Genomic DNA, 57,252 nt, shown 5'->3' on the forward strand with positions numbered 1-57,252 from the left:
GTCGTGGGTTCAATTCCCATCTGTCCCCCGGTTGCCGAAGGCCCCCTCCTCGCGGAGGGGGCCTTCGGCGTTTCCGGTGCTCAGGCGGTCGGGCTGGGCGCGGGCTCGCCGCTGGCGTCCGGGTCGGCCCCGGCCGGCTCGTACGGCAGGGCGCTGCCCTTGACGTACTCCTCCCAGCTCATGTTCCAGTCGGTCCAGCCGTTGCCGTTCTGCAGCTTGCGCTCGGTGCCCTTGACCGTGATCGGGTCGCCGATCCGCGTGTTGGCGAACAGCCAGGCGCCGTTGGCCATCGAGACGTTCACGCAGCCGTGCGAGACGTTCACGCTGCCCTGCTGCCCCTCCGACCAGGGCGCGGCGTGGATGAACTCGCCACCCCAGGTCAGCCGCTGGGCGTAGTCGATCTTCGTGCGGTAGCCCTCCTCGGGGCCCAGCTCGTCGAAGGTGTCGAAGACCGTCTTGCGCAGCTTCTCGATCACCACCATGGTGCCGCTCGACGAGGGGGTGCTCTTCTTGCCGAGGCTGACCGGGATGGTCTTGACCACAGACCCGTTCTTCGTGACGGTCATCCGCTTGGTCTTGTTGTCCACAGTCATGATCACCGCAGCGCCGATCTTGATGTCGACGGTGAGGTCCGCCCGGCCGTACCAGCCGTCACCCAACGGCAGGCCGCCGGCCTGGACCCGGTAGGAGACGGTGCTGCCGGCCTGCCAGAACTTCTTCGGGCGGTAGCGGATCTCCGTCGGGCTGACCCAGTGCCAGATGCCCTCCTGGGCCGGGGTGGAGGTGACCGTCATCCGGCGCTGGACGTCGTCGCGGTAGTCCTTCGGGATGGCCCGGCCGAACTTGACGATCAGGGGCATGCCGACGCCGACGACCTGGTCGTCGCCGAGGAAGCTGGTGATCCGGACCTGCTTGCCGGGCTTCGCCATGGTGGTGAAGGTGCTGGTCGCCGTGGCGGGCCGGCCGTCGTCGCCGGTCGCGGTCACGGTGGCGGTGTACGTCTCGCCGTACTCCAGCGCGCCGGCGGGCAGCCAACTCGTACCGTCCGCGGCGAGCTTGCCCTCGACGGCCTCGCCGGCCGAGTCCTTGAGCTCGACGCTGGTCTCCTGGGCGTCCTTGGTGGTGAAGGTGATGCCGGTCGAGGCGGGCACGTCCTTCGCGTCGGCCTTGGGTTCGACGATCGTGGCCGCGGCCTTCGGCGCGGCGGGCTGGCCGCCGCCGTCCTGCCAGCCGGACGGCTTGCCTGCGTCGCCGCCGCCGGTGCAGGCGGAGGTCAGGGCGAGTGCCGCGGCGAGCACCGCCGCCGTGATCCCACGGCGTCGCCCGCCCCGCCGGTCGTCCCCACGCCGGATCAGCTGGTCCTGGACAGCTCGCATGATTCCCTCACAGTCGTGGTCCCCGGTTGCCCATCGTCCCTCACTGACGCATCCGGACAGATACCCGTTCCTCAGGGTGAACCGAAACACGTCGGGCGACCTGTCCGAATATTGATAAAATCGAGGGTTTTGCGAGACGGGTTCGCGTTCCCCAGGGTTTCGCGGGGTGACGAGGCGACAAGGCGGCGGGCCGGCCGGGGCGGCGACTCGGTCGACGACGTCGCGGTCGGGGGTCGTGACGAGCGGCGGAGTCGGGTGCGACCCGGCCTGGAACGCGGCGACCGGTCCGCGGGTGCGGACCGGTCGCCGGATCGTCGGGTGGAGGTGCGTCAGAACGCCGGCCCCGCACCGCCCTCGGGCACCGGCAGGGCGCTGCCCTTGACGAACTCGGACCAGCTCACGCTCCACGCCGTCCAGCCGTTGCCGGCGGCCAGCTGGCGTTCGGTGCCCTTGATGGTGATCGGGTCGCCGACCTTCGTCTTCTCGAACAGCCACCTCGCGTTCGCCGTCGAGACGTTGACGCAGCCGTGCGAGACGTTCTGCCGGCCCTGCACGTGCTCCGACCAGGGCGCGGCGTGGATGTACTCGCCGCCCCAGGTGAGCCGCTGCGCGAAGTCGATCTCCGTGACGTAGCGGTTCTCCGGATCCGGGTCGTCCCGGGTGTCGAAGACGGTGGACTCCTTCTTCTCCATCACCACCATCGTGCCGCTGGAGGAGGGCGTCTTCTTCTTGCCGAGGCTCACCGGCAGGGTGCGGACCACCTGGCCGTCCTCGTACACCGTCATCTTCTTGGTCGCGTTGTCGACCTTCATCTCGAACGCCCGGCCGATCTTCGCGGTGGCCGCCCGGTCGACGTTGCCGTAGCGGCCGTTGCTCAGCGGGATGCCGGCCAGCGCGATCCGGACGGTGAGGGTGGTGCCGGGCTTCCAGTACTCCGGCGCGCGGTAGTAGGCCTGGGTGCCGTTGTCGACCCAGTGCCAGGCGCCCGGCTGCGGCGGGTCGGTGTGCACGAACATGCGCTTCTGCACGGCGGCCCGGTCCTTCTTCGGGATGCCCGGGTGGAACTCGGCGACCACCGGCATCGCCACGCCGTACGTCTTGTCGTCGAAGAGATACAGGCCCGAGCTGATCATGGACTTGGGCTTCGCCATCGTCGTGAAGGTGCTGGTGCCCTGGCTGGTCCCGCCGTCGGCGCCGGTGGCGGTGACCGTGGCCGTGTAGCGGGTGCCGTACTTCAGTGGCTTCGACGGCACCCAGGACGAGCCGTCGGCGCGCAGCCGCCCCTCGACCTGCTTGCCGTCGGCCGCGGTCAGCGTGACGCCGGACACCTTGCCGCCGTCGGGCAGCTCCGCACTGATCTCGGAGCTGACCGGCTTGTTCTTCGCCCCGTCGGCCGGGCTCAGCGCCAGCGGCGGACCGTTCGGCGCCGCCGGAGTGGCGGGATCGGCCGCCGCGCTCGCCGTGGCCGGCGCGGTGCCGCCGACGAACTCCGCCTTCTTCTGCTCGTCGCCGCAGGCCGTCAGTGCCAGCGACGCCACCAGACCGAGGGCGCCCACCATCGCCCCGGCCCGCGCGAACCTGCCCATCCCCACCTCTGTTCTCGCGTACCTGGCGCACATCGTGCCGCATGGACCCCCCTCCTCAGGCCCCTGTCGTCGTACGACTGGTGGTTTTGCCCTTGGATGCCCCTTAAGCTCGACCGAAGGGGGGAGCCGGGGATCGGATTGGAACCCGGCTCGGAGGCCGTGCTAATGTTCTCCCCGTTGCCAGCGAGCGCCGCTAGCTCAACTGGCAGAGCAGCGGACTCTTAATCCGCGGGTTCGGGGTTCGAGTCCCTGGCGGCGCACCAGCAATAAAGGCTCTGGCCTGGTGGTTTCCACCCGGCCGGAGCCTTTTTCGTGTACGTGGTTGGCGGGCGGTCGCTCGGTGGGTGCTCGGGAGCCGTTGGACCGGGGCCGGGCTACGTGGGCACGGTGTGGTCGTCCGGTAGGACGCATGGCGGGTCATGGGCTGCGCTCGCAATCAGATGCGCCGGAAGAGGCCGGTCGATATTCGTGGGCGAGCCGGGCGGCTGTGTCGAACGCCACCGTCCAGGGGAAGGCTTTCTGCCGCTCGTTGCCGCTGCCGGGTGGGTGCGGTTCCCATTGGTCGTCGGGGCCGAGTAGGACGCATACCCCTTCGTCGCGGAGGCTGGCTACGGCGTGCCGGAACGGTGCCCGCGCCGCGAGGGCGGCGTTGACGAACGGGACGATGACGGTCGGCACCTGCCTGCCGATCAGTTCGGCGACCGAGGTCATCGCGTAGTTGTCGGCCAAGCCGAGGGCGACCTTGTTGATCGAGTTGTAGGTAGCGGGAGCGATGACCAGGGCGTCGGTTGCGGGAAGCGACCGGCGGGTGCCGGGCGACGACTGGTAGGTCGACCGGACCGGATGACCGGTGAGGCTTTCGAGCGGCTGCGGGTCGATGAAGTCCATCGCGCTCGGTGTGGCCGTGACCGCCGCTGTCCAGGCTTGCTCCTGCGCTGCCCGGACGAGCTGGGTTACGTCGGTGGCGGGCCCGGCGCCACAGACGACGATCTGGAGGTGCCCGGCGGTCATAACCGGATCCCGGCGTCGTGGGCGAAGTCGACAGCGGCGGTGCGGACGGAGCCGTTGGCGAGCATGGCGAGGTCGCCGGCGATGCGCTGGACCGCCGGTCGGCAGCGGATCTCCTCGGGTGCCACCTCGTACGCGGTGCGCAGCGCGCTGAGGCCGTGCTCGTAGCGTCCCCACTGCGTGTAGGCGCGTGCCACGTCGACATACAGAGACGCCTGGCGCTCGGCCAGGGTCACCTTGTCCAGCGGAACGGTGCGGGCGATCGCGATGGCTGTTCCGGCGTCGCCGAGGGTCAGCGCGATGTTGATCCGGTGCAGCAGGACATTGGTGGCGCCGAAACCGGTCCACCGGTCGTTGCCGTCGTAGCCGAGGCGGGTCGCGGCGCGGGTTGCCTCATCGAGCATCGCGTGTGCGGCGTCCCGGTCGTCCCGGCGGGCGGCGGCGATGGCCCCTCGGAGGACGAGGGCGCCGTAGACGGCCATCGCATCGGTTGATGCGAGGCGGGTGTCCCGGTTGAGTGAGTCGGCAGCACTTCCCGCGAAAGTTACCGCCTGGGCGTCGTGGCCGTTGCCCATGAGCGCATGGGTCATGATCCGGGCGCTCGCGGCGATCGCCACCGGGTCCTGGCTCATGGCAGCGGCCCTGGTGCTTCTCTCGGCCGCTACCAGGGCCATCCCCTGATCGCCAACCTTGAGCAGGACGCTGCCGGCGACGTGGTACAGCTCGGCGGCCAGCACCTCGACCTGCGAGCGCTGTTCGCCCTCTACGCCGGACCTCACCGCCTCGAGGGACGGCAGCAGCGCCACGAGCCGATCGAGTACCTGCTCGTACCGACATGCCTGATAGTCGGTCTTGGCGCCGGCGACAGCCCGGGAGAGCTGCGGTAAGGACAGTGCCGCACCGTCGGGGTGCGCTGGCGCGATGAGGGCGTTGAGCAGCGACGCCACGTTGGGCGCGGCGGCGACGCCAATCGCCGCTTCGCGTAGAAGCTGCCTGCGCCGCACGTCACCATCCGAGCCTGAGTCACCGTCTCCGTCATCGCCAGTATCCGCATCCCGGCCGGTGTTCGGCCGACCCGCACCCACGAGTGCACCGTTGGTGCCGGCCACGCGCAACGCTTCGAAGCGTTCCCGAACCTCAGGTGTGGCTCGGGACAGCACGGTGTCCAGCGCGGCTTGCATATCCGCGCGGGGGAGCACCTTGTCGCCCTGGCTGCTCCACTTGGCCACGGTCCGCCGCGCCGCGCCGAGGTGCTCGGCGAAGGCGGTCACGCTCATCCGCAACGCATTGCGGAGCGCGTTCGCGTCCTGGCCGGTCCAGGTCGTCACCGTAGCCATCGCACGTCCTTCCGGAACAGACAGTCACCGGTGGACGTGATGCTAGCCGCACGTGGGGTGACGGCAGGTGCACCGCCGGTGCACCGGCGAGACATTCCGTCGGTCCACCGCCCAAGCCAACCTGGATGTGCCGACACGCCGATCTCCAGCGGTGCGCCGGTGGGCCAGCGGCAACCTCACGGCAGGGAGATCCAGATGGACGTGCCGATCGGCGACAGGTCGGAACGCGACCCGACGCACCGGCAAGTGCTCCCGCCAGGCACTCCGTCGACCGCACGGGTGACTCCCCGTTCCCGTATCGCCAGCAGGGCTGCGTGGGCGGGTGACCGACGGTCTGCTTCTTTTCGCCGCCGGCCGACGGCGGTGGGCTTGCCGGGACGCCGGCAAGCCCACCGCGCACAGAGGCCAGCACTGGCCGGGGGCCGGCCATGACGGTGTACGTGTCGCGGTACGCCGTGACCGGCGAGCTGACGACAAACCGCGCAGCGGCGGTCCCAGCGTCGGCGAGACCGGGCTCGGCCGACCTACCGCTGTTGACGCACGTCTGGCGGGTCTTGTTCGAGCAACAGGCGCGGATACACCCCCGCCGATGAGTACGAACGGAACCAGCGCTGCCGCGCAGGAGCGGCCCGTGCCGCCAGAGCATCTGCCGCTGCGTCCGCTCTGGTTGTGCCGCCGCTGCGGGCAGCCCTGGCCCTGCGGACGGGCGCGGCTCGCACTGGCCGCCGAGTACCGCGACAGCACGGTGGGTCTCTTCGTCTACCTGGCCGGCCTTCTCTATGAGGCCATCGAGGACCTGCATCAGCTCAACCCGAGCACGGCCGGCGACGTCACTGACCTGTTCGACCGGTTCCTCGGCTGGCCCGCCCGGCACCGCGGCGGGGCTGGATCCACGATGCCGCGCTGACCGGTATCTCTCGGTCCTTCACCGCTCTCTTCTTCTGCCTTTGCCGCAGGGGCGGCGACGCACGCCCACGTCCAACCCCTGTCCGTCACGGAGGTGTTCCATGCGTGACGGTCGACAAGACCCGCCAGGCGTGGACCTTGCCGGACGTCGAGATCGTCCTCGACCATGTCGTGGACGCTGGCGATTTCGTCGAGTTCGAGTTCAAGGGCGACGCCGCGGACGTACGCAACACGACGGAGCGCCTGGACGCGTTCATCGTCGCCTCGCCATCGAGCTCGGGCAGCAGATCAGCAAGGGCTACCCGCACATCCTTCTCGGCCGCGACCACTGATCGCTTACTGCTCCGCGACGTCTGGTGACGTCGGTGCCGTGCCGGTAGGTTCAACCTCCTGAGAGCTCTCGTCGCCAGGTGGAGGAATCCGGCAGCGTGTTGCACGTCGAGAAGATCACTACAGAGCTCCGTACGCTGGCCACCGGGGTCGAACGCGCGCAGAGTCTGGCTGCCGCTGCTGACCAGCAGGCGCAGGAGATCGCGCTGCGGGCTGCGGGTGCCGGGTTCACTGCGGTCGCTGCCGGTGTGGCGCGGATTCGCGGGGCCATCACCACCATCCGGGGCGGACTGGGCGGCCTCGCCGGTGCTGTCGGTGATGCCACGAAGGCGACCGCTGGCGTCCCGGAGCAGGCCAGTCCGGAGGAGACAATCACCGGGCTGACCCCGGTGCAGAGTGCGGTCGACGGCATCCGCGACCAGACAGCCGCCACGATCACCCACGTCGGTGAGGCGCAGCAGCTTGTCGTCGCGGTTTTGCAGGGTGGGCAGCCAGGGCCGCTGCTCCAGGCTCTGGAGAGCATCAAACAGGTGCTTGTCATGCTGGTCCAGCGCACCGCTACCACCCGCCAGGTCATTGACGCGGCGATCGCCGAGGCACGACAGCTGGGGTCGTCGGGAAACTGATCGGGGCTGGCGGTGCCGTGCCGACCAGCCCTGCCTCGGTTCCCACACCGTCCGACGGCACGGGAGTGACGACGCCGTGGACACGCAAGCCCACCGGAAAGTACGGCGGCTCGCCTACCGGTCGACGTACCCGGATCCCTCCGAAGGAGGACGAACGCGTGCGGCGTTCCCTGGAACTGGAGAACGAATGTGCCGATACCGTCGCTGCCGAGGGATACCTACTCCACCAGAACCCAACCAGGCAGGAGGTCGCCAAAGCCCGGCTCGGTACCGGTGATTCCGGCAAACCGGGCAAGGATCCCGATTGCCTGATCGAGGGACACGTCTTCGACTGCTACTCCCCTACGCCGGCGAAGAGCGTGCGAGGCGTGTGGAGCGGGGTTGCCGACAAGATTGCCAGTGAGCAGACCCAACGGGTGGTGGTCAACCTCAACGACTGGCGTGGCGATCTCGCGGCGTTGCAGAAGCAGTTCGACGACTGGCCGATCGCAGGGCTGAAGGAACTGGTGGCGGTGACGCGCAGCGGGGCGATAATCCAGATCCTGCGACGAGACTGAAGGGTTACCCATGGCGACCGAGTACCGCTTGACGCTGGCGGGCGACATTCCTCTCGATGTGCTGGCCGGCGTCGTTACTCCGGACGGTGCCGAAGAGTTGGCGACAGATGGCAGGCCCCGGGTGTTGAGTGCGGACCTCAGCGATCGGTGCGGCTACACGGTGAGCATCTACGCGGGTTCCCACGGCTACTTCGAGGCCGAGGATGGTGACGGCTCGGTGTGGGAGTGGGAACCGGAGCGGTACGTCAACATCGGTTTTCGGCTGCGTAAGGACGAATCATCCGACCGGGCGACGCGGGAGATGCTGGCGTCTGTGGCCCGGGTGCTGGGAGAGCGGCCGGAGGACGCCGCGCTGATCCTCGACGCCGACTGGCTGCTGCTGACCCGCTTCTCGGGAACGCTGCGCAGGCACGCACTGAGTTGGTGGGGCGTTCACGGCGGGGACGATCTTATTGGCCGGTGAGTGGTTCGCGGCCTGGATATTCTGTGGCTGCCACGGGCCTCGGCCCTGACGCGCCCGCAGACGCAGGACTTTGTCGGCCGGCCGCGGGCCGGCGTGGACCGCGGTTGCCGTCCTGGACGGCGAGGTCGTCGGCTGTGTGATCGCATTCCGGAGCCAGGATTTCCGGCCGAGATCTATCTGCAGGACGTGATGACCGACCCCGGCCACCGGCGTCGCGGGATTGCCCGGGCACTGGTGGACGATCTCCGGCGGCAGGGCTCGCGCTCGGCTTCGTCAACACCGACGGCGACAGATCGGCAGGCGGCGCGTTGGTGATCTGCGATTACAAGGGGCCTGGGAAGTGCCGCGCCGTGTATTAGTGCGGCATCGGCTCGTGTGCTCCGTCGACACGCGTGCCGTCCCCTGCGGGGGCCACCGTTGATGGTGAGGAGCAGCACCTGATCCGTCAAACCCAGACTGGCTCAGGCTGGCGGTGTCGACGAGCACATGGAGTCTGTGTCCGTCATCACAAGGCGCTCGGGAGAATGCTCAGCTTTTGGTCAAGGGCACCCATTTCGGCGGGCTCCCCGATCGGTGTATCCGAGTGGAAAGGTCGGGTCATGGGGGACGGTGGGAACCGTTGCGGCAGGTAGCGGGGTGGCGAGGACGGTCCGGAATTGTGCCGCGTCGAGGGCGTGCCGAGGCCGTCGATCGTCGGGGTTGACTTGCTTGACAGCGGCAGTCTGGTCGAGAGGTACTGGAGGCACGTTCCTCTTGCGGCGAACTTGTTCGCCCGGCCGACTGGTCGATGGGTGGGCGCCCGTCAGGGTGCTTCCTCGTCGTTGTGGCCTGGTGCGGCGGTCTGGTCGTTGGGGGTGCCGATCGAGTGACAGGAGGACCGCGATGAAGGATCTTCTCCCGGCGGGTTGAGCCGACGCCCGTCCGGCCGCAGCACGGTGTGCTGCGTGGCCGGAGCGGGAGTGTCCCTGTCCGAAGCGGTTGCTCCGGTTGCCGGAAGCGGGTGTGAGCCCGCCGGTTCGCGTCGCCGTTGATGTCCATTTTTGTGTCCACGATCGTGCCGGTCACGGTCGTGGCGATGACTGCTGCCCTGACCCGTCTCGTGTCCTCTCGTGCGCCGGACGGAGTGTTCGTTGACACCTCAACAGTGACGTAACACCGTGACTGCCCTCGCCCGGTCCACCATGCCGGGCAACCCCGCGACCCGGTAGGAGACCATCGCCGGCCCACCTCGCTCCGGCGCGAGCGCGATGCACATGGCCGGCACGTTTTGCCACGAGCGCCGTGGTCCACGGCGTCGTTCAGATCTTTCGATAAGGAGTACCCGACGTGTTTTCCCACGACTTTCCGCATCGCCTCGGGATTCGGCCGGTGGCGGTGACAGTTTCCGGCTTGGCCCCCGTTCGGGGGGCGGGCTTGTCGTCAGTGTGGGGGTCGCTCTTCAGCCTGACCCTCGAACGGACCCCCTGTTTCCTCTCACACCGCAGGTCAGCGCGTCTGTCAGCGCTGGAGCGTTGTCCTGCGACAGACCCTGCCTGGTCTCGGGTCTCTCCCACTGGGGCTGGCATTCCATACCGGAAAGGCAGGTGGTAGCCGATGGATGATCCAGTCCTTCGGGTCCAGTCCCAGCTGACCGGCCGTGACCGCGTGCTGCTGGGCTGGTTGTACGACCACGGCGTGCTGACGTCGTTCCAGCTCGCGAACGCCTTGTTCCCGTCGTTGGACTTCTGCCAGCGGCGGCTGCGGACCCTGTACCGGCTGCGGTTGGTGGCCCGGTTCCGGCCACAGCGGGCCGACGGCGGCTCGTACCCGTACCACTACGTCATCGACCAACTCGGTGCCGAGGTTGTCGCCGCCGGCCGCGACGAGCGCCCACCTCGGCGCGACCACGCCCGTATCGAGCGGCGGCGGTGGACATCCAGCCGCACACTGACTCACCGCCTCGGGGTGAACGGCTTCTTCACCCAGCTCGCCGGCTATGCCCGCACCGATCCTGGTGCCGAGCTCAGCGAGTGGTTGCCGGAGGCGGTGTGCCAGCGGGCCGGCACGTTCACCGGCCCGGATGATCCGGGTCTGGTGCGGGGCTACCAGCCGCGGGTCCGCCCGGACGGCTACGGCCTGTGGGCCGAGAACGGCACCACCGTGCCGTTCTTCGTCGAGTACGACACCGGCGGCGAGCAGCTGTCGGTCCTGGTCGGCAAGCTGGCCGGCTATCAGGAGCTGTTCGCCACGATCGGGCGCGTGTGGCCGGTGCTGTTCTGGCTGCACTCCGCTGCCCGCGAGCGGAACCTGCGCCGCCTGCTCGCCGACACGCCGCCGCGGATTCCCGTAGCCACCTCTGCCCGCGACCAGGCCCTGTCGGCGGGACTGTGTCCCGCTGAGGCGGTCTGGGTCCCGCCCAGCGGGGGAGGACAGCGGTGGCGCCTGGCCGACCTGGCCGCCTACGTCGTCGGTGGTCAAGACCTCCCAGGTGAGGCGGCGTGATGGCCGGCAGCGGCCAGGCGGCCGCGGACGATACCTCGCCTGCGCGCAGGACAGCAACATCCGGGCACTCTCACTGCTCTGTCAGTGCCCGGTCGGCTGCGGCTGACAGAGCGGTGAGAGCGGCGGACCGTTCCGTCCGCGGCGGGACGGAGGTATGGTCCCGCGCCGTCCGCGGCCGGTCCACGACCAGCGGCCGGTCCCCCTTCACCGCGGTCCGCGACGAGGATGCCCGGACCGGCCTCCTACCTGCCGGGACCGGCCCAGCTGGTGGACCAGCCTTCGCCGCAGTCCGGTCCGGGGAGGTGGTCCGCCACGACACCACCGGCATCTGACCCGACCCCTGGTCCGCGCTCGAGCCGCGTCGAGGGCGGCGTCCAGATCGTGATCATGCTGGCCATCGGTGGGGCGGCCGGTGCGGCGAGTTTCACCCACGTCCACAACGTCGCCGCCGCCCACGGCCAACCCGGGTGGCTGGCCTGGGCCGACGCGGTCGTGCTGGAGCTGATGTCCATCGCCTCGGGCCTGGAGTTGCGCCGCCGCAAACGGGCCCACACCTCGGCGGTGTTCCCCGCGGCGGTGCTGGCCTGCGCGGTCGCGCTGTCTCTCGCCGCGCAGGTCGTGGAGGCCGAACCGTCTCCGATCGGCTGGATCGCCGCGGCCGTGCCCGCGCTCGGTTTCCTCGTCATGGTCAAGGTCGCCCTCGGCTACGCCGGCACCACGACCCCAACCAACAGTGCCCGGACCGCAGACCATCTGCCGGACCGGACCGCGCAGACCACGCCTCCCAGCGGACCGGCCGAGCGGACGCAGTCCGGCGGTACGGCGGGGGAGCGGTCCGCCACGCGGACGGTCGGCCTATCGGATGCCGCCCATCAACCTCGCGGACGGGACCGCCGTCACCGCAAAGCAGGCAGGGAACGGTCCGCGCGGCACTCCGGCGACGTGGCCGAGCTGCTGCCGGCGGCGCGACGCGTCCGGGACCGACTCGCTGCGGACGGGCAGCCGCTGACCCGTGCAGCGCTCGCCGAAGCCCTCCGCGCAGCGGGCTACACCGTGTCCAACACCCGGGTATCCGAACTCCTCAAGATCCTCAAAGCTGAGGCGGCCCCGGCGTCCCAACCACAAGCTGCTCCGACTCCACCGGTGAGCCCGACGCCACGACCACCCTCAAGCCGGCAGCGAGCGGCGGACGCCACCGCGCCGGACAGCGCTGGGCTTCCTCGACCCACGAGTCCCGCGCCTCTCGGACCCATGAATCTCAGACCGAACGGGCAGGAGAACCCGAATTATGAGCACCTACGTGAATCCAGTTGAGCAGACCTCCGACACCACGACAGACATCACTCTCGCTGCAGTCGCGCCGGCCGCCCACGAGGTGTGGACCGTCAATCGTGTCCGCGCCCTCGGCGTGACCACCACCCTCGCCACCGCGGCGTCGATCCTCGGGATCAGCCGATCCCAGGCCTACCGGCTCGCCGCCACCGACGCCTTCCCCGCACCGCTGATCCGCGCCGGCAGCCGCATCATCGTCCCGGTCGCCGGCCTCCTCCAACTCCTCCTGGTCGACAACCCCGCTCCGACCGACGGCGGCCGGCGACTTGATCCCGACGCGAAGGTGAGCGTGGATGCGACGACCCCGCCACCAGCGGATTCCACCCACCACCGCTGGCGGCACCGTACCGAGCATCCAGGAGACGATGAGTGAAGGGATCCACCTTCAAACGCTGCGGCTGCCGCGACACCACCACGGGCCGGCGACTGGGACGCTCCTGTCCCCAGCTTCGCCGGCCCGGCGGCGGCTGGTCCCGCAACCACGGCCAATGGCACTGGCAGATCGAAATCCCCGCCCGCGCCGACGGCACTCGCCGCCCGCTACGCCACGGCCCCTACGGCACACAGGCCGACGCCGACGCCGTCCTGGACCGCATCCGCGCCGCGCTCGCCGTCCCCGACCCCACCGACTCCCACGCCTTCGTCAAGACCGGCGACCTCATCGAAACCGCCGTCAAGACCGGAGCCCTCATTCCCACCCCCCGACCAGATCCGCCGGGCGCTGCACCTGGACATCACCCCGACCGAGCTGCCCACGATCGAGGCGTACCTGACGGACTGGCTGGCCGGACGCAAGAACATCAAGACAGGCACCCTGCGCTCCTACGAAGGGCACATCCGGCTGTACCTCATCCCGCACCTCGGCCACCTGCGCATCGACCGGCTCCGCCCCGGCCACATCGACGCCATGTACGACGCCATCGCCGAACGCAACACCACCATCGCCACCCTGCGCGCCAGCCGCGACCCCGCCAAACGCGACCAGGTCAAAAACCAGCGGATCGTCGGCAACCGGACCCTGCACGTCATCCACGCCACCCTGCGCAAAGCCCTCAACGACGCGATGCGCCGCCACCGCTACATCGACACCAACCCCGCCCTCATGGTCGAACTACCCACAGCCCGACCACCCAAGCCCACCATCTGGACCGACCAACGCATCAAAACCTGGCGCGACACCGGCACAACCCCCAGCCCCGTCATGATCTGGACCCCCGAACACACCGGCCGATTCCTCGACCACACCCACGACGCCAACGACCGCCTCTACGCCCTCTACCACCTCATCACCTTCACCGGCCTACGCAGAGGCGAAGCCTGCGGACTGCACTGGGACGACCTCGACCTCGACACAGCCACCCTCACCGTCCGCTGGCAACTCGTCCAACACGGCTGGGCCACCACCATCGACACCCCCAAAACCACCGACAGTGAAGCCGCCGTCGCCCTCGACACCGAAACCGTCGCGGTGCTGCGCACCCACCGCACCCGGCAACACCGCGAACGCCTCGCCGCCGGCGCTGCCTGGACCACCACCGGGCTCGTGTTCACCACCCCGACCGGCGGCCGGCTTCATCCCGCCGACGTCACCGACCACTTCCACCACCTCGCCACCCAAGCCGGACTACCACCCATCCGGCTCCACGACCTCCGACACGGCGCCGCGACCATGGGACTGGCTGCTGGCGTGCAGATGAAGGTCATCTCCAACCGGCTTCGGCACTCCAGCCCGCACTTCACGGCCAAGTTCTACGGCGACGTTCTACCCGAGCTGTCCCACGCCGCAGCCGAAGCCACCGCGTCGGTTGTCCCACGTCAGCATGGCGCGACGAGGCCAGCGTGATCCGCAGGCTGCCCCACCCTTGTCGGCCTCCTCCCGAGCCTCGGGGCCGGGCCCGGAAGCCCGAGACAGGCGTAACGCCTGCTGCGGAAGATCCGCAACAGGACGCAGACCAGCGCTGGGCCCCGCCGGCCGGCGGGAGGCGCGGGCGGCGCCGGTGAGGGTCTCGTCACCGCGCGCCGCGTACCTGTAGGAGTACCACCAGCAGGGTTTTGACAAGTGTCAGAACGAGATTATCCAAGCCGGTGGACGGGTGCCCGACGATCCACAGCGGCAGCGCGATGGTAGGCAGGCAGAAGTGCAATGACATCAGCCCGCCCGGCAGGGTAAAGGCCCGGAAGAGAGGTCGGAGCTGATGGCCCGAGCTAACGACCGTATAAGCGGTGCAGCGTCGTCAGCGTGAACTCGGCGACGCTGCAAGCCTCTCGGACCATGAGGAGGGCCATCTCTGCGGTGACACCTGTCGGCAAGGTCCTTCCATGACCCGCGCCTTGAACACATCGCAGCTCATTCACCTGCTCCGCGATCTTCCACGATGACTGGAGTACCGCCTTAATATGCTTGGCTCCCGGCGTGTCTGCCGCAACCTGCTCGGGAAGGATCCCAAGTCGTTCCCGCGCGAGGTGCCACAAGTGATTGAAGCTTGGGTTGCCGGCAACCGGCATCCCCACCTCCTCCAGCACAAACTTCGCAACTGCCTCCAAGAGGTCCTTTGCTGATCCCAGCAGTTGACCCGGATCGTCAGTGGCGCGGCGAAGCCGATCGAGCTGCTCCTCAAGGGCCTCACGCCCGCCCGTCGCGAGATCGATCATGCCAACAGGCGACAAATGCCCGTCATCGTCGAGCATCCATCCACGACGCGAGAAGGCGCGCTGCGCCGCAAGCACATTGCCGCGTTGCTCGGGAACGCCATCGAAGAAGCCCACAACTCGAAGATCCACCAAGAGCGCGTCAACGAGTCTCCGAGCTCCGCCCGGCCGGCGCATGGCCGCCCGGACGGTGGTGAGCACTCGCGTCTCCTTGTTAGGCGACGAGGTCCTAAGGTCGTACGGAGCGACGTCGGCGTAGCCACCCGAGGCGAAGGCGAGGGTCAGCTTCGAGTGAGAAGGTCCGGCGCCACCGTGGTAGAAGCGGGCTAACGAGGCGGCGATCTCATCACTGACCGGCGACTGGGGCATGTAGTGATGATGCCCCTAATGGGGCCGAAGCAGCGAGTCATATCCATCCGGAGCGCAACGCCGCTGATCATTGAGTTCGGCGCGTCGGCCTAGACAGGCCGGTACCGTTGGCCTCAACCCACTCTGGGAGACGGGGGTCAGCCCCGCCGGGCCACGGTATTGGCTGCACGGCCACCACGGCCTGCTCATCCTGGCCGACCTCGCCGACGTGCTGTCCTACCTGCGACACCCGACTGCGGACCCGACGCGTTCGGCTACCCCCGCCTCACACCGGAAGTCTGCGCCATCGCGAGGCTGCACCAGGCACCTACCGCCGCCCGCTCCACGACGGTCAGAGGAATCCGGGACGCCACCGCTATGGACGACCGAGCAGCAGCTCGTGGATGTCACGGATCATGGCTGGGGTCGGATTTGCACTGGTCACCGGGATTGATCGCCGCCTGCTCAGATGAGTTGCTGCAACACGCCGGTCCGGGAATCGGTAAGGGCCTGGAAGTGCGCGACGAGTTTTCGCGCCACCTCCGGATCGTGGAGCACCACGCCGACCTCGATATTGTGAGACAGTGCTCGGTCAGTGAGATTGGCGCTGCTGATCAGCGCGACCCTGCTATCGGCGGCGATGAGCTTCGCGTGCAACGCAGCGTGGGAGTTCCCACTGGAGGCTCGTCGTGCGGCCGGCCAGTGCCAGAACGTCGCCTGATGACGGAGAGCCGCGAAGGTGAGTGCGGCCCCGGCGGATCCCCGTAGGGCACCGCCGTCTTCGGCTGAGCTTTCCAGGATCAGGTCGATGTGTACGCCTCGGAGGGCTGCGGACCGCAGTTCGGCGACCACCTCGGTGACCCCGTACGCGGCGAAGCTCGCTACGAGCAGCCTGCTCCGGGCCGCCCGGATGACCTCGATGACCACGGAGCTGGTGAGCCGTACCGGCACGGCCCCACTGGTCGGGCCGCTGACCGCCAACTCGGTGCGCCTCGCATCCGCGCGCCCTTGCATAAGGGCGGCGCTGCGCAGGGCGAGACCGACCGCTGAACCGGGAAGGTCGGGCGCCTCCATCCGCCAGCTTTTCATCAGCCGTTCCACGTGGGTGCCGACCGAGAACCCGGGCCGGGCGCCGACCAGTTCAGCGGCTACCGCACTGTCGCCGGGCGTCTCCACGCTCATCAGCACACCGGCCCAGGCGGCGACATGATCGGCGGGGAGGTTGGTGGCGATGTCGGCAATCACCTCTACGAACCGGTCGTAGCTCATCGAGCGAAGAACCCTGAGCCAGGATCGTTGAGTGTGTCGACCAGCAGGGCCCGGTCGAGGTAGTGATTGCCCCGCTCGCAGGAGGTCTCGGCGGCGAAGAGACAGGCGTGGCAGGCGGCCGCAGAGAGGCGGGCGTGCACGGTCGGGTCGTGTTCTGCACAGAGCGGGTCCGAGCTGCACAGCCGGGCGGCTTCCAGGGCCCGCTCGACGAGCGATCCCAGTCTGTCCTTTCGCCCCAGGGAGACCAAGCCGCCGAGGGTGCCCTCGCTGTCGGGTGCCGAGGTGTAGAGAAGGACCCCGGCGGCGGGAGTCTCGTCCGTCCCGGCGTAGATGCGCTCGCCAATGCCGGCGGCACTGTATCCGCATTCCAGGGCCAGCTCACGGATGAGCACATGGGCGAGGGTGTGCAGCAGGACGTACCGGAGGCCTGGCCACGGTGCCTGGTCGAGCCCGCGTTGCGCCCGCCAGCGGTCGTGGGCGTGGACCAGTAGCTGTTCGCGTTGCTTGACCTCCGGTCGGTGTTCCCACTCGACGACGCGTTCTTCGTCAACGCGCAGGAAGATCCCCTCGCCCCGCATCTCGGCGCAGGGTAGCCAGGTCGGCTTGCCGATGGTCAGCGGCGCCCGCCGCACATCCGGTGTATCGAGCACCTTCCATTCGGGTGCGTCAATTCGGGTAAAGCCGTAGAGGGCAGAGACCTCTCGCAGCCGGGGGGCGAGGACCACCTCCCGGAGCCAGTGCCGGTGTTCGGGCGGAACCGGCTCCGGGCGGATGGTGAAGTCGGGGAGCTCGGTGCTGGTGCCGGCGGTGAACGCCAGCCACTCGGGTTTGCGAAGGTCATCGCTGTCGTCCGGCGTGTCGTCGGGCTCGGCCTTGCTGCGGCGCTGGATCGCTGCCCAGACGCGCTCGACGCCGTAGGGCTTCAGCTCGGACCAGCAGGTCTGGGTCTGCATGATCATCTTGGCCGTGGCCGCGTCCAGTCCGGCGAGCATGCTCAGGTCCCGCCAGAGGTCGTCGACCACCTGATCGACCGGATGCTCGGCCCGGGGAATGCTGAACACCCGTAGCTGCATGGCGAACCAGCTGTTGGTGGCACCGAGGGCGAGTGTTCGCGCGGGCGCGTCGCAGGGCTCGTAGGTGTTGAGGTGGGGGTGGCGTCCGCGGCAGGCGGGCAGGGTCCGTTCGGCGTGCAGGCCGAGCGCCACCGACATCGGTCGGGAGGCCTTGCACTCGCAGGAGATGAAGATGTTGGCCGCCTCACCGGTGCTGCCGCGCTCGGCGAGCGTGAGCGAGTGACCGGCGCCCGGGTCCGTGCCACTGTGCGCGACGTACGACCACGGGAAGTCGTCCAGGTGACCGTTGTCGCAGGCCAGCACGAAGCGGGCCGGTACGGCGGTGGGCCGGGAGTTTCCGTTGCCTCGGCAGCTGTGCACGTAGCGGGCCCGGTCCGGCTGGTAGGGAGACGACAGCAGTTCGAACAACCCGGAATCCGCCGGCGCGAGTCGGTTGCACCGGGTGTCCGAGCAGCGGAGCCAGGTGGGGAAGAGCGCCACCGGCACCCCCACCCGGGTCCAGTCGGCGAACAGGTCGGACGTCTCCGGCAGGTGTGGGGGAAGCCGAAGGCTTTCCAGTTGGCCCCCGAGCCTGCGCCGGAGCGCCGTCAACAGCCGGTCCTCGGTGACCGGCAGCGAGTGGGTGAGATCCCAGTGCGCCAACCCGAGGGTCAGCACCGACAGGCTGGGCAGATCGGCGACCGAGCCGACGCCGTAGGTGTGCAGCAGTTGGTTGGGTCGCAATGCGCCGACCCGCAGGCTGCGTTGCTGTGGCCGGCTCATGAGGACGCCCCTGCGACGCCGCCCCTGGTGGGCGGAACGAATGGTGGTGGATCGTCACCGGTGGCACCGAGTTGCAGCTGGAGCTGAATGCCGGGCTCCACGTCCCGTAGCGAGGTGGGACAGGTCGTCTGCACCCACCGGCCCTCCTCCGGTCGCTGCAGCAGCCCGGCGATGTCGTCGCTGTGGTACGGCTTGTCGTAGGCCAGCCGTCGGGCGGGCCGGGCCCGTTCCCGCGCCCACAGGTCGAGGCGGGCTTCGAGCTCGTCCTCCACCCGTTGGCGGACGGTGTTGTCGGCGGCCACCTCGCTACGGCGCTTGAGGTATCGCACCACGTGGTCGGCGAGTCGACCGTGCCGGTCGAACTCGCGCGCCCGCAGATTGCCGTTGTAGGTGCCGTCCAGATCCCGGACCAGGGCCACCAGGACCCCGGTCAACCCTCGGTCGATGGCCCGCTCGGCGAACGGGGTCACCGACAGGGCCTCGACCTGCCGGTAGACGGTGGCGTGGAAGTGGTCAAAGCGCTCGAAGTGCGACAGGTCGCGCGGCCGGGCCCAGTTGAAGACGGTGAACACCAGACCCGGCGCCTTCCGCCCGACCCGGCTTGTCGCCTGGATGTATTCGGCGGCGGACTTCGGCTGGTTGGCCACCACCATCACACCAAGCCGCTCGATGTCGACGCCGACGGCGATCATGCTGGTGGCCAGGAGCACGTCGATCGGCCGGGGTGCACCCTTGGCCCGGGTACCGTCGAAGCGCACCGCGAGCCGGTCCAGCAGCGGCCGGATGGCGTCCGACGGCATTCGGGAGGTCAGCTCCTCCAGGTACGGGTCGTACCGCCGGGCGAGCCCACGCTCGTCGGCGCGAATGAGGCGGCTGGATACGTCGTCCTCGACCAGCCGACGCATGCCGCCGAGGTCGCGCAGGCTGTTGAAGTAGCCGACCAGCGTCATGTAGGGGTCGGTGACCTGGTTGCGGCCGTACGTCTCGTGGAGCTTTTGCGCCGCGCCGAGCACAGAGACGTAGACCCGGATCAGGGTCGACCGGAGCCGGTTTCCGTGCGCGCAGATGCCGATGTAGCGGCGTCCCGGGTGCTCCTCGGTCTTGCGTTGGCGGGCGAAGAAGCTGTCGGATGCGTCCAATCCCGACGGCGGAAAGACCCGGGTACGCCGGTTGAACAGCGCACCGATCTGCTGGTGGGCGCGACGTACGGTGGCGGTGGACGCGATCACCTTCGGCCGGGACCAGTGCCCGGGGGCCGCCTCCCAACTGGCCAGTCGGTCCACCGCGGTCTCGTAGAGCCCGACCAGCGAACCGAGCGGCCCGGAGATCAGGTGCAGCTCGTCCTGGATGATGAGGTCCGGTGGACGCAGCCAGGCGCAGGGGACGACCCGGTTGCCCGGCCGGTGTCGTTTGCGCTCCCAGTCGGTCGATTCGAGATCCTCGGTGAGATAGCCGTGTTGGTCGCAGTGCTTGCTGACCCGGCCGAAGAGGGCGGCGGTCTCGCCCTTCCACGGCAACTGGGCGAACTTGTCGACGGTGGCGATCACCAGCGCGGGAGGGTGCCGGTAGAGCTCTTCGTCGACCAGGATCACCGGCAGACCGACCTGCTCATCGGCCAGCGGGTAGCTGCCCACCCTGCTGAACGGGCACTCCACATCGGGGCAGAGCACCAGGGTCCGCCAGGGCTCCCGCTCCACCACGATGTCCTGGCCCGGGTTGATCCTGCTGCCGCACCACGGGCAACTGGTGAGCTGGTGCGGTGAGCCGATTCCCCGGTGCGACCGGCCCCGCCGCCGCTCGTCCAGCCACTCCTTGGCGTCCTGGGTGCGGTTCGGGGTGACCCGGCCGCCGACCCACAGCCCGATCCGGATCGGCGTCTCGCCCCAGGTCTGCGGGTCGACGCGGCGCAGCGACTCCGCCGCGCAGATCAGGGTCGCGGCGCGCTCGAACTGCTGGATGGTGAGCAGCCTGAGGGTGTACCGCATCAGCACCGCGAGCCCGGCCTGGCCGGTCAACCCGCCATGGTCCGGCTGACGGCGGCGTATTCCGATGGTGAAGGCGGTGAGGCCGAGGTACGCCTCGGTCTTGCCGCCACCGGTGGGGAACCAGAGCAGGTCGGTGACGGCGCGCTCGACGTCGTCGCCCCGTTCCGGATGCCGGGGGTCGGCCAGGGCCGGCAGGTTGATCAGGACGAAGGCCAACTGGAACGGACGCCACCGGTGGTTCTTCGGCTGATCGGCGTCGGCGACCGCCTGCGCCAATGGAATGTTCGGGTGTTCCCGCCGTCGGGCGGCAACCACACTGTGCACACGTTGCAGGTACATCGCCCGGTTGGCGAAGCCGAACGCCTCGCGGGCCGTCGGGTCAGGGGCGGCGAGCAGCCTGATGCCGGCGGTGATCCGGTCGGCAGCCTCCCGGGCGTCGCGCAGCGCCTCGCGTACCTGCGGGCTGTACTCGTCGAGTCGCCGCTGCGGGTCGGCGGCGGTCGCCTCGTTGCGGTCGATCCACGCCCGGTAGCCGGTGACGAGGGGCTGTAACGCCGCCACGAGGGGCTCGACCGGGCCAGCTGCCAACTCGGCCAGCCGCCGCATGTCCAGCTCTACGTCGGCCAACTTGGGCAGGTCGTCGTCCCGCTCGCTGCTGGGCACGTCGGTGAACGGCAGCTCGTGCGTGGGGACGGTCGTGGTGCGTACCTCATGGGCCCGCAACGGATCGGCGGAAGCCGGCTCGGCGTGGACGGCTGTGCCGTGCCCCACCGCGAACTCGGGGTGGAAACGGTAGGCCATCGCCAGCCGTCGCCGCTCCGCCTGGTCGGCGTCGTCGCCGCCGGTGACCTGCTCCGGCCGGGGCACGAAGACCGGCTCGTCGTCCGTCGGGCCGGTCGCGATCAACTTGACCTGGAAGATCCACTGCGTCGCCTGGCGCGGCGAATCGCTGTGCTCCCTGTTCTCCAGGAACAGCGAGACTAGCCAGACGTCGCCCAGCCGACGCACCCGGCCCCGCACCACGACCTTCGGCTGTGCCGCGTCGACCGGCAGTGGGTCGATCAGCCCTTCGCGCAGGGGCACGGTGACCGTGCCGCCGCGCTGGTGCCGCCGCCAGACCTTGCTGCCGGCGCGCTCCGCCCGCTCGTCGATCCCGGTGTCGTAACTGCCCCAGGCGGCGGTGACCCTCAGCTTGGGGACCGTGGGCGGCACGCTGGTGGTGAAGCCGAGCGCGGACGGCGCCAGGCTGGGCACGCTCGGCGCGGTCGGCTCGGGGCCTCCCTCCGCGGCGTCCGACGCGGTGGCCTCGGCGAAGGTGTCCTCAGTGGCCGGATCGACGGACACGCCGTTGGGGGCGAGCCGCCCGAGAATGTAGCGGTCCAGCGGATTTTCCTTGGTGGGAAAGACCTCCGCGGTCCCACCGAGCGGCCCGTGCAGGTCGTCAATGACCATCTCTTGCAGCTTGTCGCGGATCACCCGCTCATCCGGTACGGCGAGCACGCTCTCCCCAGTCATGACAACGACCGTAGCGTTCCTCTACGACATCGTGGGGGCGGGCGGTGCGGCACGGCTGGTCACCGTCCTGAGTGAGGTCAAGGCGCAATTGGCCTCGGGTGAATCTGCCCCTGATCGGTCAGCCCGATGACAGTGGCGAGGCGGGTGGTGTCAGCGGAGGCCTGCCCGTCGCGGAGGATGGCGGTGAGGGCGGCTCTGGCGGCGGGGCGGGTGCGGACTTCGGCGGGAGCGATGTGGTCGGCGGCGATCAGAGCCCGGCCGGCGGCTGCGGGATCGCCGAGGTCGAGGTGGGTGTGGGCGATGTCGATGAGATGGGCGGCGCGGTGTTCGGCGGGAAGTAGCTGCCAGCCGGGGGTGGCGACGACCCGCCGATGGATGGTGACGGCATGGTGGTGGTTGCCGAGGCGGGTTGCGGTGAGGGCGCGGGCCAGTTCAACGGCGGTGGGGCCGAAGGCGCTGCCCTCGCGGTCGTGGTGTCGCTCGTCGTGGGCGCCTGCGAGGTGGGCGGCGTGTTCGGTGAGGTCGCGGGCGGTGGTGGCGTCCCGGTGGGTGGCGGCGGCGAGGGCGGCTTCGAGGAGCAGGGTCCCGGTCAGCCCGGGTTCGTCGGGCAGGAAGGCGCGCGACGGCGTCAGGTCGAGCTGGTGTACGGCGGTGAGCGCGGCGGTCGTGGCGAGTCGCCCCCGGCGTAGGGCGCGCAGGGCCTGGGTGAGGGAGATGGCGGCAAGACCGGTGCGGTACGGGTCGCCAGCGGCGGCGTTCATGGCGCGGTCGGCGGCGAGCCAGGCGAGGTGGGGCTTGCCGAGCTTGACCAGCGTCTGGGCGGTGAGTCGGTAGACGCGGACGGGCAGGTCCATCGTGGACACGCCCGTCGTCCGCGTGGGTGGCGGCGAGCAGGTCGGGCAGGGTCCGTAGGACCTGCGGGTGGTTGCCGTTGCGGTAGGCGGTCCAGGCGTATCCGGCCTGGTCGTCGAGTTGCCGCGTCGTCGGGTCGTCGGAGTCGGGATCGGGATCGGGTGGGTCGTGGCGGGCCAGCGCTGCCTGGATGCGTTCCACGGCGGCGTCGGTGTCGGTGACAGGTTCGCGGTGGGTCTTGCCGGTGAGCAGGATGGTCGGGGTGACGCCGAGGGCCGTGGCGACGGTCTGGATGACGGAGAGCCGGTCGAGGGTGCGTACGCCTCGTTCGACCTTGTCGACCCAGCTCTTCGACTTGCCGATCCGGTCGGCGAAGACCTGCTGACTCATGCCCCGCCGGGCCCGCAGCTCGGCCATCCGCCGCCCGATCGGCAGCTCGTCGCGGCGGTGTCGAACTGGCCCGGTCACCGGCCCCGACCCGCTGGTGGGATGGCGTCGGTGGTCTCTCCGCAGCGGGGACACCACCGCGACTTGACCCGGAAGGCGAGCAACCCGAGCAGGAAGCCCGGCACCAGCCCACCGAACACGATCGACACGACTTCGGACATCACGAGGGTCCTCGCTTTCGGGCAGCGCAGTAGATCTGGCGGCAGTGGCTTTGGGCCGGACCAGCCGTGCACGTTGCGGTGATGCTCGGTAGCTTGCAGTAACTAGAGTTGCGCATCAAGTGATGCGAAGCAAGCTTTGACGCGTGGATGGTCGACACGCCGCATGTGAGTCGAGGGCAAACGATCAAGTGATGTTGGCGCAGAATCAGGACATGCCTCGATTCATGCCCGCCACTCCCCGCTCCCGCCGGCTCGGTCGTGAGCTGCGCAAGCTCCGAGAAGCCGCAGGGCTGACCGGTGAAGGGGCGGCGGACATCGTCCGCTGCTCGTCGTCACGGATCAGCCGGATCGAGTCCGGCGAGATCAGACCCCGTGTCGGTGACGTGATGGAGCTGCTGGTCGCGTACGGCCTCAAGATCGACGAGGAGCCGGGGAAGTCATTGCTGGAGCAGGCACGTGGCCTGCGCGAAGACGGGTGGTGGCAGCGCATCGGCGGCAAGTACGCCACCTACATCGCGTACGAGACCGAGGCCGTGGAGCTCAAGAACTTCGAGCCGATGCTGGTGCCCGGTCTACTTCAGACCGAGGCGTACGCCCGCGAGGTCAACGTCATCGGCCGGGAGACCGACCCGGACGGCATTAAGCAGCGGGTCGACGCCCGGATGACCCGACAGGAAGTGCTGCGCCGGCAGCCGACACCGCTACGGATGCACGCCATCCTGTCCGAGGCATCCGTGCGGACGGAGGTCGGCGGCCCCGACGTCCTACGCGAGCAGCTCGACCACCTGGTCGCTCTGAGCCGGCTGCCCAACGTCACCATCCAGGTGCTGCGCTTCGAGGCCGGGGCGCACCTGGCGGACAGCAGCGGCTTCGCCCTGCTCACCTTCGAGCAGGACGAACCGCCGCTGGGCTACATCGAGACCCTGGCCGGCGAGCTGTTCCTTGAGTCGAACCGCGACTTGGCGCGACTATCGGCGGCGTACGACAATCTGAGGACGCTGGCCATGTCGCCGGCCGAATCGATCAAGTTCATCAGGGAGCTGAGCAAGCATGGAGCGTAACGCCTGGCGCACGTCGAGCCGGTCCGGCAGCAACGGCCAGTGCGTCGAGGTGCGTGACCGGGGGCATCAGGTCGACGTGCGCGACTCCAAGGCCCCCGCAGCTAGCGTGCTGAGCTTCGACGCTGCCGCCTGGGACGCGTTCGTCAGCGGCATCAAGACGGACGGCGGTCGCTCCTGAGCTGAGGCGACGTGGCCGGCCTCAAGGCCGACGCGGCGAGCCGGCCGCCCGCCTCACTCCTGGACCCAGAACTGCCACCCCTGCGGCGCGGGGGGCCACGACGGATCGGGCCGCCAGCCCTGCGGCGGGACCCAGCCTGCCGGAGGCGGCGGCCATTCCGGGGGCACGACGAACCTCCACCGCGCTGCCGTCGCCATCTCCTGGCTCGTCGACGACTCCGCCCGCTCGGCCGGATGGGTGCCGCGAGCGGTGGGTGGCGAATCCAGCCAGGTGTCCGACAGTTCGCTCGCTTTGGCCAGGTTGACCGCGACATCGGCCTTGACCCGGTTGCCCTTCAACACGGCACGGGCGGCGGTGATCAGACCCTTGTCCCTCAGGTGGCCGATCACCGGCAGATTCTCCGTGGACATGGCCGGGCTCAGGGTTCCTGCGGCCAGGCCGTTGATCCGGACCTCGACGAGGGTGCGGGTGGACCGGGCCCGCTGCACCTCGATCTCGTGCAGGGTCACGTAGACCCAGGATTCCCCGCTCGGGCTGATCAGGGATGCGAGGTGCGACATGTGCTTTTCTTCGCCAGTCACCTGGATGAAGCGGCCGGTGGGCAGCACGGTGTGCAGCTCCGACGGTGGCATGTTCGTCGGGACGATCATGTGTGGTTCGGCGAGGTCGATCCGCACGGAGGCAAAGAGCGTCCGCTTACCTGGATCGTCCCAGTCCTCGCGTTCCTGTGCCCAAACCCGGGCCTGCACCTGCGGCGTCCAGCCCTGATCGATCAGCGCGGTGAGCACCGCCGAGAACTCTCGGGCCTGCTCCTTCGGCAGATGGCCGACCTGTTTGCCGGAGCAGAGCACCTTCACGGCGTGCGGATCGTATCGGTTGGTCGGCTCCGGAATGAGCTGAGCCGGCACGGTCAGTTCGTTGTCGCCGTCCGGATCGAACGCCCGCCCGAACAGGGCGCGGATGTTCTTGGCGTAATGCGATTCGCCAGCGACTTCCTGCGAACACCAGCCGCGCTGGCCCCACAGGTCAAAGGTTCGGGTCACCGAGGCAAGGTATCGCCTCGGCAACCCGAACCGAGTTCACCTGAACGGTTGAGGTGGATGTCCGGCATCCGACACCGCTCAGAACAGGGCGTCCGGAAGGGGAAACAGGCCACCGTCCAATGCGGGCGGCATCACATCCGGTGCCTCTGCGGACCTGGGGCGCGGCACGGCCGGCGTCTGCTTCCGGAGCCTGCGGCGGGTGGTGGTTTGCTGGGCCCTCTCCTGCTCGTGGCGCTTGTGGTTGAGTTCGAGCAGCAGGTCCAGCACGTCGACCTGGGCGGTCGGGTCGATGGTGAACCGGACGCCCTGCCGGGTCCGGTGGAAGCCATGCCCCAGCGTGAGGTCGAACTCATACGCCTCGGCCACCGCCTCGTCGATCTCGACGTGGATGTCCCGCAGGCGCTGGATGTCGGCGCTGGTCACCTGCTCGTCGTGGACCAGGTTGTAGAGCTTCGTCAGCCCCAGTTCCCGCCCCAACATCACCGACCGCCGGTACGAGTCCAACTCCGCTCCGATGCGCGCCATTCGCTCGGTCGGCTTGGGCTGCGGGAAAGTCTCGAACCCATCGGACGGCGTATAGCGAGGGTCAGACCGGAGGCTCGATTCGCCCTTCGTCGTCCACCACGAGAAGTGAAAGTTGCTGGAGAGTGAAGCGAGGTCCTCTGCCCTGTCGGTAGCGAACACACCGAGCATGTGAGAGAAGACCTGCCCGGTCGGAACGAAGACGGGCAAGCCGGTCTTGCTCACAAGGGCAATCACAAGCACGCGATCGAGCCCTTCGATCGCCGAATATAGTTCCGAGGCGGGTCTCGTGAATCGCCACCAGATCTCACGACGTCTGCGGTCATTATTGGTAGCCCGGAAGGGCTTGACTTCTCGTTCGACGATCGCAAAGCATTCGGGGTATTCCTGGGCGCGTTCCAGCGGCCAGTTGTGGAAGTTGATGACCCAGCGGCGAGCCGAGCAGTCGGGGCGGCCGTTGAGGTCTTCCCCGTTGAGATAGGGGAAGAGCACGTCCTTGTTGCGCGGGTCCTTGGCGATCAGCGCCCGCGCCTGCTCCGGCTCCAGCAGGAAGCCGGTGCCCAGTATGTTCGACCCCTGGAATGCCTGGCCGGCGTTGGCGGCCAGGCGGTACGGGTTGCCCGTGACTCGGGAACGGGCGTCCAGCGACGGGGTGATGCCCGGCACCCGGTTGCCGTCGAGGACCGGCTGCTCGTCGTCGGCGGCGTGGCCGACCCAGAGCAGAGAAACCTCCAGCGATGCCGTGCCCGGCCAGGGCTGGGACTTGTTCGCCCGGTAGACCGTCCAGCCCATGTCCACGGCCTGGTCGAGGCCAACCTCTCGGGTGTCGCCCTGAGCGATCGTGTTGGTGGCGATGATGCCGACCCGGCCCTTTCCCGTGACGCTCAGGTTGCGCAGCAGGAAGTAGGAGCAGAGGTCCGCGCTGCCCCGCTTCCCCCGGCCGATCCGCTCGACCAGGTATTCGCGTACGTCCGGCCCGATCGCCCCGGTCAGCCGCTGGCCGCCGACGAAGGGCGGGTTGCCGATGACCGCGTCGAAACCGGCCCGGTTGACCACCTCGGGGAACTCCAGCGGCCAGTGCAGCGGCCGGATCGGCTCCGGCCGCGAGCCGCGCAGCCAGCCGGCGACGGTGATGCCGATCCGCTGCTCCAGCTCCGCGTCGTACGGCCCGTCGAGCAGGCGGTGCACGTCGTCGCTGATGTCGAGCAGACGGTCGTCGTACTTCCGCTCGGGGTCGTCCTCGCCGTCCTCCGGGTCCCACGGGCGGCGCTGGGCGCGGACGGCCGTGGAAAGCGCTGCGCCGACCACCGCGTCGGCGGCCAACCGCAGGCCCTGGCCCAGGTGCTCGACCTCGTCGAGCTGGGCGGCCTTGTCGGCGGCGTCCCGGGTGTCCTCGACCACCGTCGCGCCGATCGACTCGCGCAGGGCGGTCATCTCGTCGACGGTCCGGTGCAGCCGGCCGACCAAGTCACCGAAGAAGCGGCTGTGCTGGAAACGCCCCGCCTCCGGGTCGAGGTGGAAGGCGGTGAGCTGGTCGACGGAGGTGATCCCCACCAGCGAGTCGCCGCAGCGCAGCGCGTGGTCGAGGAAGCCGAACGGCTTGCCCTTGGCCAGGGTCACCAGCCACAGTGAGAGCTTCGCCAGCTCGACGGCCATGTCGTCGCGGTCCACCCCGTAGAGGCAGCGGGCGGCGACGAGGCGGCGGGCGGCGAGCAGCAGGTCCTCCTGGTCCGGGTTGCCGTTGGCCAGGTCGGACAGTTCGGCGGGGAGCCCGTCGCGTTGCCAGGCCCGCACCACCACCTCGGCGAGGTAGCGGCAGGCCGCCACCAAGAACGCGCCGGAGCCCATCGCCGGGTCGAGCACCTTCAGCCGCAGCAGCTCGTCGGCGGTCTTCGCCCGCCACACCCCCTCGTCGGTGACGCCCTGGGCCGGGCCGGGGGAGAAGCAGAGCGGCGCGAGGGTGTGCCGGACGACCTCCTCGGCCAGCTCCCGTGGCGTGTAGTGGGTGCCGGTGTTGCGCCGGTCGCCGAACTGGGTGAACAGCACCGAGCCGGCAGGGAAGACCGTGGGCAGGTCGCGCAGGTCGGTGCGGAGCAGCCCCCAATACGGGCGTACCCGATCAGTCAGGTCGGCGTCGTTGTCGCAGGCCGCGTGCAGCGCGGCGAGCTGGTGCGGCGCGGGCGTCGCGGCCCTGGCCTTCTCCACCTGCCGGGCGGTGAGGTCGCAGCGGGCGACCAGCCAGACCCGCAGCTCCGCCTCGCCCCGGGTGGCCGCCGCCTCCAGCTCGGCCAGCGGCAGCTCCGGCTCGCGCTTGCCGAGCAGCCCGACGTACGGCTCCCGCACCCGGGCGCAGGAGAACTCCAGCAGGCCCTCGTAGACGTGGCCGAGCTGCTCGACGCCGAGGCTGGAGTAGCTGAGCTGCTCGGCGGCCCTGCCCCGGTGCCGCAGTACCAGCAGGGCGTCCAGCATCTCGTGCACCACCCGGTCGGTGACTGCCGCGTCGACGAGCCAGGGGAACCGTCGGGGATCGAACAGGGACCCGCCGTGGGCGGGGATGCGCAGGTCGGGGTGCTCGCAGCCGCCATGTACGGCAGCGAAGAGGGCGAGCAGCCGGGGCCAGGCGGCGGTGCGCCGGTCGCCGACCTCGTCGCCGTGCAGGTCCCGGACCGCGCCGAGCTGGCCGTGCAGCGTGGACGCCGCGTACGCCTGCGCGTAGAGCGGGTCGGTCACCGGCAGCAGCCGCTGCTCCTCGGCGTAGAGCAGGAAGACCAGGCGCATCAGCACGGTCAGCGCGCCCCGGTAGATCTCCCGATCGCTGACCTTGCCGAGCAGTTGCCCCTCGGACTCCCGGTCCAGCCGGGCCAGCTCGCCGACGAAGAGCTCCACCGCCCGGCGGACCTGGTCGCCCAGGGTGGTGGTGATCTGGGTGAGAGCCTCCGCGCTGCGCGCGAACAGGCCGGCGAGGCTGGCCGACGCGCGCCCGTCGGCGCCGGTCGGCGGGATCAGCACCCGGGACGCGGTGAGCAACGTCGCGAAGGCGCGCAGCAGCGTCGGTTCCTCCAGCCAGAGGTCGGCGTCGAAGACACCCACCCCCGTCGGCTCGCCCCGGCGGGCGTGTACCAGCGCCCAGTGCTGCCCGTTGGTTACCAGCGCCAGCGGCACGCCGGTGTCCCGGCACAACTGGGCAGCCTGCTCTACCGGGGACGGCCGGCCACCCCGGGCGACGACGAGCGACGCGTCGAAGGGCAGGCGGTGCACGTGCAGCCGGGCGGCCCGGCCGCCGCCGGGTTGCGGGCCGGACAGCACCGCGTCCGGCCGGAAGTCGCCGCTGCCGGCGACCCCGACCGCGTCGTCGGTACGCGCGCTCGCCGGATAGCCCAGCAACTCGCCGAGGATCAGCTCGACCCAGGCCGGGCCGAGCAGGTCCGGGGCATCCTGCACCTCCGCCCAGCCCCGGCGGATCCGGTTCCGCGCGTCGTCCGGCACGGTGTCCAGCCCGTGCGGCAGCGCCTCGACGAGCACCGGCACCGTCAGGAACGGGCCCTCCGGGCGCAGCAGACCGAGCCACTCGGCGTGCTGCTCGTCGACCTTCTGCAAGGGGGACCGGGGCGCGCGGCGACCCGCGCCGGCACGGCCGGACGCGCCTCGGGACTGGCGGGGGACGGTGGGCATCAGCGGGCACCTCGGGCCAGGGACGCGGGGACCAGGAAGGTGACGGCGGCCGGGAACCAGCGGGCCGTCGGGTCGGCGTAGCGGCGGCGCAGCGCGTCGCTCTCCCGTTCGCGCTGCGCCGGGATGTCGCGCAGCCGGGCGTGCAGCGCGTCCCGGTCGGCGTGCAACTGCTCGCGTTCGACGGTGAACAGGGTCGGCTGCTCCCAGTGCGGCTCGTCGGCGAGCTTGCTGCGGATCGAGGTCTCCAGCTCGGTCAGGACCGCGCCGATCGCGGTGACCTCCTCCTCGCAGCGGCGGGCGAGCAGCCCGTGCAGGCTGCGGGCGCGCTGGTCGGCGCGGGTGCCGAGGGCGCGACCCAGCGGCCCGGCCAGCGCTGGCCACAGCTCAGTCAGGCTCTGCCGGACCTGCTCGGCGGGGACCTGGTCGGTCGCGGCGGCCAGCAGGGCCTCCAGCTCCTCCTGGCGGGCCCGGGTGAGTGTCCCGCCCTCGATCGGGCCACCGGCGGTGACGATCTCCTCGTGCAGCCGGGTGCCCTCCGCGCCGGTGACCACCACCCGGCCGTGCGCGACGAGCGCCGGAGTGCGCAGCAGATCGCCGGGCACCACCCGGGCGGTGACCCGGCTGAGCTTCGCGCCGCCGGACCCGGCCTCGCCCCGGGCCTGGGCCCACAGCTCGGCCCGCAGCAGGCGCAGGCACATCTGCACCAACTGATGCCCGAGGTGCAGCAGCACCACGTCCGTGCGCCCCGTCGCCGCGTCCGGATCGAACGTGATCGGCCGTTCCCGGCCCGTCACCGGATGCAGCAGCCCGTCGTTGCGGGCGGCGGCCCACGCGCCGGGCAGCTCGGGCAGCCGGAACCAGGGGCCCGACGCGTCCGCCGGGATCGCCGCGTCGATCAGGTCCCGGCGGTGGGCCAGCCGCAGCCCGGTGCGGACCACCCGTTCCACGGTGGCCGGGGTGAGGTTCAGCTCCGCCCGGCTGCCCTTCAGCGTCTCGGTGAGCCGGTGCAGGTCCCGGGCCAGGTCACGTTCCACCCGCAGCCGGGCGCGGCTCGCCCGCCGGTCGATCTCGACGTCGGTGACCTGCCAGTCGGTCCGCTTGCCGGTCATCTTCTGCTCGACCTGGGCGGCGATCACCTCACCGGCGCTGCCCAGGTCGGTGCGGATCGCCTCGACCTTCTCCACCGCCAGCCGCAGGAACGCCAGCTCGTCCTCCAGCGAACCGGTCGTGTAGTCGACGTGCTGCCAACCGGCCGGCACGAAGTGCAGCACCTCCACCCGGGCGGCGCGCTGGCCGTGCCGGTCGATCCGGCCGTTGCGCTGCTCCAGGCGGTTGGGGTTCCACGGGATCTCCCAGTGCAGCAGCCGGTGGCAGTGCCGTTGCAGGTTGATGCCCTCGCTGGCGGCGTCGGTGGCGAGCAGGACCCGGACGTCGTCGAGGTCGGGGTGCTCCGTGAAGACGTTCTTGACGCGTTCGCGCTCGTCCGGATCCTGGCCGCCGTAGAGCAGGGCGATCCGTTCCGGCGGGTAGCCGGCGCTGAGGAGCCGCTCGTGCAACCAGCGCTGGGTGTCGCGGTACTCGGTGAAGATGATCACCCGCTCGGGCTGCCACTCGCCGTCGGGCCGCACGATCGGATCCAGCCAGCGGTGCAGCGCGGCGAGTTTGGCGTCCGGCCGGTCCTGCGCCGAGCGGGCCCAGGTGCGCAGCTCACCGAGGAGCGCCCGCTCCTCGGCCGACAGCGGGGCCGCGTAGTGCCGGACGGCGGTCAAGGCGTCGGCCTCGGCGCTGCCGTAGGCGGCATCGTCCTCGGCCGTCTCGGCCAGCCGATCGATCACCGGTTGCAGAACTTTCTCGCCGGCCAACCGTTCCGCCCCGGGTGCCGGCTCGCCGGAGGCGGCGTGGTCCCGGGCGGTCATCGTCGCCAGGTGGGTCTCCACGGTCTCGGCGAACGCTTTCGGCGACGAGAAGAGCCGGCGCTTGAGCAGGGTGGTGACGAAGTCGGCGGCGATCTCGCCGGCCCGCCCGTCGGCGTTCGCCCGGCGGCTCGCCGCGTACCGGCTGAGCAACTCGTGGGCATGGCGCTCGGCATTCGGGTAGTCGACCTCAAGATAGCCCAGGTGTCGTGCCGGGAAGCGGGGAGAGCCGTCCCACCTGGGCGGCAGCTCGCTCTTAAGCCGTCGCACCATCACCCGGGCCAACTGCTCGTCGGTCGGCTTGACGCCGCGGGCAAACCGTTGGTCGTCGAGGAGCTCCAGTAGCGCGGTGAACGACTCGGTGAAGCCGTTGTGCGGGGTGGCGGAGAGGAAGAGTCGGTGCTCGCAGTGCGGGGCGAGGGCGCGGATCGCCTTCGTGCGGTGCGAGTCCACCGCGTACCGCCCCCGGCCGGAGGGCGCGCAGGTGTGCACCTCGTCCACCACCAGCAGGTCGAAGGCGCGCGGATAGCGCGGCGTCGCCGGCAGCACCTCGCGGAGCAACCGCAGCGGCCGTTCCCGCTTCAGCCAGTCCACGCTGACGATCAACCGTGGGTAGTGCGTCCACGGGTTGGTGTAGAGACCCCGGGTGCGGCGCAACTCCCGCAGCAGGTCCGTGTCGACGATCCGGAAGTCGAGGCCGAACTTGTCGCGCATCTCGTCGCGCCACTGCCGGGTCAGCCCGGCCGGGCACACGATCATCATCGTGCGCGCCCGGTGCCGCAGCATCAGCTCCTGCATCACCAACCCGGCCTCGATGGTCTTGCCGAGGCCCACGTCATCGGCGATCAACAGGTTCGTCCGCGGCATCGACAACGCCCGGACCACCGGGTCGAGCTGGTAGTCCTCGATCTCGACGCCCGAGCGGAAGGGCGCCTGAAGGGCCGTGCGGTCGGCCGAAGCGATGGCACCCCAGCGCACGGCGTCCAGGAACGCGTCCAACTGCCCGGGGTCGTCGAACCCGTGTCGAGGATCCGGCAGTGTCGCGCTGTCGTGCACCCGTCGGCCTGGCTCCAGCTCCCAGACCACCCGCAACTCCTCGTCGCGGGCGTCGTCCTCGATGCTGACCAGGGTGGCCAGGTGTGGCGTCCGACCGGTGAAGACATGCGGATCACCGCTGGTCACGTCGCTACGGATCACGTCGGCGACGATCCACCGCCGGTTGCGTACCGTGACGAGCTGGCCCGGCGCCGGAGGACTCTCGGTCGACATGGTCATCCGGCTCGAACCATCGGTGTGCTCCTTCAGCCCGTGAACGTCGCCATGATTCATTGAGCACTCCGTGTGGAGGTGGGCGCTCGAACGCAGGCATGAAGGCTAGTACAACGTTCCACTTCGGATATACCCCTGCTCCATAGAGGAGGCGGATGACCTGCCAACGGGCGACGTTCGATCGGCAAACCGACAGTCGAGACCCCGACGCGGCCCTTCTTCCGTAGGTTGGTCAGCACCGCTCGTGCAGGAGGTTGGATGTCTTACGTCCGTATTCGGATCGACTTCACACCGCTTGCCGACGACGACGAGTTCGTCCTCGGTGAGCTGACCGCCGAGCTGGCGGACGACCTCCGCGAGATCGGCGAGGTGGAGCGCGTCGATCGCCCCGCTGTCGAACCGGATGCCAAAGGCGTCGCAGAGCTGGTGCTCGGCGTGGTGACCGTACTGGCGGGCACCGACCCCGGCTACGTGCAGGCGCTGGTCGACGTGGTCCTGGCCTTCCTTCAACGCCACACCGGCCGTCGGGTACACCTGCGGGTCGGTGACATCGAGCTGACCATCGACCGGCCCACCCACGGCCAGACCGATGAACTGATCAGCACAGTGCGGGCCGCGATCGAACGGGCCCGCCCCTGATGGGACGGCACGCCCTGCTGCTCGGCACAGCCACCTACCAGGTCGACCGCGAGCTTGCGCCCCTTCCATCGGTACACCAAGACGTGGCGCAGCTCAAGGCGCTGCTCGACAGTGCCGGCGAGTTCGACTCGGTGCGCGCCGAACTGGACCTGCCGGCGGCCCGTCTGCGTCAGATCGTCGAGGAGTTCTACGGTGCGCGCCGCACGGGTGACCTGGCCCTGCTCTACTACTCCGGCCACGGGGTGCTGCACGGTGACGGTCAGTCGCTGTTTCTGGCCGCAACCGACACGGTCAGCGGGCAGTTGCACACGACCGCGTTCGACACCGACGGCATGCTGCGTCATCTGCTCAACGACACCAAGGCCAGTCAGAAAGTGGTCCTGCTCGACTGCTGCTTCTCCGGCGCATTCACGGCCCGGCACCGGTTGCGGGGCGGAGTGCGGGAAGAGCCGCGCCGCCTGAAGCGTCAGCGTGGCACCTTCATCCTGACCTCCAGCACGCACTTAAAGGCGTCGAAGGCGCAAGGGCCGGACCGCCCGTCGGTCTTCACCGAGGTGCTTCTCAACGGTCTGCGGGGTGCGGCCGAGGGGCCCTCGGACGACGGTTGGATCACCACCAACGACCTTTCCCGGTACGCCCCGACCGAGATGGGCCGGCGCCGCCAGCACACGCCGGTCGAATCGAGTGAGGGTGTCACCGAGCCGATCCGACTGGTGACGGTGCCGGGTTCCGTCGCTGCGGCGAGGCAGGTCACGGCCGTCACGGCAAGCCCGGCGGACGAGGCGCCGTTCGACGCGGACCAGTGGCGCCGCCTCGTTACCTACTACATCAACTGCATGCAGCGGTCGACCGTGCTGCAGCCGTTCATCGACCCTCAGGCAACCGGGACGTACGTCGCGGCGCCGCCCGGGTCCGAGGCGGTCTTCACCTCCGTTACGCCCGTGAAGCTGGGCGGTTCGGCGGCCAAACTCGCCGCCCGGGCCCGCGCCGACGGCCGGGACCTGCAATACGGTTATCCGGTCGTCGCCGTTCGGCCGGCCCGGCAGAAGCCACTCCGGCTCGCTCCGCTGCTGGTCTGTGATGTCACCGTCGGCGCAGACGACGTCCTGCATGCCTCCTTCCCGCCCCGCCCCAGCGCCGCACTTGTCGACCTGTTCCAGCTCTCCGAGGTGGAGGGCGACGAACTGCTGCAGCGTGTCGAGCAGGCATTCGCGCCGGGTGACCCGACCTCCCTCGCCGCCACCGTTGACGTGCTGGTGAAGACGTTCGGGTTGAGCCCGGTGACGGAGTTGAACCCGGCGATGCTCGGTGGCACCATCCGGCCGGGACCGGTGAACGGGGTGCAGAACGCCGCGGTCCTGTACACCGTCGACGCCGCCGAGTCGCCGCAGCGGCAGCTCGTCGAGGACCTGCGGGGCATGATCAAGAATCCGCGGCTCATCGAGGGGACGGCACTGGCTGCGCTGGCTCTCCGACCGGACGAGGCCGTTGCGACGCCGGTCGTGACGGTGGCGATGAGCGCGGCGAACGAGGCGCAGGAAGAGATCATCCAGGCGGCGATGTCGCAGCCGTTGACGGTGGCCCAGGGGCCGCCGGGCACCGGCAAGAGTCAACTCGTCACGGCCCTGTTGGCCACCGCCACCGCCGCCGGCCAGAGCGTGTTGATCGGCTCCACCAGCAACCAGGCGGTCGACTCGGTACTCGACCGGGTGACCGACCTGATCGGCCCGGGCCTGCTGGTGCGCACCGGCAACAAGGACCACCGTATGCAGGAGCCGAAGCACCTCGCCGACATCCTGGCGACGTATCCACCAGCGGAGCGGCCGACCACACCGGAGGACCCGACACCCCTGCATGAGCTGCGACTTCTAGGCGAAGAAGCCGCTAACCTTCGTGCGGGGCTGGACGAGCGGCGGCTGCTTGAACGCGACCTCGCAGACCTGGCTGTCGAGCGTGGGGCCGCCCCAGGCGTTGGTGCGGCACCGCTGCCCGCCGACGACACGGCGCTGGCACACCTCGTCCAGCTGACCGACCGGGCGCTCGCAAGCAGGTGGTTCGGTTGGTGGTACCGGTGGCGGCTGCGGTCGTATCAGGTCGTCGATCGGAACGCTGTCGAGGTGCTCGCCGAGCGGGCGGTGCTCGAGCTGCGCTGGCGGGAATGCCAGCGGCTTCTCATGCAGCTGCCCGACGCCGAAGCTTCCTGGCGGCGACTGGTCGACCTGATCGGGACCGAACGACCCGCGGTCAGCATCGACCTGTTGCGGGCCCAGATCGCCCGGAGGGTGGCTGCGGGAGCACGCTTGCTGCAGGACCGAGCCGACGAGATGGCCAAGCCACAGTCGGACAGTTGGGCCTACTTCCCGGAGCTGCTCCGGGTGCTGCCGGGCTGGGCGGTGACCGCCCTGTCCGCCCGGCGGTTGAAGAGAAGCCCTGCGTTGTACGACCTCGTGGTGATCGACGAGGCGGCGCAGTGCACGATTCCCGCGATCCTGCCCATGCTCTATCGCGCCAAGCGTGCACTGCTCATCGGTGATCCGCGTCAGCTCGCACCCGTCGTGGACCTGCCTGAGGCCGACGACGTCACGGAACGGGCCCGAGCGGACCTGAGCACCGGATGGCTCACCGCCCGCCGGCTGACCTACATCGCCCATTCCGCGTACGACGCGTTCGCTACCGCTGCGGGCGCGACGTACCTCCTTGACGAGCATTACCGGTGCCACCCGGACATCGTGGAGGTGCCGAACCGGGAGGTCTATCAGGGTCGGCTCACCGTGCTGACGGATCCTGCCCGGCTGGCCGCTACGGCCGATCCAGCGGTGCGTTGGCGTCACGTGCCCGGACAGTTCAGCCGTGGTACAACCGGGTCCGGGTTTAACCAGGTCGAAATCGACGCGGTCGTCGCCGAGGTGACGGACCTGCGGACGGCGTATCCCGATGTCTCGATCGGGGTGGTCACGCCGCTCGCTGCGCACCAGCGTCGCCTGGCCGCGGCCCTACGCGACGCCGGCCTCACGGACAACCTGCTCTGCGCGACGATTCACAAGTTCCAGGGCAGCGAACAGGACATCATGGTCGTCTCACCGGTCGGGGCCCATGGCATTCCCGACCGCACCCGGGGCTGGCTGGTACACGAAACCAACTTGTGGAACGTCGCCATCACTAGGGCGCGATCCCAGCTCGTCGTGGTCGGTGATCGGTCGTGGTGGTCGGGTCAACGCGGCCTGCTGACCGCCTTGGCGTTGGTCCGTGACGTCGCCGATGCTCAACCGGGTACCGCGACCGTGCCAGTGGATCGATTGCACCTGGCACTTCGGGGTGCCGGTCTCACCGTGCGACGCGACGTAGCCGTGGCCGGGCGGGCTGTCGACCTTGTGGTGGGGCGCGGGGATGCCGAGCTGGCCGTCGTCGTCGACGATCCGGCGGGCGATCCCGCCGGCCGGGGACTACGCCGGGTACTCGCCCGGCTCGATGTCATCAGTGGTGCCACACCTGTCCGTCGCGTGCCCGCTTGGCGTTGCCTGGCCGAGCCGGAGCAGGTGGCGGCAGAGTTGGTCGACGGTCTGACCCAGTCCGGGCAGGAGCAGAACGACGGGTAGATCGGAGATAGCGCCGCGGCTTGCGATGGCAGGGAAGCGCCGGGGCGGCCGGCGACGCCCTCTCACGTGGCCGTCCCGCTCGTGCCGATCAGGGGTTACCAGCACCCTCTAGATCGTCGGCAAGTTTCGATCACAAGAGCAGGTACAGCAACAACGTTGACGGGGCCAATACCGCCGCCCATCGGGATTCGGCGATGTAGACGTTCGTCCCCGCGCCGCGAGCCGCGAGTGCGGGCGTCATCGTAGCGCCCACCTACGGGCGCGCATTGGTGCTCGACGGATGCTCGGGCGCCATGGACGGGGCCGTGGCCGGGTGGACTGCCTGGGACGCCGACTCGAGCGAATCGGGCCATGACCGCGTACAGATGGACTCGCCCTACCCGGTTGGACCGGATGGTTCGACCAAGATCAAGCTCTTAATCCGCGGGTTCGGGGTTCGAGTCCCTGGCGGCGCACCAGCAATCATCTGGGCATCCACCCTCACAGGTGGGTGCCCAGATGTCGTTTCGGGGCGAGTGACAGCAACGTCGACAGCAGCGGTGTCACTCGTCACCGTCATCACCCCGCCTGCGGCTCGCTGAGCGCCACGTCCATGTGACCCGCCGCCTCCTGCTGCATGGCCGGCATCACATGCCCGTAGATGTTCATCGTCACCGCGATCTGCGAGTGGCCGAGAATGTCCATGACAACTCGCGGCGACACGCCTGCGGCCAGAAGCGGAGTCGCGCAGGTGTGTCGCAGGTCATGAAAGCGAATTGGCCGGACACCGGCTCGGACGATCAACCGGCCGAAGGCAGTGTTCAGATCGCGCGGTTCGACATGGCGACCGGTGGCGGTCGTGAAGACCAGCCCTGTCTCGTGCCGATCCTCATCGGCGAGACCGCGCTCATGCTCCTGGACGTTCCGGTGACGCTTGAGCGCTTGGACCACAACGGCCGGCATCGTCAGAACCCGCCGGCGGCGCGACTCGCTCGACGGCTCCGAGCCAGCATGCAGGCCCGGAGTCAGGCCCGTTCCGCCCTACCTCGAAGAGGGCGTGCCTGTCACCGTCTGAGACGCGGAGTCGGCTCCACCAGCACAATCCAGGCCGGCCGGCTGCTGGCGATGCCTGGTCTCGCATGATGGTTGACGGGGCGGGTTCAACTGATCAGGCCACCATCGCCACGATGACGGCTTCACCTGCTGCTCCGGCTAACCGGAACAACTCTGTCAGATCCTGCGTATCCGCCACGACCGTCTGAGCCCATTCGTCGTCGAAGGCGCGCTTGTAGCCCATCTCACGAGCTGCAACGGCGAGTTTGGGCCGCAACTGCTGCATCAAGGCCGCCGGCTCGGCGCGGGAGAGGAACTCGGTCGCTTTTGCGACCTCCTCTGGCGTGAGGACGCCGACCATGTGGTCCCCACCCAACCCGTCGGCGCCATCGACCGCGAGCCAGGCACCATAGGCATCGGGACCATCTCCAGCGCCAAGGCGAAGCAGCTCACCGATCAGCGCGCCGGTGTCTTCCGCACCGACAGTGATCCGAGCCGTGGTCTCCTGTTGGAAGCGGTCGTCGTACCAGTACGGAACAAGCGTCCGCAGTTCTGCTGGTTCAAGGCCCTGTACGACCCCAGGGTCTACTCGCCGCCAGAACATGTCCACGCTCACCGGCAGATCATGTTGCTCATCGTCGTAGTCGGCAACATCGAACCCGCGTCCCTCTGGTGGGCCGGCAGCCGGCGATGCCTGGTCTCGCATGATGGTTGACGAAACGGCGTCGCAGGATGTTTGACCCCAGGGTCGTGATCGAATTTGGCTGGTGGTCGTATCGAGCATATGGGATGGCGGGGGCGGAGTTGGCTGGCTAGCGTGCGGGAGTGCATCTTGACTCCGCCGTGCTGAACGGCCTACCCGAGGTGGTTGGGGTGCAGGTCGTTGGCGTCTTGGACTTCTACGACGGCCCCTTGGACGGGTTGGCGCTCTACGAGGGCCACGAGTACTGGTTTGCGGCGGTGCCCGAGTGGATCACCGGAGCCCAGGCGTCGGAGCCGCGAGTATTGGTTCTGCATGAGATCACCGCGGAACAGGCGGCGCGGGTCTGGGGGGAGCATCGCCAGCTGACTGCGTTCGCGCAGGGCGACGGCGACCGCGAGGCGTGGGCTCGGGCGTGGGACTCGCGGACTACCTACGACGAGGCACCGGCTGTGGGGTGGTTCTACCTCCCGCCTACCTACGTCGAGTGATGTGATGACCTGCCTTCGTGCGGTTCAGGTCGGTGGTTCGGGGTTCGAGTCCCTGGCGGCGCACCAGCAGTAACACCCTCAGGGCCGGTCGTGCAGACCAGCCCTGACTCCTTTTGGTGGCCCCTACGTCAGGCATCGAACAGATGACCGAGCCTGTCTGTGGTCGACCGCTGGCACTTCCGGGTCACCTCTACGTGGACGTAGATCATGGAGGCGCATTCAAGCCAGGCCGCGTCGAGGTCTGTCAAGCATCTTCGACGCATCGGCTGATGGTCAGCGACGCGTTCCGGTGGCGGCCCGCGTCAGCTCCTACGGGACAGCCCCTCCGCCCGAGTCGCTGTTGCCTCTGGCTGTGGGTTCGCCCTCCGCCTCCTCGAAGAGCGTCTGGCGCAGTCGCCACCGGTGCCGGCGACTGATCAGGAACTCGGTGACAGCCGTCACCAGGCAGACCCCGGCGAGGCAGGCCAGGGCCTGCAGAGCGGGCAGCCAGGCGGTGACCGGCAGTAGGGCCAACAGGAGTGCGGCGGCGGCGAGTCGGGGCCAGATGACGATGAGGATGCCGTGACCGAGCCGCCCGTGGAACGCGGCGTGGGCGAGCAGGAACAGGGCGACGCCGCCGTACATCGCGTACCGGCCGGTCCGGTCGAGCGGATCGCCGCGGTTGTATGAGTTGGCGCTCTCGATGAGGCCGGGCGTGTGTTTCAGTCCGAGGGAGAGCAGGATGATCCCTGCGATCATGGGTAGGTGCAGGTAGGTGTAGGCGTCCCGGGCGAGTCGTACCCGGTGGAGCGGGTCGGCGGTGCGCAGTGCGTGCTCTCCGACGAGCGCGGAGAGGTCGAAGTAGATCCATTCGAGGGAGCAGGCGATGACGGCGGCGAGCGCCGAGGCGATGAGGAAGCTCGCTGTGGCGTGCAGGTAGCTGCCGGTGACACCGATCGACACCAGCACCTCGCCCAAGGCCAGGATGATGATCAGGTTGTGTCGCTCGGTCCAGTGCCGGGCGGAGAAGATCTGCCGACGCACGGGCAGCGCCATCCCGGCGCCGTAGTCGATGCTGATGGCCAGTACCCACAGGGCTATCTGGCCGGCCAGCGTTGTCGTGCTGCCGAGCCCGCCCAGCGGCAGCAACGCGGCGCTGAGCAGTAGGCCGATGGCGGCGAGCGCCGGCACGGTGAGCGACACGATCTCGTGGCCCCGCAGGCTCGGCGTGGCGTACCAGCGTAGTCCCAGGTACAGAAGCCGGACCGTGGCGTAGCAGCCAACGAACCCGACAGGGGCTGCCACGCCGCCGGGAACGCCCCTGAACGCGTCCAGCGTGACAGCCGCCAGCACGAACAACACCGGCGTTGTCGCCAGCAGGGTGAGCCTGGCCAGGCCGAAGTTTCCCCGTACCCGGTTGCTCAGCCAGGCGAAGAGCGACCACAACCACCAGAGCAGGGCCAGGACAAGCAGCCCGTGCACGACACCGAGCCCACCCTTGTCGGCGGTCATCAGCGTGGTGACCTGAATGAACGCGAAGACGAACACCACGTCGAAGAAGAGCTCTGCGGTGGAGACGCGAGAATGTTCGGAGATCCGCCAAACGCCTGGGCGCAACCTCTGGACCATGGAAGAGGCCTCCCGTGATCAGGCTGAGCTGGACCGCCGGCCATCCGCGTTGCATCCACGTCTCCTCGTCCCGGCAACCCGCTGTCCGGGCCTACCCTGGCCGGTCCGCCGCAAACCGGTGGATCACTGCTCTGGATGCGGTTGGGCGACTCGGCATGGCCTTGCCGGTCCGTACTCGCCTACCTGATGGTCTGGTCTCCGCACCCCTGTTCCTGCGAAGGACCGGTGCGGAGGCTTGTGCGCGGAGCCGGCGTTGCCCGGCCGTGGTTGCGGGTACCCGGCACGGATGGCGGAGGTGCTTGAAGACGGGGACATCTACTTCCTCTACCGGCCACGCGTGGAGGAGGAGCACGTCGACTCGCTGGAGGAGGTGCAGCGGCTGCTGGTCGTGATGCACCCGTGGCGGGGACGACACCTGCGGCTGCTCGTGGTCGGGCGCAAGCGCCTGCCCGGAATCGACCAGCACGACCGCTTCTGGGCGTTCGTCGACGAGGTGGTGGACCGGCCCGAGCAGTTGCACAAGGCCCTCCAGGCGCGCGCGTACCGGACAAAGACCCGCGGCGGACGGGAGCAGTCGCCGGCCCGGCCGGTGGCGGAGGGGGCGTACGTGATCGCCCGGCACGACGACCACACCCATCTGGCGTACGAACTCGAACTCCCGCTGCGCCTCGGAGCGCCGCAGCACGAGCTGAGCATCGAGCCGGAGGCGAGCTACATCATCACGGTGAAGAACCCGCAAGCACCCTCCCCGCCCAGGGTCGGACTGCGCGGGGACCAGAAGGTCAAACTGCCCGCCCAGTTGCAGGGGAAGTTCCACGGCCGTCGTTTCGCCCCGCTCGACCCGCCGGACTTCCTCGACCATCCCGGGACCGAACTCGTCCTCGTCGGCGCGGCCCACGACGCCTCCGAGGAGCTACGGATCGACCTGGACGCGGAGGTCGAGCGGGCGGCGCGGAGCACGATCTTCGGGGACCTGCGGATCGGACGCCGGGATCGCCCGGTCGAGCCGCTGTTCGCAGGGGAGTGGGCGTAGTCTTCCGCCGGTCTCGTCCCGCCTGCCCGACCGCCCCGCCGTCTTCGTCGAGCGCGCCCGCTCCACCGCGCACCGCGCGCCGTCCAGGGCAGCCCGTGGTGCGGGGCGTTGCCATAATCGGACCGTGTCGATCCCGAGACGGCGTCGGTGGTTTCCTCCCGCGATAGTTGGCGCGGTCATCGCCGCGGTGGCCACGGTGGTCGCGGCGGCCCTCCCGGTCGCGCTCGAGCTCACCCGCGACACCGGCAGCCGTGGCGGTGCGCCGTCGGTACAGGGCGCCCCGTCCGCCGTGCAGCCCCAGCCCACCACACCGGCGGCCACCGCCGGGCTCAGCCCGTCCCCGGTGCCCGGTACGAGTGCTCCGCCTGCCGCACCGGCCGGCGAGGCAGAGGTGCGCTCGTTGACGGAGATGCCCGAGGTGGACGACTTCGACGGCTGGGAGCAGGAGCCGCGACTCGTGGCCGGCGAGCAGCGCGAGACCGTCCTCGCGGCGTCTCCGTGCTGGCTGAACGACAACTTCACGGCCACGTTCGTGGTCAGCCGGCAGTACGCGGTCCTCGAGGCGACCGTGGGGATCGCGGACGACTCCGCGAAAGCGCTGCCGCTCCGGTTCACCGTGCTGGCCGACCGCAAGGTGGTCTTCGCCACCACCCTCGGTCTCGGGAAGACCCGCGCGGTCAGAGTGGACATCAGCGACGCGACACACGTGTCCCTCCAGGTCAGCACCACCAGCCTCGACCAGTGCCACGGCGACGGCATCGGCGTCTGGATCGCCCCTCGGGTGCGTCGGTGAGCGGCGAAGCCCGCCGCACGCCGCCGGGCGCGGCTCTGTGTGGCTGATGGGGCAGCCAGCGTGCGTCGCTCCGGGCCCGGCGGGGGCCCACCGGCGATCGGCGCCGCCTGCCGGGCGCCGCTTCTGCATTTGACCATCGTCGATCGGAGCGGAGTAACTCGCCGACGTGCTCTCACGGAATTCCCATGTCAGGGAAGTGCGCCGAACTGGACGGACGAATTGTGTGGCCGTCCCTCGTCCTCGGTGACCGGCGTCTCCGGGGTCCGGACCGACCGCACCGCCGCACGGACGCGCCGGCGCCCCCGGTCGCCGCCCGAACCGTTGCGGGCGCGGCGCGGCCGGCAGCGCCGACCGTCCGCAATGGAGCCTTCTGCTGCTCGCGTAAACACCCCTGTTTGGGAGCGGCATTCCGCTCGGGAAGCGGATAGGGTCGACAGAGGATCATCTCCGCTGCGTCGCCCGGTCGACGGGTGAATTTGCCGGGGGAGCAATTTCCGAGGGAGAGAGGGCGAACATGATCCGGAAGCCGAATCTGTCCGTGGACGCGCGGTACGTCCTGCCGTCGTTCGCTGAGCGGACGTCGTACGGCATGAAGGAGACCAACCCGTACAGCAAGATGTTCGAGGACCGGATCATCTTCCTCGGCACACCGGTCGACGACGCCGCGGCCAACGACGTGATGGCGCAGCTCATCACGTTGGAGGCGACGGATCCCGAGCGGGACATCACCATGTACATCAACTCGCCCGGCGGCTCGTTCACCGCCATGACGGCGATCAACGACACCATGCGTTACGTCCGCCCGGACGTGCAGACCGTCTGTCTGGGGCAGGCGGCGTCCTCCGCCGCGATCCTGTTGGCGGCGGGCACCCCGGGCAAGCGGATGGCGCTTCCGCACTCGCGGATCCTGATCCACCAGCCCGCCATCGAGGGCGTCCAGGGTCAGGGCACCGACCTGGAGATCCAGGCCCGGGAGATCATGCGGATGCGCACCCAGATGGAGGAGATGCTGGCCCAGTACTCCGGCCGCCCCCAGGAGGAGGTCTCCCGCGACATCGAGCGGAACAAGATCCTCACGGCCGACGACGCGGTGGCCTACGGGCTGGTCGACACGATCCTGCGCAGCCGGAAGAAGAGCGCGGTGGCGATGGCGGCCAGCTGAGCTGACCCGTCCGGGGTCGACGGCGCCACCGGCCCGTCGACCCCGCCCGGTCAGACCGGCCGCCGGCCCTGCCTCGCCGGCTCTGTCCGGTCAGTCCCGCTCGTGCAGCGCCGATCCCCGGGCCAGTCCCGCGCCGGTCGCGTAGACCTGCCCCGGTCAGTCCCGCGCTGTCGCGCCGGCCCTGTCCGGGGTGGGCGGCGGGTCGCCCAGCGCAGGCAGCAGGTCCCCCGCGAGGTGCGGCTGGTAGCCCCCGCTCGCGGTCCACCCGCCGTCGAAGCGCACGGTGGTGGCGGTCAGGTAGCGCAGCTCGTCCGCGGCCAGTGCCCGGATCAGCTCCGCCACCTCGGCCGGCTCCGCCAGCCGACGCTGCGGAGTGCCCCGCACGATGGTCTCCTCGTCGAGGAGGTTCCGGTGGATGCCGTCCATCACCAGCGGCGTCCGGACGTAGCCCGGGCTGACCGCGATGACCCGGATGTTCTGCGCGGCCCACTCCACCCCGAGCACCTCGGTCAGCATGGCGACACCGGCCTTCGAGGAGCAGTACGCGGCCCCCTCCACCATCGCCAGGTGTGCCGCCACGGAGGCGATGTTGACGACCAGCCCGCCGGCCCGCCGCAACGCCGGGAACATCGCCCGGCAGCAGTAGTACGTCCCGGTCAGGTTGACCCCGATGACCCGCTCCCACGCCGCCGGCGCCAGTTCGCTGGCGAACCCGCGCCCGCCGATGCCGGCGCTGTTGACCAGCAGGTCGGCCCGCTCGACCTCGGCCGCCGCCGCGGCCACCTGGTCGTAGTCGCGTACGTCTACCTGCCGCCCCGTCACGCCGTCCGCGTCGCACGGGCGACGGTCCCAGCCGATCACGCGCCACCCGTCGTCCACCAGCCGCCGCGCCAGCGCCGCGCCGATCCCGCTGGCCGCGCCGGTGACCACGGCCAGCCGCTGCCCACTACCGTGCAACCTGCCCTCCCTGGGTGTGCGACGTTCAGTTCGGGGGCAGCCGCAGCCGGGCGATGCGCCGTTCGCCGTCCAGGGCGCGCATCGCCCGGGCCAGCGTGGCGACGTGCAGCTCGTCCTCGCCGCGTTCGAGCATGGTCTCCGCCGTCACGCCGATCGCCTTGGCCTCCGCCATCAGCGCCTGCGCGGCCAGCACGCATCCCCGCACGTCGAAGTGGCCGCTGTCCCGGGCCGGATTGAGACGGGCGACCAGGTCGACGATGCGCAGGTAGCGGTCCACCAGCTCCTGCTCGGCGCGGGTCAGCGCGGGAAGCTCTCGTTCCGTCATGGACTCACCCTGTCATCCCGGGTCCGGTGCTGCCAGCCGCCGAGCACCTCGCGGCTGGCGTGGGCGACCTCGTCGAGGACGGCCTGGAACGCCGCGAGCACCGGGTCGTCGACGGCACCCGGTGCCGGTGGGCCGGTGGGGTGGGCGTCGTCGGCGCCGGGCAGCGCGGCGAAGTCCGGTCGCAGGCCCTGCACCCACAGCGCCGCGGCGAGCCGGGCCAGCGCCGCCAGCCCGTCGGGGCGCCCCTCCGAGGCGCTCACGACGACGTGCCGCTGGCCGTGCAACGTGTCGCGGACGAAGGCGGCGAGGCTGCCGTGGCCGACCTGCACGAAGACCCGGGTGCCCTCGTCGTGGAGGCGCTGCACCAGTTCCCGGAAGCGGACCGGCGAGACCAGGTGCCGGACCAGGAGCCGACCCAGCGCCGGCTCGTCGTCCGGGTAGCGGTCCACCGTGGTCGCCGACCAGACCGGCACCGTCGCGGCCCGCAGCGGGACGGCCCGGAGGATGGCGGCCACCGGGTCGAGGTAGGGCGCCAGCATCGGGCTGTGGAAGCCGGACCGGAACGGCAGCACCGTCCGGGGCACCGAGGGGTCGGCGATCCGGGCGAACGCGGTGTGGATCGCCGCGTCGGTGCCGCAGAGCACCGTCTGCCGGGGACTGTTGTCGTGGGAGATGACCACGTCGGCCACCCCGTCGATGAGCCGTCTCGCCTCGACCACCGGGCAGCCCACCACCGCGAACGCCACGTCGGGCAGCTGGTAGGCGTCCGGCCCCATCCGCCGGGCGAACTCGTCGAACGCCTCCGCCGCCCACCTGCCGGCGGAGAACAGGGCGCTCCACTCGCCGGCGCTGTGGCCGGCGACGAGATCGGGCCGGATGCCCATCCGCCGCAGCGCGCCGTCCAGCAGGCGCCCGGTGTGCAGCAGGTCCCACGTCCGGCCGCCCACCGTTCCGGTGCGGTCCGGCTGGTAGCCGGGCAGGCCGAACGCCCCGGCCACGTCGTCGAGCGGTGGCCGGTCGTGCGCGGACAGGCCCGGGAAGAGGAACGCCACCCGGCCGGGGCGGCCCGGCCGCAGCACCGGATCGGTGGTGTACCAGAGGTCGGCCGGGCCGGCCCACGACCGTTCCCGCAGCACGAGTTCCTGGGCGAGGGCGAGCCGGTCCGGGGTCGGGGTCAGCAGGGCCAGCCGGCACGGCAGGCCGGGGTCGTCCGGCTCCGTCGGGCGGCTCCCGCCCCGGGCCACCGCCCGGAGCCGGTCCGCGAGTTCCGCCGGGGAGGATGCCGCCAGGCGCAGGACGGCCGGTCCCGACCGGCGGGGGTACGGCGACCGGGCCGGCTCAGTCATCGAACCCGGCGGGCCGGAACGGGGCCGGGTCGCCGGCCACGTACAGCACCTGGTGCGCGTCCCGCGGGCCCTCGGCGATCTCGCGCATCAGCGCCTCGACGCCCGCCTCCGGGTCGATCACCGCGATGCCGCGGCGCGCGTACTCCCGTTCCAGCTCGGCGGAGACCATGCCGCCGCCGGCGGCGGCCCACGGGCCCCACGCCACGGCGAGGGTGCGGCCGGTGAAGCGGTCGGCGGCGGCCAGCGCCAGGGTGTCCAGCGCGTCGTTCGCGGCCGCGTAGTCGGCCTGCCCCCGGTTGCCGAACACCCCGGAGACGCTGGAGAAGAACAGCAGCAGGCGCAGGTCCGGCTTCAGCGCGTCCAGCAGGACCCGGGCGCTGCGCACCTTGGCGTCGTAGACGGCGGTGAAGGCGGCCTGGTCCTTGTCCCGGATGAGCCGGTCGTCGAGCGTCCCGGCGCCGTGCACGACGACGTCGATCCGGCCGTGCCGGCGGTAGACCTCGTCGACGGTGGTGGTCAGGCGGGCGTCGTCGCGGATGTCGAACCGGTGGTACCGCACGGACGCGGCGTGCGCCTCGAGCCGGTCGAGGACGGCACGCAGCTCGCGCCCGGCGAGCAGGGCCCGCAACCGGCGCTCCACCTCGGCCGGCGTGCCGGTGATGCCGGCCGCGAGCAGGGCGCGGCGCAGCTCGGCCGGGTCCGTCAGGCCGGCCGTGGCGGCGTCCTCCGCGCCCTCCGGCGGGGCGGTACGCCCGACGATCTCCAGGTGGCAGCCGTACCGCTCGGCGAGCGCCACCGCCGTCCGGGCGGTGATGCCCCGCCCGCCGCCGGTGACCAGCACCACCGAGTCGGAGTCCAGGTCCAGCGTCTCGGACCCGGCGGGGAGGTCCTGCCGGACGTAGCGGCGGGTCACCCGGGATCCGTCGGGCAGGCCGACCACCCCCCGGGGCGTCCCACCGGCCACCTCGTCGACGATCCGCTCGGCGACCGCCTCCGCGCCGCCCTGGGGGTCCACGTCCAGCAGGCGGACCCGGGTTTCCGGATACTCGTGGGCCACGGTGCGGACCAGCCCGGCGAAGCCGATCCCGGCCAGCGCGGCGTGCTGCCCGGCCGGGGCGGTCTCCGAGTCGAGGGGCGCGAAGTGGCCGCCCATCGTGGTGACCACGGTGATGTCCGGCACCCCCGCGGTGAGCAGCGCGCGGAGCCGGTCGTAGGCCGCCGGCAGGGCCGGCTCGCCGGCGGCGTCCGTCACCGGCAGCAGGATCGCCATGTCGAGCTCACGCGGCGGGGTCGCGGCGTCGGCAGTGGAGACCCCGGAGCGGGTCAACCGGCGGCGCAGCGCGTCCGCCAGGTCGGGCGCGCCGCCGGCGACCGTCGCGACGCGTCCGGAGAGGTCGGCGGCGGCGCGGGGCGGCGCGGGCAGCGGCTGGAGGGCGGGGACGTACCGGTCCGGCGCCCGGCCCGGGGCGGGCCCGGTGGGCGTCCCGGCGTCCGGCGTGGACCGTCCGGCCGTCTCCGGGTCGTGCGTGGCCCGGCCGGCGGTCCGGGTGTCGGCCGGCCCCGGGACGTCGCCCGGTGTCGCGGCCGGGCCGGTCGCCGCCGGGTCGAGCGGGGGAAGCAGCGCCACCAGGTCGGCGATCGTACGGGCGCCGACGAGGGTCGACACGCGCGTCTCCGGTCGCGGCACCGCCAACCGGCGCAGCAGCGTCTCGGCCAGCTCCGTCCGCTTGATCGAGTCGATGCCGAGGTCGGCTTCCAGGTCGATGGTGGGGGCGAGCATCTGCGCGGGATAGCCCGTCCGCTCGCTCAACAGGTCGACGGCGAGGCCGAGGACGGTGGTCGGGCCGGCGTCGGCCACCTCGGCGCGGGCGGGCTCGGTGGACGCCACGGCGACCGGCGTCGGGTCCGGTGCGGACCGCCGCGGCCGGGGCTCCCGGTCCAGGTAGCCGAGCACGATCTCGCGCTGGGCGTCGACCAGCTCCCGGCTGTTGCGCAGGAACTCCAGCACCGCCGTCTCGCGCGGATCCCCGCTGCCGGCGCTGTCCGCCGCCAGCCGGGGCGCCTCGTCGGCGGGGCGCAGGCCGTTCGGCACCGGCTTGCCGTCCGGGCCCCGCACCAGGTGCCCGTCGACCGTCCACCCGGTGGCGGCGGGGGCGGCGGCCGAGGTGGCCCGTGGGCCGGCGAAGAGGCGGGCCGGGTCCACCGGCACCCCCGCGACGGCCAGCTCCGCCAGGGCGTGCAGCAGGCGGGGCAGCCCCGGTTCGTTCGGCACGTCGCAGCTGACCGCCCGGTGCGGTCGGTCGCCGAGGATCCGGCCGACCATCCGGCTGAGCACCCGTCCGGGGCCCACCTCGACGAAGACCCGGGCCCCGGCGGCGTACATGTCCTCGATCTGGGTCAGGAACCGCACCGGGGCGGCGAGCTGCCCGGCGAGGAGCCGGCGGATGTCGTCCGGTGCGTCCGGGTAGCGCTGGCCGGAGGCGTTCGCCCAGACCGGCCGCTGTGGCGGCTGCACCGGGCAGTCGGCGAGGACGGCGGCGAACTCCGCGGTGGCGTCGGCCATCGCCGGGCTGTGGAAGGCGCATGAGACGCCGAGCGTGGTGGCGGACCGGCCCTGGGCGCGCAGCCCGGTCACCGCGGTCGCCACCGCCGCCTCGGGGCCGGCGATCACCACCTGCTCCGGGGCGTTGTGGTTGGCGATCACCACGGCGTCGTCGAGGCTGGCCCCGGCGAGGGCGGCGGCGACCTCGTCGGCGCTCGCGGCGACGGCCGCCATGGCGCCGCCCCGCCCGCCGGCCGCGTGCATCGCGGCGGCCCGGGCGGCGGTCAGCCGCAGCAGGTCCGGGCGGGACAGGACGCCGGCGGCGTGCAGGGCGACGAGTTCGCCGTAGCTGTGCCCGCCGAGCAGGTCGGGCCGGACCCCGAGGGAGCCGAGCAGCTCCAGCAGGGCCAGCTCGGCGACCCCGAGGGCGGGTTGGGCGTGGCGCGTGTCGGCGAGCGTGGCCGCCCGGGCCGCCGCCGTCGCCTCGTCGAACGAGGTGGGTGGGAACATCACCGCGGCCAGCGCCGGGTCGTCGTACAGGTCGGTCCGCATGGCGGGGAAGGCCGCGAAGAGGTCGGCCAGCATGCCGGGGCGTTGACTGCCCTGCCCGGGGAAGACCAGCGCCACGACGGGCGGCTCCGCCGGGCCGGGGTCGGCCAGGTAGACCCCGGCCCCGGGGTCGGCGGTGCCCGTGGCGGCCAGCCGCAACCGCTCCCGCAGCTGGTCGAGGCTGCCGGCCACGACGGCGGCCCGGACCGGCCGGGCGTCGTCGCGGGTGCGGCCGAACCACTCCAGCGCGAGAGCGTGCAGCGCCCCGTCCCCGGGCGGCGCGTCGGCGGCCAGGGCGGACAGGGCCCGTGCCGCCTCCCCGGTCGACTGCTCGTCGGCCGCGCGGAGCAGGAAGAGCTCGGCCGGCCAGCGTTCCCACGCCTGGTCGGGGTCGGCGGTGCTGGGGTGGGCCCGGACCACGGCGTGGAAGTTGGTGCCGCCGAAGCCGAAGGCGCTGACGCCGGCGGCGCGGCGGGCCGGGGGAGCGAGCCAGGGGCGGGCCGCGCCGTCGAAGGCGAACGGGCTGGCCGTGGCGTCCCAGTAGGAGTTGGGCCGGGTGAGGTGCCCGGTCGGCGGGCGGACCCCGGTCTGTACCGCCCGGACGGCCTTGATCAGGCCCGCCATGCCGGCGGCGCACTTGGTGTGCCCGATCAGCGACTTGACCGAGCCCAGCGAGCAGGTGCCCGGCCCGGCCCCGTCGGCGGCGAACACCTCGGACAGGGCGGACAGCTCGGTGCGGTCACCGACGACGGTGCCCGTGCCGTGCGCCTCGACCAGGCCGATCTCCCCGGGTGCGACGCCCGCCGCCCGCAGGGCCCGCTCGACCGCGTGCCGCTGGCCCTGCGCCCGGGGGGCGGTGAGGCCCATGCCGCGGCCGTCGCTGGCGCCGCCCACGCCGGCGATCACCGCGTGGATCCGGTCGCCGTCGCGTTCCGCGTCGGCCAGCCGCTTGAGCACGAGACAGGCGACGCCCTCGCTGATCACGATGCCGTCGGCGGACTGGTCGAAGGTGCGGCACCGCCCGGTGGGCGACAGTGCCTGCACCGAACCGAAGAGCAGGTAGTCGTGCACCGCGTTGTGTACGTCCACCGCGCCGCACAGCACCATGTCGCTCGTGCCGACGGCGAGCTCCTTGCAGGCCAGGTCGACCGCCGCCAGCGAGGACGCGCAGGCCGCGTCGACGGTGTAGTTGACCCCGCCCAGGTCGAGCCGGTTGGCGATGCGGCCCGCGATGACGTTGCCCAGGATGCCGGGGAAGGAGTCCTCGGTCAGGCGGGGCAGGTGGGCGTCGAGCGCGGCGGGCGGCTCGGCGAAGTACGTCGGCAGCAGCGCCCGCATCCCGTACGCCGTCGCGAGGTCGGCGCCGGGCTCGGCCCCGAAGATCACCGAGGTCTGCGCCCGGGGGAAGGGGCGGTCGGCGTAGCCGGCGTCGGCCAGTGCCCGCTCGGCGACGACCAGGGCGAGCAGTTGTGCGGGATCGATGCTCCCGAGTGCGGCGGGCGGTACGCCGTGGGCCACCGGGTCGAACGGTACGGGTGCCAGGAAGCCGCCCCAACGGGACGGGCTCTTCTCCCCCGGGCGGGGATCGTCCGCCGAGTAGTAGCGGTCCGCGTCCCACCGCCCGGGGTCGACCTCCACCACGGCGTCGGTGCCGGCGACGACGTTGGCCCAGAAGGAGGCCGCGTCGGAGGCACCGGGAAACGCGCAGGCCATGCCCACGATCGCGATGTCCATGGAATGCCCGGATCCTTTCCTCATCCCGTCCCCGTCCCGCGCCCGGTCCCACTCGTGACGGGCGGACGCGCGGTCGTACTCGAAAAGGGCACGTCGGCGGCGACGTCCGTGAATGCGCATAATGTTGCGACGGACGTTTATGGGTTGCGGCCAGTGGCGCTGCGGCGGTCTGCCGCGGTGGCTTCGCACGGGCGGTGCTGACGGTCTGGTGCCAGTTATAAAGACGCGAACCCCGACTCGGGGTTCGGAGGGTCGGCACAAGCAAGATCGGTTGGCGCCTGCCTGCCTCCGAATGATCTCGTTCGATTTGCAAGCGTTTCCTCGATCCTTGCATACCGGCCGGTATGTGTCCACCCGTGATCGAATCCTCACCCGAACCGCCAGTTTTTGGCAGCCGATGCCCGTTTTGTAGCTACTTTTGGCGTGCTCGGACATGGAAGTTCCACGGTCCGCGAGGCGCGCGGCGGCCGTCCGGGGCTGAGTCCGTGATCAGTGTCACTCGATCCCGTGGAACTGCAGCTAGCCACGATAATGCATGGCGACCAAGGGATCGTTAATTGCCGGACCTGCCCGCGCTAATGCGTACGTCGGCGACCCGAACTTATTGGTAGGGATTGACTCCGTCCGGGCTCCATGATGTGCTTCCCGAGTCCCGACGGGGTTGGCGGAAATGCGCCGGGGTGCTCCCGGGTGGTCTACCGGGAGGTCGGGACGCCGGTGTCGTACCCGCCGTGGCGGCGACACCGCTGGGGCAGGGAGAACACGGGGGAACGGGGACATCCAAGTGCTGATCCGGCCTGTCGACCGGGTGTGTGAGCACCGCGACCGTGGGCGGCGGACGACCGCCTGCCGCGGTGCGTCGAGCGCCCGCTCGCCGGGACGGCGCCGGCGCGGCTGAGCTGGCCGCCGCGGGCGGATCGTCAGGTCCGGGTAAGGGGCCGCCCCGCGCCGGGTGCGGCGTTCGAACCATGTCACGGGGGGAACCAGTGGATCTTGGATTGGACGGTCGGCGGGCGCTCGTCACCGGATCGTCGTCCGGCATCGGAGCGCGGATCGCCGAGATGCTCGCCGACGAGGGAGTGACGGTCGTCGTGCACGGGCGCTCCGTGCCCGCCGCGGAGTCCGTGGCCCAGGGCATCCGGGCCCGGGGCGGCGCCGCGGAACCGATCGTGGCGGACCTGCTCGACGCCGACGGCCCGCACCGACTGGCGGTCGCGGCCGAGCGCTACCTCGGCGGCGTCGACATCCTGGTCAACTGCGCCGCCACCGGCCTGGACCGGCCGTGGGACGACACCACGGACGAGGACTGGCGGCGGCTGCACGAGCTCAACGTGGTGGCGCCGGCCCGCCTCGCCCAGGCGCTGGTCCCCGGCATGCGTCGCCGGGGCTGGGGCCGGCTGATCCAGATCGCCAGCGGCGCCGCCACCCAGCCGCAGGTCGGCTCGGTGGCGTACTCGACGACCAAGGCGGGACTGGTCAACCTCACGACGGGGCTGGCCCGGGCGTTGGACCGCACCGGCATCACCGTCAACACCGTCAGTCCCGGCATCGTCGTCACCCCCCGGGTCGAGGCGTACGTCCGCGGTCTCGCCGCCGACCAGGGCTGGGGCACCGACTGGTCCGACATCGAGCAGCGCGTCCTCGCCGGGTCGATCGACAACCCCACCGGCCGGCTCGGCACACCCGACGACGTGGCGGCGCTGGTCGTCTTCCTCGCCAGCCCCCTCGCGGGCTTCGTCAACGGGGCCAACCACCGCGTCGACGGCGGCGCGGTCGCCGTCGTCAACTGAGTCTCCGCGGAAGGATCAATGGTGACTGTCCACTACTCGGCGGACCGACGACCACGGTGGTTCCTCTTCCCGGACACCCCGGAGGCGCCGGTGGCGTTGTACTGCCTGCCGCACTCGGGGGCGGGGGCGACCGCCTACCGGGCCTGGATCCCGGCCGCGGCGCCGGGCATCGCGGTACGCCCCCTGCAGCCGCCCGGCCGGGAGAGCCGGATCGACGAGCCGCCCGTCTTCGACGTCGCCGAGGTCGCCGACGTGCTGGCCGACGAGACCCGGCCGTACGCGCTGTACGGCCACAGCTTCGGCGCCCTCGTCGGGCACGCCGTCGTGGCGGAACTCCAGCGCCGCGGCGCCCCGCTGCCCCGGCGGCTCGTCGTCGGCGGGTCCCGCCCCCCGGACGACCTCCCGGAACTCGCCCGCCGGCTGCTCGGCCTCGACGACGAGGAGTTCCTGCGCGAGGTCGTCGGGATGGGCGGCACCCCGGCCGAGATCCTGGACCACCCGGCGCTGGCCGCCCTGCTCGTCCCGGTGCTGCGGGCAGACTTCGGCTGGATCGACCGCTACGCCGACGCCGCGCACGGCCCGGTCGACGTGCCGATCCTCGGCTTCGCGGGCACCGAGGACCCGATCGCCACGACCGAGGCGATGGCCGGGTGGCAGCGGATGACCTCCCGCGGGTACCGCGGCCACAGCGTGCGCGGCGACCACTTCTTCCACATCACCGACCCCGCCGGGGTGGTGCGGGCCATCGCCGCCGACCTGGCGGCCGATTCCCGGTAGCGCCCCGGTGCGCCAACTCGACGGGCCCGGCAGCGGGCGACGAGGTCCCCGGTCTCTTTGTCCGGAACGGAGCGGCACATGACAGACTGCCTGATCGTCGGTTTCAACGACGTCGACTTCGCCAGCTACGTCAGCGACGTGCGCCTCATGGGGGCCGACTCCGGCGCCTTCCGCGACCTGCGCCTGGCGTACATCGACCTCGACGGGCGACCGCTGCGCGCGCTGGACGCGCTGAGTCACCTGCGCGAGAGCCCGCCGGGCGCGCCGAAGCCGTACTTCCACAACGCGGACTTCCTCTGGCCGGTGGTCACCGTGCTGGGCAGCTTCCTGGCCCGCCGGGGGTTGAGCGTCGACTTCGTCAACCTGTTCCAGCACGAGCGGGAGCAGTTGCGGGAGAAGCTGGACGGCGACGTCCGCCTCGTGGCGATCACCACGACCCTGTACGTCTCGCCGCAGCCGATCATCGAGATCGTCGAGTTCGTCCGCCGACACAACCCGAAGGTGTCCATCGTGGTCGGCGGGCCGTTCATCACCAACCAGGTGGCCGCGCTCAAGCGCCCCGACCTGGACGCGTTGATGGACTACCTCGGCGCCGACTACTACGTCACCGGCCGGGAGGGCGAGCTGACCCTGGCCCGGCTGGCGCTGGCGCTGCGCTCCGGCACCGACCCCGGGGACGTGCCGAACCTGGCCTACCGCTCGGACGGCGACTTCGTCCACACCCGCACCGAGATCGAGTCGAACCCGCTGCACGAACTGGTCGACTACCAGGTCTTCGGCCCCGACGCGTTCAACGAGTTCGTCACCACCCGGACGGCGAAGTCCTGCCCGTTCTCCTGCGCCTTCTGCGGCTTCCCCCAGCGGGCCGGCAAGTACACCTACCTCGACGTGGCGCACGTCGAGCGGGAGCTGGACAACATCCGCAAGCTGCCCTCGGTCAACACCGTGACGTTCATCGACGACACCTTCAACGTCCCCAAGAACCGGTTCCGGGACATCCTCCGGATGATGATCGACAAGGACTACGGGTTCAAGTGGAACTGCTTCTACCGCAGTGACCACGGCGACCGCGCGACCATCGAGCTGATGAAGGAAGCCGGCTGCGAGGGCGTCTTCCTGGGCATCGAGTCGGGCAGCGACATGCTGCTCAAGCAGATGAACAAGACCGCCCGCCGGGCGGACTACATCGACGCGCTCGGGGCCTTCAACGAACACGGCATCTCGACGTACGCCTCGCTGATCGTCGGCTTCCCCGGCGAGACGGAGGAGACCGTCGCCGAGACCGTGGACCTGCTCGACCAGGGCCGGCCGGACTACTTCCGGGCCCAGCTGTGGTACTGCGACCCGGTCACCCCGATCTACCAGCGCCGGGACGAGCTGGGCATCAAGGGCGAGGCGTTCAACTGGAGCCACCAGACGATGGACTGGTCCACCGCCGCCCAGATCATCGACGACCTCTTCGTCGACGTGACCAGCTCCGTCTGGCTGCCGCAGTTCGGGTTCGAGCAGTGGAGCACCTTCTACCTCCAGCGCAAGGGGATGTCCGGCGAGCAGGTCAAGGACTTCGTCCGCGCCTTCAACGGCGTCCTGGCCGACCAGCTGCGCCACTCCGGCGGCAGCGCCGCCCAGCCGGAGCTGCTCGACCGGTTGCGCCGGGCGAGCCAGTTCGAGGCGGTGAACCCTCCGGGACCGGCGCCGTCGCCGGTGAGCTGACCGTCCCGCCCGTCCCAGCAGAAAGCGGTACCGTGCGCCGAACACCTTCCGACGCGGTCCGGGCCCGGCTGGCCAGCCGGCTGGCGGCCGGGGCCGAGTTCCTCGCCAACGACACGACGGCCGACCCCCTGCCCGACGACGCGGCGACCACCGACGGCCCACGGCTGTTCGCGGCCGACGGACACCCGTCGGACCCGGACGCCCCGGCCCCGGTCTCCTTCGCGCAGCGCCGCCTGTGGTTCCTGCACCAGTTCCAACCGGACAGCCCGGCCTACCACGTGCCGGCGGTGCTGCGGCTGACCGGACCGCTGTCCGTGGACACCCTGCGGGACGCCCTGGACCGGCTGGTGGCGCACCATCCCGCCCTGCGCACCGTGTTCGACGACGTCGACGGCGAACCGGTGCAGCGGACGGTCGACGTGCCCGCCGTCCGGCTCGACGTGACCGACCTGACCGACCTGCCGGCCGCGCAGCGGGAGGACCGCGTGCGCGAGGCGGTCGCCGCCGAGCGGCAGCCCCCGTTCGACCTGCGGCGCGGGCCGCTCCTGCGGACCCGGCTGTTCCGGCTCGGCGAGGACGACCACCGGCTCTTCCTCGACCTGCACCACATCGTCGTCGACGGCTGGTCGCTCAGCGTCCTGGTCAACGACCTCGTCCGCTACTACGCGGCGGGGACCGGGCACGGCACCGAGCCCGCCCGGCCGCCCGTCGACCCGGCCGGGCACGCCCGCTGGCAGCACCACCGCGTCGGCGCCGGTGAGCTCGACGACCAGCTGGCCTGGTGGGAGCGGCGGCTCGCCGGCGCCTCGGCGACGGAACTGGCGCCCGACCGGGTGCGCCCCGCCGTGCTGGGCTGGCGGGGCGGCCGACGGAACGTACGCTTCGACGCCGAGCTGACCGACCTGGTCCGCGCCGCCGCCCGCCGGCACGCCGCCTCGCCGTACATGGTGCTCCTGGCCGGATTCGTCGCGCTGCTGCACCGGCAGACCGGGCAGTCGGACGTCGTGCTCGGCACGCCCGTCGCCGGCCGGGACCGGGTGGAGCTGGAGCCGCTGGTCAGCCTGCTGGTGAACACCGTCGTGCTGCGCACCGACGCCTCCGGCGACCCGACCTTCGCCGAGCTGGTGGCCCGGGTGCGCGACGTCGTGCTGGACGCCCAGACGCACCACGAAGCACCGTTCGAGCTGCTCGTGGAGCGGCTGCGCCCCGTCCGGGACCCGGCCCGCCACCCGTTGTTCCAGATCGTCTTCGCGATGAAGAACCTTCCCCCGTTCGAGCGCCTGCACGTCGGTCCGCTGACGGTGGAGCTGCTCGACATGGTCGGCGAGGTCTCCAAGTTCGACCTCTCCGTGATGGCGTTCGAGGGCGACACGCACATCGACTGCGAGTTCGAGTTCAGCACCGAGCTGTTCGACGAGGACCGCATCGCGCAACTGATGGCGCAGTACCGGGCGATCCTCGGCTCGCTCTGCGCGCGCCCGGACCGGCGGCTGTCGGCGGCGGCGCTGCTGGACCCGGCGGAGGAGGACCGGATCGTGCGCCGCTGGAGCGGGCAGGTCCGCGAATACCCGACCGGGCCGGTGCACCACCTGGTCGCGCGGTGGGCCCGGACGGCGCCGGACGCCCCCGCCGTGCGGGCCGACGGCAGGACGCTGACGTACGGGGAGCTGGACCGCCGCGCCGACGTCCTCGCCGCCCGGCTGCGGGCCGTCGGCGCGGGGCCCGGCCGGCCGGTGGCCGGCTG

At 70.7% G+C, this 57,252-nt stretch carries 43 protein-coding genes, 1 tRNA gene and 2 pseudogenes; 24 read left to right on the plus strand and 22 right to left on the minus strand.

The window, feature by feature from the left end; all coding sequences use genetic code 11:
• Nucleotides 1-80 precede the first annotated feature (80 nt).
• Nucleotides 81-1,376 carry an Ig-like domain-containing protein gene (locus tag AB0L34_RS10300; RefSeq protein ID WP_363703666.1) on the minus strand — a complete coding sequence of 432 codons (1,296 nt, stop codon included), beginning with the start codon at nucleotides 1,374-1,376 and terminating at the stop codon, nucleotides 81-83.
• A gap of 329 nt (nucleotides 1,377-1,705) precedes the next feature.
• Nucleotides 1,706-2,962, minus strand: a complete 1,257-nt coding sequence (locus AB0L34_RS10305; protein ID WP_363703668.1) for an Ig-like domain-containing protein — start codon at nucleotides 2,960-2,962, stop codon at nucleotides 1,706-1,708.
• Between the two features lie 187 nt (nucleotides 2,963-3,149).
• Here AB0L34_RS10305 and AB0L34_RS10310 point away from each other — a divergent pair.
• Nucleotides 3,150-3,225 (plus strand) — tRNA-Lys (locus AB0L34_RS10310).
• 154 nt (nucleotides 3,226-3,379) lie between these two features.
• Here the strand turns inward: AB0L34_RS10310 and AB0L34_RS10315 are convergent.
• Both AB0L34_RS10315 and AB0L34_RS10320 read right to left on the minus strand, forming a co-directional pair.
• Nucleotides 3,380-3,973 carry a flavoprotein gene (locus tag AB0L34_RS10315; protein WP_363703670.1) on the minus strand — a complete coding sequence of 198 codons (594 nt, stop codon included), beginning with the start codon at nucleotides 3,971-3,973 and terminating at the stop codon, nucleotides 3,380-3,382.
• Entirely contained in the window at nucleotides 3,970-5,307 is a 1,338-nt protein-coding gene (locus AB0L34_RS10320) for a hypothetical protein (RefSeq protein ID WP_363703672.1), read from the minus strand. Before AB0L34_RS10320 ends, AB0L34_RS10315 begins: the two co-directional genes overlap by 4 nt.
• A 428-nt stretch (nucleotides 5,308-5,735) precedes the next feature.
• On the opposite strand from AB0L34_RS10320, the gene amcA reads away from it, so the two are divergent.
• From amcA to AB0L34_RS10375, 11 genes and pseudogenes are all read left to right on the plus strand, one after another.
• Entirely contained in the window at nucleotides 5,736-5,900 is a 165-nt protein-coding gene (gene amcA, locus AB0L34_RS10325) for a multiple cyclophane-containing RiPP AmcA (RefSeq protein WP_363703674.1), read from the plus strand.
• Nucleotides 5,897-6,214 carry a hypothetical protein gene (locus AB0L34_RS10330; RefSeq protein WP_363703676.1) on the plus strand — a complete coding sequence of 106 codons (318 nt, stop codon included), beginning with the start codon at nucleotides 5,897-5,899 and terminating at the stop codon, nucleotides 6,212-6,214. Before amcA ends, AB0L34_RS10330 begins: the two co-directional genes overlap by 4 nt.
• Before the next feature lie 104 nt (nucleotides 6,215-6,318).
• A complete protein-coding gene (locus AB0L34_RS10335) occupies nucleotides 6,319-6,573 on the plus strand; it encodes a CYTH domain-containing protein (RefSeq protein ID WP_363703678.1) in 255 nt (84 codons plus the stop codon).
• A gap of 68 nt (nucleotides 6,574-6,641) precedes the next feature.
• Nucleotides 6,642-7,169, plus strand: coding sequence for a DUF6244 family protein (locus AB0L34_RS10340; RefSeq protein WP_363703734.1), 528 nt, complete (start codon nucleotides 6,642-6,644; stop codon nucleotides 7,167-7,169).
• A gap of 158 nt (nucleotides 7,170-7,327) precedes the next feature.
• Nucleotides 7,328-7,726, plus strand: coding sequence for a hypothetical protein (locus AB0L34_RS10345; RefSeq protein ID WP_363703680.1), 399 nt, complete (start codon nucleotides 7,328-7,330; stop codon nucleotides 7,724-7,726).
• Between the two features lie 10 nt (nucleotides 7,727-7,736).
• Complete coding sequence (locus tag AB0L34_RS10350) at nucleotides 7,737-8,189, plus strand: SitI3 family protein (protein WP_363703682.1); 453 nt, start codon at nucleotides 7,737-7,739, stop codon at nucleotides 8,187-8,189.
• A gap of 189 nt (nucleotides 8,190-8,378) precedes the next feature.
• Nucleotides 8,379-8,504 (plus strand): hypothetical protein, encoded by a 126-nt coding sequence (locus AB0L34_RS10355; protein WP_363703736.1) that lies wholly within the window; start codon nucleotides 8,379-8,381, stop codon nucleotides 8,502-8,504.
• A 1,278-nt stretch (nucleotides 8,505-9,782) separates the two neighbouring features.
• Nucleotides 9,783-10,670 (plus strand): replication-relaxation family protein, encoded by an 888-nt coding sequence (locus AB0L34_RS10360; protein ID WP_363703684.1) that lies wholly within the window; start codon nucleotides 9,783-9,785, stop codon nucleotides 10,668-10,670.
• 387 nt (nucleotides 10,671-11,057) lie between these two features.
• Nucleotides 11,058-11,984, plus strand: a complete 927-nt coding sequence (locus AB0L34_RS10365; RefSeq protein WP_363703738.1) for a DUF2637 domain-containing protein — start codon at nucleotides 11,058-11,060, stop codon at nucleotides 11,982-11,984.
• A complete protein-coding gene (locus AB0L34_RS10370; protein ID WP_363703686.1) occupies nucleotides 11,959-12,375 on the plus strand; it encodes a hypothetical protein in 417 nt (138 codons plus the stop codon). Before AB0L34_RS10365 ends, AB0L34_RS10370 begins: the two co-directional genes overlap by 26 nt.
• Nucleotides 12,372-13,845: pseudogene (locus AB0L34_RS10375) on the plus strand (tyrosine-type recombinase/integrase). Before AB0L34_RS10370 ends, AB0L34_RS10375 begins: the two are co-directional and overlap by 4 nt.
• 166 nt (nucleotides 13,846-14,011) lie before the next feature.
• On the opposite strand, the gene AB0L34_RS10380 reads toward AB0L34_RS10375, so the two are convergent.
• From AB0L34_RS10380 to AB0L34_RS10415, 8 genes and pseudogenes are all read right to left on the minus strand, one after another.
• Nucleotides 14,012-14,152, minus strand: coding sequence for a hypothetical protein (locus tag AB0L34_RS10380; protein WP_363703687.1), 141 nt, complete (start codon nucleotides 14,150-14,152; stop codon nucleotides 14,012-14,014).
• A 55-nt stretch (nucleotides 14,153-14,207) separates the two neighbouring features.
• Nucleotides 14,208-14,852, minus strand: a complete 645-nt coding sequence (locus AB0L34_RS10385; protein ID WP_363703689.1) for an abortive infection family protein — start codon at nucleotides 14,850-14,852, stop codon at nucleotides 14,208-14,210.
• Between the two features lie 612 nt (nucleotides 14,853-15,464).
• Nucleotides 15,465-16,268 (minus strand): DISARM system phospholipase D-like protein DrmC, encoded by an 804-nt coding sequence (gene drmC, locus AB0L34_RS10390; protein WP_363703691.1) that lies wholly within the window; start codon nucleotides 16,266-16,268, stop codon nucleotides 15,465-15,467.
• Nucleotides 16,265-18,103: a DUF1998 domain-containing protein gene (locus tag AB0L34_RS10395; RefSeq protein ID WP_363703693.1), complete on the minus strand. Its 1,839-nt coding sequence runs from the start codon at nucleotides 18,101-18,103 to the stop codon at nucleotides 16,265-16,267. Before AB0L34_RS10395 ends, drmC begins: the two co-directional genes overlap by 4 nt.
• Nucleotides 18,100-21,603, minus strand: a complete 3,504-nt coding sequence (drmA, locus tag AB0L34_RS10400) for a DISARM system helicase DrmA (RefSeq protein ID WP_363703695.1) — start codon at nucleotides 21,601-21,603, stop codon at nucleotides 18,100-18,102. Before drmA ends, AB0L34_RS10395 begins: the two co-directional genes overlap by 4 nt.
• Before the next feature lie 77 nt (nucleotides 21,604-21,680).
• On the minus strand, nucleotides 21,681-22,466 hold the full coding sequence (locus tag AB0L34_RS10405) for a hypothetical protein (protein ID WP_363703697.1): 786 nt from the start codon (nucleotides 22,464-22,466) through the stop codon (nucleotides 21,681-21,683).
• A gap of 253 nt (nucleotides 22,467-22,719) precedes the next feature.
• Nucleotides 22,720-22,872 (minus strand): annotated as a pseudogene (locus AB0L34_RS10410) (helix-turn-helix transcriptional regulator); the annotation flags it as partial.
• A gap of 47 nt (nucleotides 22,873-22,919) precedes the next feature.
• Nucleotides 22,920-23,063: a hypothetical protein gene (locus AB0L34_RS10415; protein WP_250101589.1), complete on the minus strand. Its 144-nt coding sequence runs from the start codon at nucleotides 23,061-23,063 to the stop codon at nucleotides 22,920-22,922.
• 212 nt (nucleotides 23,064-23,275) lie between these two features.
• Between AB0L34_RS10415 and AB0L34_RS10420 the strand changes: the two genes are divergently transcribed.
• Together AB0L34_RS10420 and AB0L34_RS10425 are read left to right on the plus strand one after the other, a co-directional pair.
• Nucleotides 23,276-24,124, plus strand: a complete 849-nt coding sequence (locus AB0L34_RS10420) for a helix-turn-helix transcriptional regulator (RefSeq protein ID WP_363703699.1) — start codon at nucleotides 23,276-23,278, stop codon at nucleotides 24,122-24,124.
• Nucleotides 24,114-24,302, plus strand: a complete 189-nt coding sequence (locus tag AB0L34_RS10425) for a DUF397 domain-containing protein (protein ID WP_363703701.1) — start codon at nucleotides 24,114-24,116, stop codon at nucleotides 24,300-24,302. The genes AB0L34_RS10420 and AB0L34_RS10425 overlap by 11 nt, the downstream gene beginning before the upstream one ends.
• A gap of 53 nt (nucleotides 24,303-24,355) precedes the next feature.
• On the opposite strand, the gene AB0L34_RS10430 is transcribed toward AB0L34_RS10425, so the two are convergent.
• The 3 genes from AB0L34_RS10430 to drmD all read right to left on the minus strand — a co-directional run bounded on the left by AB0L34_RS10430 (nucleotide 24,356) and on the right by drmD (nucleotide 32,727).
• Nucleotides 24,356-25,345 carry an HIRAN domain-containing protein gene (locus tag AB0L34_RS10430; RefSeq protein ID WP_363703703.1) on the minus strand — a complete coding sequence of 330 codons (990 nt, stop codon included), beginning with the start codon at nucleotides 25,343-25,345 and terminating at the stop codon, nucleotides 24,356-24,358.
• 78 nt (nucleotides 25,346-25,423) lie between these two features.
• Nucleotides 25,424-29,539: a DNA methyltransferase gene (locus AB0L34_RS10435; RefSeq protein ID WP_363703705.1), complete on the minus strand. Its 4,116-nt coding sequence runs from the start codon at nucleotides 29,537-29,539 to the stop codon at nucleotides 25,424-25,426.
• Complete coding sequence (gene drmD, locus AB0L34_RS10440; RefSeq protein ID WP_363703707.1) at nucleotides 29,539-32,727, minus strand: DISARM system SNF2-like helicase DrmD; 3,189 nt, start codon at nucleotides 32,725-32,727, stop codon at nucleotides 29,539-29,541. Before drmD ends, AB0L34_RS10435 begins: the two co-directional genes overlap by 1 nt.
• A gap of 252 nt (nucleotides 32,728-32,979) precedes the next feature.
• On the opposite strand from drmD, the gene AB0L34_RS10445 reads away from it, so the two are divergent.
• Nucleotides 32,980-33,360 (plus strand): hypothetical protein, encoded by a 381-nt coding sequence (locus AB0L34_RS10445; RefSeq protein ID WP_363703709.1) that lies wholly within the window; start codon nucleotides 32,980-32,982, stop codon nucleotides 33,358-33,360.
• Nucleotides 33,360-36,956, plus strand: coding sequence for an AAA domain-containing protein (locus AB0L34_RS10450; RefSeq protein ID WP_363703711.1), 3,597 nt, complete (start codon nucleotides 33,360-33,362; stop codon nucleotides 36,954-36,956). Before AB0L34_RS10445 ends, AB0L34_RS10450 begins: the two co-directional genes overlap by 1 nt.
• Nucleotides 36,957-37,514: 558 nt before the next feature.
• On the opposite strand, the gene AB0L34_RS10455 is transcribed toward AB0L34_RS10450, so the two are convergent.
• Both AB0L34_RS10455 and AB0L34_RS10460 read right to left on the minus strand, forming a co-directional pair.
• The gene (locus AB0L34_RS10455) at nucleotides 37,515-37,964 is read right to left on the minus strand and encodes a site-specific integrase (protein WP_363703740.1); all 450 of its coding nucleotides are present in this window, start codon (nucleotides 37,962-37,964) and stop codon (nucleotides 37,515-37,517) included.
• A 139-nt stretch (nucleotides 37,965-38,103) separates the two neighbouring features.
• On the minus strand, nucleotides 38,104-38,604 hold the full coding sequence (locus AB0L34_RS10460) for a DUF1877 family protein (protein ID WP_363703713.1): 501 nt from the start codon (nucleotides 38,602-38,604) through the stop codon (nucleotides 38,104-38,106).
• Between the two features lie 209 nt (nucleotides 38,605-38,813).
• Between AB0L34_RS10460 and AB0L34_RS10465 the strand changes: the two genes are divergently transcribed.
• On the plus strand, nucleotides 38,814-39,179 hold the full coding sequence (locus AB0L34_RS10465) for a hypothetical protein (protein WP_363703715.1): 366 nt from the start codon (nucleotides 38,814-38,816) through the stop codon (nucleotides 39,177-39,179).
• A 309-nt stretch (nucleotides 39,180-39,488) separates the two neighbouring features.
• Here AB0L34_RS10465 and AB0L34_RS10470 read toward each other — a convergent pair whose 3' ends face one another.
• Nucleotides 39,489-40,775, minus strand: a complete 1,287-nt coding sequence (locus AB0L34_RS10470) for a low temperature requirement protein A (protein WP_363703717.1) — start codon at nucleotides 40,773-40,775, stop codon at nucleotides 39,489-39,491.
• Between the two features lie 298 nt (nucleotides 40,776-41,073).
• Here AB0L34_RS10470 and AB0L34_RS10475 point away from each other — a divergent pair, with 298 nt between their 5' ends.
• The 3 genes from AB0L34_RS10475 to AB0L34_RS10485 all read left to right on the plus strand — a co-directional run bounded on the left by AB0L34_RS10475 (nucleotide 41,074) and on the right by AB0L34_RS10485 (nucleotide 43,775).
• Nucleotides 41,074-41,820, plus strand: a complete 747-nt coding sequence (locus AB0L34_RS10475; RefSeq protein WP_363703719.1) for a hypothetical protein — start codon at nucleotides 41,074-41,076, stop codon at nucleotides 41,818-41,820.
• Between the two features lie 409 nt (nucleotides 41,821-42,229).
• The gene (locus tag AB0L34_RS10480; RefSeq protein ID WP_363703742.1) at nucleotides 42,230-42,613 is read left to right on the plus strand and encodes an NPCBM/NEW2 domain-containing protein; all 384 of its coding nucleotides are present in this window, start codon (nucleotides 42,230-42,232) and stop codon (nucleotides 42,611-42,613) included.
• 514 nt (nucleotides 42,614-43,127) lie between these two features.
• Nucleotides 43,128-43,775 (plus strand): ATP-dependent Clp protease proteolytic subunit, encoded by a 648-nt coding sequence (locus AB0L34_RS10485; protein WP_363703721.1) that lies wholly within the window; start codon nucleotides 43,128-43,130, stop codon nucleotides 43,773-43,775.
• Nucleotides 43,776-43,931: 156 nt separating this feature from the next.
• Here AB0L34_RS10485 and AB0L34_RS10490 read toward each other — a convergent pair whose 3' ends face one another.
• The 4 genes from AB0L34_RS10490 to AB0L34_RS10505 are packed head-to-tail and all read right to left on the minus strand — an operon-like array spanning nucleotide 43,932 to nucleotide 51,228.
• Nucleotides 43,932-44,732, minus strand: coding sequence for an SDR family oxidoreductase (locus AB0L34_RS10490; protein WP_357459088.1), 801 nt, complete (start codon nucleotides 44,730-44,732; stop codon nucleotides 43,932-43,934).
• A 25-nt stretch (nucleotides 44,733-44,757) separates the two neighbouring features.
• The gene (locus AB0L34_RS10495; protein WP_350702778.1) at nucleotides 44,758-45,057 is read right to left on the minus strand and encodes a hypothetical protein; all 300 of its coding nucleotides are present in this window, start codon (nucleotides 45,055-45,057) and stop codon (nucleotides 44,758-44,760) included.
• Nucleotides 45,054-46,403: an acyltransferase domain-containing protein gene (locus tag AB0L34_RS10500; protein WP_363703723.1), complete on the minus strand. Its 1,350-nt coding sequence runs from the start codon at nucleotides 46,401-46,403 to the stop codon at nucleotides 45,054-45,056. Before AB0L34_RS10500 ends, AB0L34_RS10495 begins: the two co-directional genes overlap by 4 nt.
• The gene (locus AB0L34_RS10505) at nucleotides 46,396-51,228 is read right to left on the minus strand and encodes an SDR family NAD(P)-dependent oxidoreductase (protein ID WP_363703725.1); all 4,833 of its coding nucleotides are present in this window, start codon (nucleotides 51,226-51,228) and stop codon (nucleotides 46,396-46,398) included. Before AB0L34_RS10505 ends, AB0L34_RS10500 begins: the two co-directional genes overlap by 8 nt.
• 986 nt (nucleotides 51,229-52,214) lie before the next feature.
• Here AB0L34_RS10505 and AB0L34_RS10510 point away from each other — a divergent pair.
• The 4 genes from AB0L34_RS10510 to AB0L34_RS10525 all read left to right on the plus strand — a co-directional run.
• Complete coding sequence (locus AB0L34_RS10510; RefSeq protein ID WP_357459080.1) at nucleotides 52,215-53,018, plus strand: SDR family oxidoreductase; 804 nt, start codon at nucleotides 52,215-52,217, stop codon at nucleotides 53,016-53,018.
• Nucleotides 53,019-53,039: 21 nt separating this feature from the next.
• Nucleotides 53,040-53,795, plus strand: a complete 756-nt coding sequence (locus AB0L34_RS10515; protein WP_363703728.1) for an alpha/beta fold hydrolase — start codon at nucleotides 53,040-53,042, stop codon at nucleotides 53,793-53,795.
• 78 nt (nucleotides 53,796-53,873) lie between these two features.
• Nucleotides 53,874-55,508 carry a PhpK family radical SAM P-methyltransferase gene (locus tag AB0L34_RS10520; RefSeq protein WP_363703730.1) on the plus strand — a complete coding sequence of 545 codons (1,635 nt, stop codon included), beginning with the start codon at nucleotides 53,874-53,876 and terminating at the stop codon, nucleotides 55,506-55,508.
• 32 nt (nucleotides 55,509-55,540) lie between these two features.
• On the plus strand, nucleotides 55,541-57,252 hold a 1,712-nt coding region (locus tag AB0L34_RS10525), incomplete at its 3' end, for a condensation domain-containing protein (RefSeq protein ID WP_363703732.1).

This window comes from Micromonospora sp. NPDC052213 (genome assembly GCF_040679695.1).
In the GTDB taxonomy this organism is placed as follows: domain Bacteria; phylum Actinomycetota; class Actinomycetes; order Mycobacteriales; family Micromonosporaceae; genus Micromonospora.

Excerpts from the sequence above, each read along its gene's own strand:
- AB0L34_RS10500 (WP_363703723.1), bottom strand. The coding sequence starts at position 46,403 with ATGACTGAGCCGGCCCGGTCGCCGTACCCCCGCCGGTCGGGACCGGCC.
- AB0L34_RS10315 (WP_363703670.1), bottom strand. The coding sequence starts at position 3,973 with ATGACCGCCGGGCACCTCCAGATCGTCGTCTGTGGCGCCGGGCCCGCC.
- AB0L34_RS10435 (WP_363703705.1), bottom strand. The coding sequence starts at position 29,539 with ATGCCCACCGTCCCCCGCCAGTCCCGAGGCGCGTCCGGCCGTGCCGGC.
- drmA (WP_363703695.1), bottom strand. The coding sequence starts at position 21,603 with ATGACTGGGGAGAGCGTGCTCGCCGTACCGGATGAGCGGGTGATCCGC.
- AB0L34_RS10475 (WP_363703719.1), top strand. The coding sequence starts at position 41,074 with ATGGCGGAGGTGCTTGAAGACGGGGACATCTACTTCCTCTACCGGCCA.
- AB0L34_RS10355 (WP_363703736.1), top strand. The coding sequence starts at position 8,379 with ATGACCGACCCCGGCCACCGGCGTCGCGGGATTGCCCGGGCACTGGTG.
- AB0L34_RS10370 (WP_363703686.1), top strand. The coding sequence starts at position 11,959 with ATGAGCACCTACGTGAATCCAGTTGAGCAGACCTCCGACACCACGACA.
- AB0L34_RS10320 (WP_363703672.1), bottom strand. The coding sequence starts at position 5,307 with ATGGCTACGGTGACGACCTGGACCGGCCAGGACGCGAACGCGCTCCGC.
- AB0L34_RS10485 (WP_363703721.1), top strand. The coding sequence starts at position 43,128 with ATGATCCGGAAGCCGAATCTGTCCGTGGACGCGCGGTACGTCCTGCCG.
- AB0L34_RS10450 (WP_363703711.1), top strand. The coding sequence starts at position 33,360 with ATGGGACGGCACGCCCTGCTGCTCGGCACAGCCACCTACCAGGTCGAC.
- AB0L34_RS10365 (WP_363703738.1), top strand. The coding sequence starts at position 11,058 with ATGCTGGCCATCGGTGGGGCGGCCGGTGCGGCGAGTTTCACCCACGTC.
- AB0L34_RS10330 (WP_363703676.1), top strand. The coding sequence starts at position 5,897 with ATGAGTACGAACGGAACCAGCGCTGCCGCGCAGGAGCGGCCCGTGCCG.
- AB0L34_RS10495 (WP_350702778.1), bottom strand. The coding sequence starts at position 45,057 with ATGACGGAACGAGAGCTTCCCGCGCTGACCCGCGCCGAGCAGGAGCTG.
- AB0L34_RS10505 (WP_363703725.1), bottom strand. The coding sequence starts at position 51,228 with ATGGACATCGCGATCGTGGGCATGGCCTGCGCGTTTCCCGGTGCCTCC.
- AB0L34_RS10380 (WP_363703687.1), bottom strand. The coding sequence starts at position 14,152 with ATGTCATTGCACTTCTGCCTGCCTACCATCGCGCTGCCGCTGTGGATC.
- AB0L34_RS10360 (WP_363703684.1), top strand. The coding sequence starts at position 9,783 with ATGGATGATCCAGTCCTTCGGGTCCAGTCCCAGCTGACCGGCCGTGAC.
- AB0L34_RS10480 (WP_363703742.1), top strand. The coding sequence starts at position 42,230 with ATGCCCGAGGTGGACGACTTCGACGGCTGGGAGCAGGAGCCGCGACTC.
- AB0L34_RS10415 (WP_250101589.1), bottom strand. The coding sequence starts at position 23,063 with ATGTCCGAAGTCGTGTCGATCGTGTTCGGTGGGCTGGTGCCGGGCTTC.
- drmD (WP_363703707.1), bottom strand. The coding sequence starts at position 32,727 with ATGACCATGTCGACCGAGAGTCCTCCGGCGCCGGGCCAGCTCGTCACG.
- AB0L34_RS10420 (WP_363703699.1), top strand. The coding sequence starts at position 23,276 with ATGCCTCGATTCATGCCCGCCACTCCCCGCTCCCGCCGGCTCGGTCGT.
- AB0L34_RS10445 (WP_363703709.1), top strand. The coding sequence starts at position 32,980 with ATGTCTTACGTCCGTATTCGGATCGACTTCACACCGCTTGCCGACGAC.
- AB0L34_RS10300 (WP_363703666.1), bottom strand. The coding sequence starts at position 1,376 with ATGCGAGCTGTCCAGGACCAGCTGATCCGGCGTGGGGACGACCGGCGG.
- AB0L34_RS10395 (WP_363703693.1), bottom strand. The coding sequence starts at position 18,103 with ATGAGCCGGCCACAGCAACGCAGCCTGCGGGTCGGCGCATTGCGACCC.
- AB0L34_RS10305 (WP_363703668.1), bottom strand. The coding sequence starts at position 2,962 with ATGGGCAGGTTCGCGCGGGCCGGGGCGATGGTGGGCGCCCTCGGTCTG.
- AB0L34_RS10425 (WP_363703701.1), top strand. The coding sequence starts at position 24,114 with ATGGAGCGTAACGCCTGGCGCACGTCGAGCCGGTCCGGCAGCAACGGC.
- drmC (WP_363703691.1), bottom strand. The coding sequence starts at position 16,268 with ATGAGCTACGACCGGTTCGTAGAGGTGATTGCCGACATCGCCACCAAC.
- AB0L34_RS10350 (WP_363703682.1), top strand. The coding sequence starts at position 7,737 with ATGGCGACCGAGTACCGCTTGACGCTGGCGGGCGACATTCCTCTCGAT.
- amcA (WP_363703674.1), top strand. The coding sequence starts at position 5,736 with ATGACGGTGTACGTGTCGCGGTACGCCGTGACCGGCGAGCTGACGACA.
- AB0L34_RS10520 (WP_363703730.1), top strand. The coding sequence starts at position 53,874 with ATGACAGACTGCCTGATCGTCGGTTTCAACGACGTCGACTTCGCCAGC.